At 60.1% G+C, this 56,900-nt stretch carries 54 protein-coding genes (2 of these 54 only partly in view); 20 read left to right on the forward strand and 34 right to left on the reverse strand.

Features of this window, described 5'->3' with window-relative positions; translation table 11 throughout:
* A protein-coding gene (locus ACN6NG_RS29475; RefSeq protein WP_016502270.1) for an acetyl-CoA carboxylase biotin carboxylase subunit crosses the window boundary here: on the reverse strand, positions 1 to 1,372 show its 5' portion. 44 nt of this gene lie to the left of the window's left edge; the window shows 1,372 of its 1,416 coding nt (coding positions 1-1,372); its start codon is at positions 1,370 to 1,372; its stop codon lies beyond the left edge, outside the window.
* Between the two features lie 189 nt (positions 1,373 to 1,561).
* Here ACN6NG_RS29475 and ACN6NG_RS29480 point away from each other — a divergent pair, with 189 nt between their 5' ends.
* Entirely contained in the window at positions 1,562 to 2,524 is a 963-nt protein-coding gene (locus tag ACN6NG_RS29480; protein WP_063422551.1) for a LysR family transcriptional regulator, read from the forward strand.
* Here the strand turns inward: ACN6NG_RS29480 and ACN6NG_RS29485 are convergent.
* Positions 2,466 to 2,684, reverse strand: coding sequence for a PA3496 family putative envelope integrity protein (locus ACN6NG_RS29485; protein ID WP_081237737.1), 219 nt, complete (start codon positions 2,682 to 2,684; stop codon positions 2,466 to 2,468). The genes ACN6NG_RS29480 and ACN6NG_RS29485 overlap by 59 nt on opposite strands.
* 213 nt (positions 2,685 to 2,897) lie before the next feature.
* Complete coding sequence (hexR, locus tag ACN6NG_RS29490) at positions 2,898 to 3,764, reverse strand: transcriptional regulator HexR (protein ID WP_016489869.1); 867 nt, start codon at positions 3,762 to 3,764, stop codon at positions 2,898 to 2,900.
* Positions 3,765 to 3,867: 103 nt separating this feature from the next.
* On the opposite strand from hexR, the gene zwf reads away from it, so the two are divergent.
* The 5 genes from zwf to ACN6NG_RS29515 all read left to right on the forward strand — a co-directional run bounded on the left by zwf (position 3,868) and on the right by ACN6NG_RS29515 (position 9,532).
* Entirely contained in the window at positions 3,868 to 5,310 is a 1,443-nt protein-coding gene (gene zwf / locus ACN6NG_RS29495; RefSeq protein WP_063422554.1) for a glucose-6-phosphate dehydrogenase, read from the forward strand.
* Positions 5,311 to 5,399: 89 nt separating this feature from the next.
* Positions 5,400 to 5,717: a hypothetical protein gene (locus ACN6NG_RS29500; RefSeq protein WP_063422556.1), complete on the forward strand. Its 318-nt coding sequence runs from the start codon at positions 5,400 to 5,402 to the stop codon at positions 5,715 to 5,717.
* A 118-nt stretch (positions 5,718 to 5,835) separates the two neighbouring features.
* Positions 5,836 to 8,022 (forward strand): DNA helicase II, encoded by a 2,187-nt coding sequence (gene uvrD, locus ACN6NG_RS29505; protein WP_016502275.1) that lies wholly within the window; start codon positions 5,836 to 5,838, stop codon positions 8,020 to 8,022.
* 132 nt (positions 8,023 to 8,154) lie between these two features.
* Positions 8,155 to 9,009 carry a Tim44 domain-containing protein gene (locus ACN6NG_RS29510; RefSeq protein WP_049273944.1) on the forward strand — a complete coding sequence of 285 codons (855 nt, stop codon included), beginning with the start codon at positions 8,155 to 8,157 and terminating at the stop codon, positions 9,007 to 9,009.
* 115 nt (positions 9,010 to 9,124) lie between these two features.
* Entirely contained in the window at positions 9,125 to 9,532 is a 408-nt protein-coding gene (locus ACN6NG_RS29515; RefSeq protein ID WP_016502277.1) for an SMI1/KNR4 family protein, read from the forward strand.
* A 306-nt stretch (positions 9,533 to 9,838) separates the two neighbouring features.
* Here ACN6NG_RS29515 and ACN6NG_RS29520 read toward each other — a convergent pair whose 3' ends face one another.
* The gene (locus tag ACN6NG_RS29520) at positions 9,839 to 11,599 is read right to left on the reverse strand and encodes a cation:proton antiporter (protein ID WP_474317475.1); all 1,761 of its coding nucleotides are present in this window, start codon (positions 11,597 to 11,599) and stop codon (positions 9,839 to 9,841) included.
* A 342-nt stretch (positions 11,600 to 11,941) separates the two neighbouring features.
* On the opposite strand from ACN6NG_RS29520, the gene ACN6NG_RS29525 reads away from it, so the two are divergent.
* Positions 11,942 to 12,427 carry an acyl-CoA thioesterase gene (locus tag ACN6NG_RS29525; RefSeq protein WP_003253263.1) on the forward strand — a complete coding sequence of 162 codons (486 nt, stop codon included), beginning with the start codon at positions 11,942 to 11,944 and terminating at the stop codon, positions 12,425 to 12,427.
* On the opposite strand, the gene pdxY is transcribed toward ACN6NG_RS29525, so the two are convergent.
* Positions 12,424 to 13,296: a pyridoxal kinase PdxY gene (gene pdxY / locus ACN6NG_RS29530; protein ID WP_016502280.1), complete on the reverse strand. Its 873-nt coding sequence runs from the start codon at positions 13,294 to 13,296 to the stop codon at positions 12,424 to 12,426. The two genes, ACN6NG_RS29525 and pdxY, sit on opposite strands and share 4 nt — an antisense overlap.
* 119 nt (positions 13,297 to 13,415) lie before the next feature.
* On the opposite strand from pdxY, the gene ACN6NG_RS29535 reads away from it, so the two are divergent.
* A complete protein-coding gene (locus ACN6NG_RS29535) occupies positions 13,416 to 13,808 on the forward strand; it encodes a DUF3301 domain-containing protein (protein ID WP_049273938.1) in 393 nt (130 codons plus the stop codon).
* Here ACN6NG_RS29535 and ACN6NG_RS29540 read toward each other — a convergent pair whose 3' ends face one another.
* From ACN6NG_RS29540 to zigA, 3 genes are read right to left on the reverse strand one after another with little or no spacing between them, the layout of a single operon-like run.
* A complete protein-coding gene (locus tag ACN6NG_RS29540; protein WP_474317478.1) occupies positions 13,809 to 14,780 on the reverse strand; it encodes a CobW family GTP-binding protein in 972 nt (323 codons plus the stop codon).
* 39 nt (positions 14,781 to 14,819) lie between these two features.
* Complete coding sequence (locus ACN6NG_RS29545) at positions 14,820 to 15,446, reverse strand: DUF1826 domain-containing protein (protein WP_063422561.1); 627 nt, start codon at positions 15,444 to 15,446, stop codon at positions 14,820 to 14,822.
* Positions 15,443 to 16,651 carry a zinc metallochaperone GTPase ZigA gene (gene zigA, locus ACN6NG_RS29550; protein WP_063422562.1) on the reverse strand — a complete coding sequence of 403 codons (1,209 nt, stop codon included), beginning with the start codon at positions 16,649 to 16,651 and terminating at the stop codon, positions 15,443 to 15,445. Before zigA ends, ACN6NG_RS29545 begins: the two co-directional genes overlap by 4 nt.
* Positions 16,652 to 16,766: 115 nt before the next feature.
* Here zigA and ACN6NG_RS29555 point away from each other — a divergent pair, with 115 nt between their 5' ends.
* The gene (locus ACN6NG_RS29555) at positions 16,767 to 17,147 is read left to right on the forward strand and encodes a hypothetical protein (RefSeq protein WP_049273931.1); all 381 of its coding nucleotides are present in this window, start codon (positions 16,767 to 16,769) and stop codon (positions 17,145 to 17,147) included.
* Positions 17,148 to 17,173: 26 nt separating this feature from the next.
* Positions 17,174 to 18,079, forward strand: coding sequence for a GTP cyclohydrolase FolE2 (gene folE2 / locus ACN6NG_RS29560; RefSeq protein ID WP_063422563.1), 906 nt, complete (start codon positions 17,174 to 17,176; stop codon positions 18,077 to 18,079).
* Here folE2 and ACN6NG_RS29565 read toward each other — a convergent pair.
* Entirely contained in the window at positions 18,063 to 18,590 is a 528-nt protein-coding gene (locus tag ACN6NG_RS29565) for a DUF3617 domain-containing protein (RefSeq protein WP_016502287.1), read from the reverse strand. The genes folE2 and ACN6NG_RS29565 overlap by 17 nt on opposite strands.
* A 131-nt stretch (positions 18,591 to 18,721) precedes the next feature.
* Between ACN6NG_RS29565 and cls the strand changes: the two genes are divergently transcribed.
* Positions 18,722 to 20,161, forward strand: coding sequence for a cardiolipin synthase (cls, locus tag ACN6NG_RS29570; RefSeq protein ID WP_063422564.1), 1,440 nt, complete (start codon positions 18,722 to 18,724; stop codon positions 20,159 to 20,161).
* Between the two features lie 74 nt (positions 20,162 to 20,235).
* On the opposite strand, the gene cfaB is transcribed toward cls, so the two are convergent.
* A complete protein-coding gene (gene cfaB / locus ACN6NG_RS29575) occupies positions 20,236 to 21,420 on the reverse strand; it encodes a C17 cyclopropane fatty acid synthase CfaB (protein WP_063422565.1) in 1,185 nt (394 codons plus the stop codon).
* Between the two features lie 207 nt (positions 21,421 to 21,627).
* On the opposite strand from cfaB, the gene lpdA reads away from it, so the two are divergent.
* Entirely contained in the window at positions 21,628 to 23,028 is a 1,401-nt protein-coding gene (lpdA, locus tag ACN6NG_RS29580) for a dihydrolipoyl dehydrogenase (RefSeq protein ID WP_016502290.1), read from the forward strand.
* Between the two features lie 116 nt (positions 23,029 to 23,144).
* Here lpdA and glmS read toward each other — a convergent pair whose 3' ends face one another.
* The 21 genes from glmS to rpmH all read right to left on the reverse strand — a co-directional run bounded on the left by glmS (position 23,145) and on the right by rpmH (position 43,498).
* Positions 23,145 to 24,980, reverse strand: a complete 1,836-nt coding sequence (gene glmS / locus ACN6NG_RS29585) for a glutamine--fructose-6-phosphate transaminase (isomerizing) (protein ID WP_063422566.1) — start codon at positions 24,978 to 24,980, stop codon at positions 23,145 to 23,147.
* Between the two features lie 3 nt (positions 24,981 to 24,983).
* A complete protein-coding gene (locus ACN6NG_RS29590; RefSeq protein ID WP_012274906.1) occupies positions 24,984 to 25,760 on the reverse strand; it encodes a DeoR/GlpR family DNA-binding transcription regulator in 777 nt (258 codons plus the stop codon).
* A 190-nt stretch (positions 25,761 to 25,950) separates the two neighbouring features.
* Entirely contained in the window at positions 25,951 to 27,318 is a 1,368-nt protein-coding gene (glmU, locus tag ACN6NG_RS29595; RefSeq protein WP_060519796.1) for a bifunctional UDP-N-acetylglucosamine diphosphorylase/glucosamine-1-phosphate N-acetyltransferase GlmU, read from the reverse strand.
* A gap of 121 nt (positions 27,319 to 27,439) precedes the next feature.
* Positions 27,440 to 27,859, reverse strand: a complete 420-nt coding sequence (locus tag ACN6NG_RS29600) for a F0F1 ATP synthase subunit epsilon (RefSeq protein WP_041167946.1) — start codon at positions 27,857 to 27,859, stop codon at positions 27,440 to 27,442.
* A 43-nt stretch (positions 27,860 to 27,902) separates the two neighbouring features.
* Complete coding sequence (gene atpD, locus ACN6NG_RS29605; RefSeq protein ID WP_016502294.1) at positions 27,903 to 29,279, reverse strand: F0F1 ATP synthase subunit beta; 1,377 nt, start codon at positions 29,277 to 29,279, stop codon at positions 27,903 to 27,905.
* Between the two features lie 27 nt (positions 29,280 to 29,306).
* A complete protein-coding gene (gene atpG / locus ACN6NG_RS29610) occupies positions 29,307 to 30,167 on the reverse strand; it encodes a F0F1 ATP synthase subunit gamma (protein WP_016502295.1) in 861 nt (286 codons plus the stop codon).
* Between the two features lie 48 nt (positions 30,168 to 30,215).
* The gene (atpA, locus tag ACN6NG_RS29615) at positions 30,216 to 31,760 is read right to left on the reverse strand and encodes a F0F1 ATP synthase subunit alpha (RefSeq protein ID WP_012274911.1); all 1,545 of its coding nucleotides are present in this window, start codon (positions 31,758 to 31,760) and stop codon (positions 30,216 to 30,218) included.
* Between the two features lie 21 nt (positions 31,761 to 31,781).
* Complete coding sequence (locus ACN6NG_RS29620; RefSeq protein ID WP_003253191.1) at positions 31,782 to 32,318, reverse strand: F0F1 ATP synthase subunit delta; 537 nt, start codon at positions 32,316 to 32,318, stop codon at positions 31,782 to 31,784.
* A gap of 12 nt (positions 32,319 to 32,330) precedes the next feature.
* Positions 32,331 to 32,801, reverse strand: coding sequence for a F0F1 ATP synthase subunit B (locus ACN6NG_RS29625; RefSeq protein ID WP_003253189.1), 471 nt, complete (start codon positions 32,799 to 32,801; stop codon positions 32,331 to 32,333).
* 56 nt (positions 32,802 to 32,857) lie between these two features.
* Positions 32,858 to 33,115, reverse strand: coding sequence for a F0F1 ATP synthase subunit C (gene atpE / locus ACN6NG_RS29630; RefSeq protein ID WP_003097235.1), 258 nt, complete (start codon positions 33,113 to 33,115; stop codon positions 32,858 to 32,860).
* Positions 33,116 to 33,257: 142 nt separating this feature from the next.
* A complete protein-coding gene (gene atpB, locus ACN6NG_RS29635; RefSeq protein WP_016489912.1) occupies positions 33,258 to 34,127 on the reverse strand; it encodes a F0F1 ATP synthase subunit A in 870 nt (289 codons plus the stop codon).
* A 16-nt stretch (positions 34,128 to 34,143) separates the two neighbouring features.
* Positions 34,144 to 34,551, reverse strand: a complete 408-nt coding sequence (locus ACN6NG_RS29640) for a F0F1 ATP synthase subunit I (RefSeq protein ID WP_008092225.1) — start codon at positions 34,549 to 34,551, stop codon at positions 34,144 to 34,146.
* 148 nt (positions 34,552 to 34,699) lie between these two features.
* Positions 34,700 to 35,572 carry a ParB/RepB/Spo0J family partition protein gene (locus ACN6NG_RS29645; protein ID WP_474317485.1) on the reverse strand — a complete coding sequence of 291 codons (873 nt, stop codon included), beginning with the start codon at positions 35,570 to 35,572 and terminating at the stop codon, positions 34,700 to 34,702.
* 9 nt (positions 35,573 to 35,581) lie between these two features.
* Positions 35,582 to 36,373, reverse strand: coding sequence for a ParA family protein (locus ACN6NG_RS29650; RefSeq protein WP_016502297.1), 792 nt, complete (start codon positions 36,371 to 36,373; stop codon positions 35,582 to 35,584).
* A gap of 18 nt (positions 36,374 to 36,391) precedes the next feature.
* A complete protein-coding gene (gene rsmG / locus ACN6NG_RS29655) occupies positions 36,392 to 37,042 on the reverse strand; it encodes a 16S rRNA (guanine(527)-N(7))-methyltransferase RsmG (RefSeq protein ID WP_016502298.1) in 651 nt (216 codons plus the stop codon).
* Entirely contained in the window at positions 37,039 to 38,931 is a 1,893-nt protein-coding gene (gene mnmG, locus ACN6NG_RS29660; RefSeq protein WP_474317487.1) for a tRNA uridine-5-carboxymethylaminomethyl(34) synthesis enzyme MnmG, read from the reverse strand. Before mnmG ends, rsmG begins: the two co-directional genes overlap by 4 nt.
* A gap of 632 nt (positions 38,932 to 39,563) precedes the next feature.
* Positions 39,564 to 40,934: a tRNA uridine-5-carboxymethylaminomethyl(34) synthesis GTPase MnmE gene (gene mnmE, locus ACN6NG_RS29665; RefSeq protein WP_049275249.1), complete on the reverse strand. Its 1,371-nt coding sequence runs from the start codon at positions 40,932 to 40,934 to the stop codon at positions 39,564 to 39,566.
* Between the two features lie 88 nt (positions 40,935 to 41,022).
* Positions 41,023 to 42,705: a membrane protein insertase YidC gene (yidC, locus tag ACN6NG_RS29670; protein ID WP_474317490.1), complete on the reverse strand. Its 1,683-nt coding sequence runs from the start codon at positions 42,703 to 42,705 to the stop codon at positions 41,023 to 41,025.
* 2 nt (positions 42,706 to 42,707) lie between these two features.
* Positions 42,708 to 42,953, reverse strand: coding sequence for a membrane protein insertion efficiency factor YidD (gene yidD, locus ACN6NG_RS29675; protein ID WP_080642832.1), 246 nt, complete (start codon positions 42,951 to 42,953; stop codon positions 42,708 to 42,710).
* Positions 42,946 to 43,350, reverse strand: coding sequence for a ribonuclease P protein component (rnpA, locus tag ACN6NG_RS29680; protein ID WP_003253166.1), 405 nt, complete (start codon positions 43,348 to 43,350; stop codon positions 42,946 to 42,948). Before rnpA ends, yidD begins: the two co-directional genes overlap by 8 nt.
* Positions 43,351 to 43,363: 13 nt before the next feature.
* A complete protein-coding gene (gene rpmH, locus ACN6NG_RS29685) occupies positions 43,364 to 43,498 on the reverse strand; it encodes a 50S ribosomal protein L34 (protein ID WP_003253163.1) in 135 nt (44 codons plus the stop codon).
* A 596-nt stretch (positions 43,499 to 44,094) separates the two neighbouring features.
* On the opposite strand from rpmH, the gene dnaA reads away from it, so the two are divergent.
* The 4 genes from dnaA to gyrB are packed head-to-tail and all read left to right on the forward strand — an operon-like array spanning position 44,095 to position 50,327.
* On the forward strand, positions 44,095 to 45,639 hold the full coding sequence (gene dnaA, locus ACN6NG_RS29690; protein ID WP_353457304.1) for a chromosomal replication initiator protein DnaA: 1,545 nt from the start codon (positions 44,095 to 44,097) through the stop codon (positions 45,637 to 45,639).
* Between the two features lie 40 nt (positions 45,640 to 45,679).
* The gene (dnaN, locus tag ACN6NG_RS29695; RefSeq protein WP_016497344.1) at positions 45,680 to 46,783 is read left to right on the forward strand and encodes a DNA polymerase III subunit beta; all 1,104 of its coding nucleotides are present in this window, start codon (positions 45,680 to 45,682) and stop codon (positions 46,781 to 46,783) included.
* Between the two features lie 15 nt (positions 46,784 to 46,798).
* Positions 46,799 to 47,902, forward strand: a complete 1,104-nt coding sequence (gene recF, locus ACN6NG_RS29700; RefSeq protein WP_063422569.1) for a DNA replication/repair protein RecF — start codon at positions 46,799 to 46,801, stop codon at positions 47,900 to 47,902.
* A gap of 4 nt (positions 47,903 to 47,906) precedes the next feature.
* Positions 47,907 to 50,327: a DNA topoisomerase (ATP-hydrolyzing) subunit B gene (gene gyrB, locus ACN6NG_RS29705; RefSeq protein WP_016497346.1), complete on the forward strand. Its 2,421-nt coding sequence runs from the start codon at positions 47,907 to 47,909 to the stop codon at positions 50,325 to 50,327.
* A gap of 64 nt (positions 50,328 to 50,391) precedes the next feature.
* Here gyrB and ACN6NG_RS29710 read toward each other — a convergent pair whose 3' ends face one another.
* Together ACN6NG_RS29710 and ACN6NG_RS29715 are read right to left on the reverse strand one after the other, a co-directional pair.
* On the reverse strand, positions 50,392 to 50,799 hold the full coding sequence (locus ACN6NG_RS29710; protein ID WP_063422572.1) for an RcnB family protein: 408 nt from the start codon (positions 50,797 to 50,799) through the stop codon (positions 50,392 to 50,394).
* A 194-nt stretch (positions 50,800 to 50,993) separates the two neighbouring features.
* Positions 50,994 to 52,286 (reverse strand): sigma-54 interaction domain-containing protein, encoded by a 1,293-nt coding sequence (locus ACN6NG_RS29715; protein ID WP_063422573.1) that lies wholly within the window; start codon positions 52,284 to 52,286, stop codon positions 50,994 to 50,996.
* A 221-nt stretch (positions 52,287 to 52,507) separates the two neighbouring features.
* Here ACN6NG_RS29715 and ACN6NG_RS29720 point away from each other — a divergent pair, with 221 nt between their 5' ends.
* Genes ACN6NG_RS29720 through ACN6NG_RS29730 form a run of 3 tightly spaced genes read left to right on the forward strand, consistent with a single transcriptional unit; the run spans position 52,508 to position 55,515 of the window.
* Positions 52,508 to 53,392 (forward strand): MBL fold metallo-hydrolase, encoded by an 885-nt coding sequence (locus tag ACN6NG_RS29720; protein ID WP_353457299.1) that lies wholly within the window; start codon positions 52,508 to 52,510, stop codon positions 53,390 to 53,392.
* Positions 53,393 to 53,431: 39 nt separating this feature from the next.
* Positions 53,432 to 54,700 (forward strand): NAD(P)/FAD-dependent oxidoreductase, encoded by a 1,269-nt coding sequence (locus ACN6NG_RS29725; RefSeq protein WP_063422575.1) that lies wholly within the window; start codon positions 53,432 to 53,434, stop codon positions 54,698 to 54,700.
* Positions 54,697 to 55,515 carry a sulfite exporter TauE/SafE family protein gene (locus ACN6NG_RS29730; protein ID WP_063422576.1) on the forward strand — a complete coding sequence of 273 codons (819 nt, stop codon included), beginning with the start codon at positions 54,697 to 54,699 and terminating at the stop codon, positions 55,513 to 55,515. Before ACN6NG_RS29725 ends, ACN6NG_RS29730 begins: the two co-directional genes overlap by 4 nt.
* Here the strand turns inward: ACN6NG_RS29730 and ACN6NG_RS29735 are convergent.
* Entirely contained in the window at positions 55,504 to 56,391 is an 888-nt protein-coding gene (locus ACN6NG_RS29735) for a LysR family transcriptional regulator (protein WP_063422577.1), read from the reverse strand. The two genes, ACN6NG_RS29730 and ACN6NG_RS29735, sit on opposite strands and share 12 nt — an antisense overlap.
* A gap of 240 nt (positions 56,392 to 56,631) precedes the next feature.
* On the opposite strand from ACN6NG_RS29735, the gene ACN6NG_RS29740 reads away from it, so the two are divergent.
* Positions 56,632 to 56,900, forward strand: partial view of a GMC family oxidoreductase gene (locus ACN6NG_RS29740; protein ID WP_063422578.1) — the start only. 1,378 nt of this gene lie beyond the right edge of the window; the window shows 269 of its 1,647 coding nt (coding positions 1-269); its start codon is at positions 56,632 to 56,634; the stop codon falls past the right edge of the window.

Consider the following 56,900-nt stretch of genomic DNA (forward strand, 5'->3'; position numbering starts at 1 on the left):
CCAGCTCTTCGGGTTTGCGCTTGATCGAGTAGTTGGTCAGCTCAGGGTGGCTTTCGACGAAGCTGGTATTGAACTGCCCGCTACGGAATTCCGGGTTGCGCAGGATTTCCTGGTAGTACGCGGCGGTGGTCTTCACCCCTTGCACGCGCATGTCATCCAGGGCTCGCAGGCCGCGGTCCATGGCCTCTTCCCAGGTCAACGCCCACACCACCAGTTTCAGGCACATGGAGTCGTAGAACGGCGGAATGGTGTAGCCGGTGTAGATCGCTGTATCGGTACGAACACCCGGGCCGCCGGGGGCGTAGTAACGGGTGATCTTGCCGAAGCTGGGCAGGAAGTTGTTCTTCGGGTCTTCCGCGTTGATGCGGAACTGCAACGCGTAACCGCGGTGCTGGATGTCTTCCTGCTTCACCGACAGCGGCAGGCCCGAGGCGATGCGAATCTGCTCACGGACAATGTCGATACCGGTGATTTCCTCGGTGATGGTGTGCTCCACCTGCACCCGGGTGTTCATTTCCATGAAGTACACCTCGCCATCGGCGAGCAGGAACTCCACGGTGCCGGCGTTCTCGTAGTTCACCGCCTTGGCCGCACGTACCGCCAGGTCGCCGATGTAGGCGCGCTGCTCGGGCGTGAGCTGGGGGCTTGGAGCAATTTCGATGAGCTTCTGGTTACGGCGCTGGATCGAGCAGTCGCGCTCGAACAGGTGCACCACGTTGCCGAAGCTGTCACCGAGGATCTGTGCCTCGATATGCTTGGGGTTGACGATGCACTTTTCCAGGAACACTTCGGCCGAGCCAAAGGCCTTGGTGGCCTCGGAAATCACCCGTGGGAAGTTCTGTTCCAGCTCTTCGCGGCTGTTGCAACGGCGAATACCGCGGCCGCCGCCACCGGAGGTGGCCTTGAGCATCACCGGGTAACCGATGCGCTCACCTTCGCTCAGGGCTTCATGAATATCGGCAACGTTGCCTTCGGTGCCCGGGGTTACCGGCACACCGGCGGCAATCATGGTGCGGCGCGCTTCGGTCTTGTCGCCCATGCCGCGAATGACGTTTGCGGCGGGGCCGATGAACTTGATCCCGCGCTCGGCGCAGATCTCTGCCAGTTCAGCGTTTTCCGACAGGAAGCCGTAGCCCGGGTGCAGGGCATCACAGCCGGTTTCCACAGCCAAGTTCACCAGCTTGCGCGGGTTCAGGTAACCGGCCAGCGGCTCGGCACCAATGCTGTGGGCTTCGTCGGCGCGCTTGACGTGCAATGCGTGCCGATCGGCGTCGGAATAGATCGCTACCGAGCGTATGCCCATCTCGGCGCAGGCACGCACGATCCGAACTGCGATTTCACCTCGGTTGGCGATCAGGATTTTTTTTATCACTGGAGTCTTCCCAAAGCCGTAGGAACAGTCGAGCCGGTTCTACCGGTCGGCGCGTGACCAGGCGTTGCTGGCCAGTCGCGTATTCACCCTAGCGCTGTAGGTCGATAAACAAAAATCAATATTTGTTAGAGGCAGCATTAGTAAAAGCTTATAGTGCAGTTACAAGGTGTTGCCGAAGGGCGTTGGAAAATGCGTAAGTCATTGATGCGTATGACTTTGCGTCAATTGCAGATCTTCAATGAGGTGTGCGATTTGCGCTCGTACAGCCGTGCGGCGGAGGAGATGTCGCTGACGCAACCCGCCGTTAGTCTACAGATCCGCCAGCTCGAGGAGCTGATCGGCCAGCCGCTGTTCGAGTACGTGGGCAAGAAGCTCTACCTGACCGAAGCGGCCGAAGCCCTGCAACGCGCCAGCCGCGACATCTTCGGGCGCCTCGAGAGCCTGGACATGCAGCTGTCGGACATGCAGGGCTCATTGCAGGGGCAGCTCAAACTGGCGATCGAGTCCAGCGCCAAGTACTTCGTGCCACACCTGTTCGCCGCCTTCAAGCAGCGTCACCCGGAGGTCAACCTGACCCTTACGGTGGTCAATCGCGCCCAGGCCATCCGCCGCCTTTCGGATAACCGCGACGACATCATCATCATGTCGATGGTGCCGCAGGACATGGGCCTGGAATTTCTGCCGTTCCTCAACAACCCGATCATCGCGGTGGCACCGCCCGAGCACCCGCTGTGCAAGCTGGACCAGCTGCGCCTTCAGGACCTGGAGCCTCATACCCTGCTGGTACGCGAACAAGGCTCAGGTACGCGCAAGGCCTGCGAGGAGTATTTCAAGGACAAGCGCGTGCATTTCACCCAGACCCTGGAGGTGGCCTCGGCCGATGCCCAGCGCGAGTGCGTGATCGCCGGCCTGGGGATTGCCCTGCTGACCCGCCATGCGGTCAACCTGGAACTGGCCACCGGTGCGCTGAAGGAGCTACCGGTGGAAGAGCTGCCGCTGTACCGCAGCTGGTGCGTGGTGCAGTCCAAGGCCAAGCGGCAGTCGCCGGTGGCCTTGGCGTTTCTGGCATTCATCCGCAGCGAACGTGCGCTGATCAGCGCGCTTGTTGAGCGTTTTTCGGGGAAGTTGCCGCTGAAGACTGCCACACTGTGAGTGCTTGCAACTCGGGATAATCCACCAGGTCGCGCAGCAGTTGACGTTGGTCGCAATAGGTCTCGATCGCGCGGCGATATTCCATGCGGCGCTGATCCTTTTCCTGCTGCTTGCGAGCTTTGGCGTTGGGTTGGTAGATACCGTCGTGGTCACGTGCCATTGCCTGTCTCCCAGATAGGATGCGGGAGTTTCAGACTGGCTTTGAAGGTTTACGGTTTGGCTGTGGAATGGTGACAAAACAGTTAAATCTGCTTCGCCTATGCAGGCCCTTTCGCGGGTAAACCCGCTCCCACAGGGAGAGCGCCGACTTCAAGAGGTGCGCAGTACCTGTGGGAGCGGGTTTACCCGCGAAAGGGCCTGCGCAGAAAGAAAATCAGTCGTCTGTAGCCTTGATCGACTTGGGCGACAAACGCAGGCTGCGCAAGCTACGCTTCACGCTTTTCAGGTGGTTGACCAGGCTCGGGCCGCGCGCCATGGCGACGCCCATGGCCAACACGTCGATTACCACCAGGTGAGCGATACGCGAGGTCAGCGGGGTGTAGATTTCGGTGTCTTCATGCACGTCGATTGCCAGGTTCACGGTCGACAGCTCGGCCAGCGGCGTCTGGCTTGGGCACAGGGTAATCAGGTTGGCACCGCTCTCACGCACCAGGTTGGCGGTAATCAGTAGGTCCTTGGAACGGCCCGACTGGGAAATGCACACCGCCACATCGCCAGGCCTCAAGGTTACTGCCGACATCGCCTGCATGTGCGGGTCGGAATACGCGGCCGCACTGAGCAGCAGGCGGAAGAACTTGTGCTGGGCGTCCGCCGCAACCGCGCCGGATGCACCAAAGCCATAGAACTCCACACGCTGCGCCTGGGCCATGGCGCTCACGGCCTGTTGCAGCGCATGCGGGTCGAGGTGCTCGCGCACTTCCATCAACGTATGCAGGGTGGTGTCGAAAATCTTCAGGCTGTAGTCGGCAACCGAGTCGTCTTCATGAATGGCGAACTGGCCAAAACTGGCCCCGGCGGCCAGGCTCTGCGCCAGTTTCAATTTCAGGTCCTGGAAGCCCGAGCAACCGATCGCCCGGCAGAAACGCACGATCGTCGGTTCACTGATACCCACGCTGTGCGCCAGGTCGGCCATCGAGCTGTGCATGACCGCAGCCGGGTCGAGCAGCACGTGGTCGGCCACTTTGAGTTCCGATTTGCGCAGCAGGTGGCGCGATTGGGCGATATGTTGCAACAGATTCACGGGCTGGACTCGGTTATGATCGACTGGCCGGGTTGTAGCTTTCTTGTAGTTATACTACATGGACGCCAACCCGCCCAGTTAAACGAACGTGGAGAGTGGCGGTTTGACTATTCCTTGCGACATTCTGGTGTTCGGTGGCACCGGCGATCTGGCCCTGCACAAACTCCTCCCGGCGCTCTATCACTTGTATCGCGAGGCGCGCCTGAACAACGCGGTACGCATCATCGCCCTCGCCCGCCGCAACATAAGCCGTAACGAATACCTCAAGCTCGCAGAACGCCATTGCCGAGCGCAGATTGCCCGCAATGACTTCGACGAAGACATATGGCAACGGTTTGCCGCGCGCCTCGACTACTTCCCCATGGATGCATCGCAAAGCGCCGACTTCGGCCGCCTGGCGCGCTACCTGGGCGAACCTGGCGGGCTGACGCGCATTTTCTACCTGGCCACCGCTCCCAACCTGTTCGTGCCGATTGCCAACCACCTGCGTAACGCAGGCCTGGCCGACCCCGAAGCGCGCATCGTGCTGGAGAAGCCGATTGGTCACTCGCTAGCCTCGGCCACCGCCATCAACGAAGCGATTGGCGCAGTGTTCGACGAAAACCAGGTATTTCGCATCGACCACTACCTGGGCAAGGAAACCGTGCAGAACCTCATGGCCCTGCGCTTCGCCAACGCCCTGTTGGAGCCGGTGTGGCGCAACAATCAGGTCGACCACGTACAGATCAGCGTTTGCGAAACCCTGGGGGTAGAGAACCGCGGCGCCTACTACGACCGCGCCGGGGCAACCCGTGACATGCTGCAAAACCACCTGTTGCAGCTGCTGTGCCTGGTGGCCATGGAGCCCCCTGCGCAGTTCGAGGCTGAAGCGGTGCGCGACGAAAAGGTGAAGATCCTGCGGGCCCTCAAACCCATCACCGGCCAGGACGTGCAGGACAAGACCGTGCGCGGTCAGTACGGTGCCGGGCACATCGGCGGCCAGGAGGTGCCGGCCTATTACTTCGAAAAGGACGTCGACAACGACAGCGATACCGAAACCTTCGTGGCCATCGAAGCGCACATCGACAACTGGCGCTGGGCAGGTGTGCCTTTCTACTTGCGCACCGGCAAGCGCATGGCGCGCCGCTCGTCGCAGATTGTCATCCAGTTCAAGCCGGTACCCCACGAGCTGTTCAGCGGTGGCCAGGTCAACCAGCTATTGATCCAGTTGCAGCCGGAGGAGCGCATCAGTCTGCGCATGATGACCAAAAGCCCAGGCAGGGGCATGCGGCTGGAACCGGTCGAGCTGGACCTGAACCTGGCTCAGGTGTTCAGCCAGACTCGCCGCTGGGAAGCTTACGAACGGCTGCTGCTGGACATCGTAGAGGGTGATTCGACACTGTTCATGCGCCGCGATGAAGTGGAGGCGGCCTGGCACTGGGTCGACCCGGTAATAAAGGGTTGGCAGGAGCACTTTCAGGCGCCCCGCCACTACGCCGCCGGCAGCAATGGCCCGGAACAGGCCGGCAGCCTGCTGGCCAGGCATGGTAGGCATTGGTACAGCTGAAGCGCTTCGCTCTGCTTTGCGGGTAGGTGCCGCAAGCAATCTGTCGTTCGGAAGGGGCATACCGCGCTTTCCAGGACAGGAGTTTTACCATGATCATCGACTGCAAAGACTGGCAAGCCCAGCACGACAAAATGCCACCAGGCACCCGCCTGCGGGTGAACGGGACCATCACCGTCAGCCATCCAGGCATAGTACCGGTACTGGTCAAGCGCAGAAAGCAGGACAGGTCCTTTGCACTGGCCCTGGAGCTTGAACTGCAGCAACAGGACGGTAACTTCATGCAGGTTGTCTGCGACAAGCAAGTGACGTTCGAAACGCAAGACGAGCACGGCCAGATCCCGAAGGTGGACATTATCCACGACGGTAAACTGATCGCCTGCATCACCGACATCGTGGAAACCCATTGATGTAGACGCGGCGGCCACTGCAAGCGCATCGCCTGTAGTGGCCGCTTTGTATGTTTGCCAGGGTGAATATTTATACAGTGCCATTTACCCTTCCCCTGCTGCGCCCTAGAATGGCCCGATGCACACAGATGACCTCTCCCTCCTGCTGAACTCCCTCAACGATGCTCAACGCCAGGCCGTCGCGGCCAAGCTCGGGCGTCAACTGGTGCTTGCTGGCGCCGGCTCCGGTAAAACCCGCGTGCTGGTGCACCGCATCGCCTGGCTGATCCAGGTGGAGCAGGCATCGCCGCATTCGATCCTGTCGGTGACCTTCACCAACAAGGCGGCGGCAGAAATGCGCCACCGGATCGAGCAACTGCTGGGGATCAACCCGGCAGGCATGTGGGTCGGCACCTTCCACGGCCTGGCCCATCGCCTGCTGCGGGCCCACTGGCAGGAAGCGCGGCTGGTGCAGAACTTCCAGATCCTCGACAGCGATGACCAGCAGCGCCTGATCAAGCGGGTCATGCGCGAGCTGGGCCTGGATGAGCAGAAGTGGCCGGCACGCCAGGCCCAGTGGTTCATCAACGGGCAGAAGGACGAAGGCCTGCGCCCGCAGCATATACAGGCTGGGGGCGACCTGTTCCTGGCGACCATGCGCGAGGTGTATACCGCCTACGAACAGGCCTGTGAGCGCGCCGGGGTCATCGACTTCTCCGAACTGTTGCTGCGCGCCCTGGACCTGTGGCGCGACCACCCGGGCCTGCTTGAGCACTACCAGCGGCGCTTCCAGCATGTGCTGGTAGACGAATTCCAGGATACCAACGCCGTGCAGTACGCCTGGCTGCGCCTGCTGGCGCGCGGTGGTGCCAGCCTGATGGCGGTGGGCGACGACGACCAGTCGATCTACGGCTGGCGCGGTGCCAAGATCGAGAACATCCACCAGTACACGGCCGACTTCCCCGACGCCGAAATGATCCGGCTGGAGCAGAACTACCGCTCCACCGGCGGCATCCTCAAGGCCGCCAACGCGCTGATCGTCAACAACACCGGGCGCCTGGGCAAAGAACTGTGGACCGACATGGGCGAAGGCGAACCGCTGACCCTGTACGCGGCCTACAATGAGCACGACGAAGCGCGCTACGTGGTGGAAACCATCGAAAGCCTGGTCAAGCAGGGCAATGCGCGTAACGAAATCGCCATTCTGTACCGTTCCAACGCCCAGTCGCGGGTGCTGGAAGAGGCCCTGCTGCGCGAGCGTATCCCCTACCGCATCTATGGTGGCCAGCGCTTCTTCGAACGCGCCGAAATCAAGAACGCCATGGCTTACCTGCGGCTGATCGAAGGGCGTGGCAACGACGCGGCCCTGGAGCGGGTGATCAACGTGCCGCCACGCGGCATTGGCGAGAAAACCGTCGAAGCCATCCGTGAGCATGCCCGCCACAGCCAGCTGTCGATGTGGGAAGCCATGTGCCAGCTGCTGGCGGCCAAGGCCATGAAGGGCCGCGCCGCCAGCGCCCTGGGTGCCTTCATCGAGCTGATCGAGGGGTTGGCTGCCAAGGTCACGGACATGCCCCTGCATACCATGACCCAGACCACCATCGAACAGTCCGGGCTGATCACCTATCACCAGGAAGAAAAGGGTGAAAAGGGCCAGGCACGGGTAGAAAACCTTGAGGAACTGGTGAGCGCGGCGCGCAACTTCGAGTCCACCGACGAAGACGCCGATCTCTCGCCGCTCTCGGCCTTCCTCGGCCATGCCTCGCTCGAAGCCGGCGATACCCAGGCCGACGAGCATGAGGACAGCGTCCAGCTGATGACCTTGCACAGCGCCAAGGGCCTGGAGTTCCCGTATGTGTTCCTGGTGGGTATGGAAGAAGGCCTGTTCCCGCACAAGATGAGCCTGGAAGAGCCCGGCCGCCTGGAAGAGGAACGCCGCCTGGCCTATGTCGGGATTACCCGCGCCATGCGCCAACTGGTCATGACCTACGCCGAAACACGTCGCCTGTATGGCAGCGAGACCTACAACAAGGTGTCGCGTTTCGTACGTGAAATTCCGGCCGGCCTGATTCAGGAAGTGCGCCTGTCCAACAGCGTCAGCCGCCCGTTCAGTGGGGCCAAGACGGCCACCAACAGCAACCTGTTCGCCAATGCCAATATTCCGCAGACAGCGTTCAACCTCGGTCAGCGTGTGCAACATGCGGTGTTTGGCGAAGGCGTGATCCTCAACTTCGAGGGTTCGGGCGCCCAGGCACGGGTGCAGGTGAACTTTGCCGAAGGCAGCAAGTGGCTGATGCTGGGGTACGCCAAGCTCGAAGCCATCTGAAGACCAAGGCCGCCCTGCCGGGGGGCCTTGTAACATTCAGGCAAAAGCTCGAAACACTATGTCGCTGGTCATGTGCCCGGGAACCTGTGCACCATGACGCGCGTGCAAACCACAACAGGGGATATCCCACTTATGCAACGTTTTCTTAGCATCGCACTGGCGCTCTGCGTCGGCCTGACGCTGAGCCTGGACGCCAACGCCAAGCGTTTCGGCGGCGGCAAGAGCTCGGGCTCCGCGCCTATCCACCAGACCCGCCAGGCTACGCCAACCACGCCTGCCGCCGCACCGGCTGCCGCACCTGGTCGTGCAGCTCCGGCCGCCAGCGGTGCTTCGCGCTGGCTGGGCCCACTGGCCGGCCTCGCCGCCGGTGGCCTGCTGGCGTCCATGTTCATGGGCGACGGTTTCGAGGGCTTCCAGATCATGGACTTCCTGATCGTGGCGCTCATCGCCTTCCTGGTGTTCCGCTTCATTGCCGCACGCCGCCGCCAGCAGCAGCCGCAAATGGCCATGCCAGGCCATGCGCCGATGCAGCGTGAAGCTCACAACCAGCCGGCACAGCCATCGGTGTTTGGTGGTTCGGCTGCACCTGCCGCCGCTGCCCCGGTGATCAACGCCCCGGCCTGGTTCAACGAGCAAAGCTTCCTGGCTGCTGCCCGTAACCACTTCCAGTCGCTGCAGCAGCACTGGGATGCCAACGAAATGGACAAGATCACCGAGTTCGTCACCCCGCAAATGCTCGAGTTCCTCAAGCGTGAGCGTGCTGAACTGGGTGACGGCTTCCAGTCCACCTACATCGACAACCTCGAAGTACAGCTGGACGGTATCGACGACCGAGCCGACCGTACCGACGCCACCCTGACCTTCCGTGGCGTGTCGAAGAACTCGCGCTTCGACCAGGGCGAAGTGTTCAGCGAAAGCTGGCACATGGTTCGCGCCCCAGGCGAGAACCAGCCTTGGCTGGTCGCCGGTATCCGTCAAAACGGCTAACCGCAGCGTGCTGTACAAAAAAACCCCGGGCCTGCCCCGGGGTTTTTGCTTTTGCCAGAGTGGCCTACTAGGGTATAACGCGCAGCGTTGTCATCTAGGTCAGAGGAAGTGAACCGTGGAAGAAGTGATCGAACAACTCCGTGAAGCCAATCAGCCAGTGCCGGTGCCCCTGGAGCTTCCCGACGAGGACCAGTTGGTCGAAATCGAAGAAGAGCTGTTCATCAACATACCCTTCGTGTTCAAAGAGTTTCTACTGACCGTCAGCGACGTGGTGTATGGCTCGCTGGAGCCGGTGACTGTCACCGACCCACAATCGCACACCTACCTGCCCGACGTCGCCGCCAACGCCTGGGATGCCGGCGTGCCGCGCGACCTGATTCCGCTGTGCCAGGACGGCGACAACTACTACTGCGTCGAAGAAGACGGCACCGTGGTGCTGTGGGATGCGGAAGAGGAAATCGCCGGTGAAGAGAGCTGGGAGTCGGTGTGGCACTGGGCGCGGGATGTGTGGCTGGAGAGCTGATCCCCCCATTGCCTGCGTTACCACGATCCCTGTAGGAGCAGCCTTGCGCTGCGAAGAGGCCATTGCAGCCGCAGATAGTCGTTAGCCTTACCGGCCTCTTCGCAGCACAAGGCTGCTCCTACAAGTGATGTGTGATGTGCAAGAAAGTTGCTCCCACCAAGCCCGTTCACAGCCTGCAGCTGTAAAATTTATGGCTTAGTGCCACCACCCTGATTAAAATCGCCAGGCTTTCTGCGCCTGGCGACATTGCTACCGCTCCATCCCCTCGGACGACGATGAAATCTTGCGCAGGGAGCATTGCTCCCTTCAGTGCGTATTCTCGCGACTGTTTTCCAGCGTCTCCAGCAAGGCAATCTGCATGCGCGTGTGCACGCGGATGAACCAGCGCCACAACAAGGCCACCACCACTGCGGCCACCACGGCAATGACCAACAGCAACTCGCTGGTGGGCAGAATGCTCGCCGACAATGCCGACAGCAGCAGGAAAATCACCAGCAGTGACAACAGCGGAATAACTTCGGCGATCACGCGGCGTACACGCTGGGTATGCCGCCCGGCCATTTCCGCCTTCACGCCCATTTCTGCCAGCAGCATCGACAGCGCCTTGAGCTTGCGATAGGCAGCGATCAGGAATGGCAGCGACAGCAACAACGCCGCCCCCCAGATCATCGCCTTCTGCTGGCTGACATCGCCGACCCACTCACTGAGCCAGTTGCCGATACGCCCTGCAAAGTAACCACCACTGAAGAAGATGGCGATCACCAGCGCCAGGTTCACCCCCACCTGCAACAGGATGCGCCGGATCATTGCGGCCAGCATGGCGCTCTCGCCCTGCGGCTGGATGTTGCGCAACCACTCGCCATACAACGAAAGCACCCGCGCCAGGCGGCTGGGCACCACATTGCCAAGCTTTTGCGACAGCGGGTCGGCCGCACGGATCAGGTAAGGCGTCAACAGCGTGGTGATGGCCGATACTGCGACCGCCACCGGGTACAGGAAGTCGCTGGTCACCTGCAGCGTCATGCCCAGCGCCGCGATGATGAAGGAAAACTCGCCAATCTGCGAAAGGCCCATGCCCACCCGCAGCGACGTGCGCCCGTCATTACCGGCAATGAACGCCCCCATGCCACAGGAGAGCATCTTGCCCAGTACCACCGCCAAGGTAATGACCACGATCGGCCAGGCGTAATCGACGAGTACCTGAGGGTCGATCATCAGGCCGATGGCGACGAAGAAGATGGCGCTGAACAGGTCACGTACCGGCTCGATCAGGCGTTCGATCTTCAGCAACTGACGCGATTCGGCCATGATCGCGCCAATCAGGAAGGCGCCCAGCACCATGCTGTATTCCAGCTTCACCACCAACAGGCAGAAGCCGAAGCACAGGCCAAGCACGGTAATCAGCAGCATTTCGTTGCTTTCGAACTTGGCCACATAGGCCAGCAGCCGCGGCACCAGCAGAATGCCGATGACCAAGGCAACGATCATGAACAGCGACAATTTTCCTACGGTGGAGAACACTTCCCCCGAGCTGACCGAGCCGCTGACAGCAATGCCTGACAGCAGGGCGATAATGCCGATGCCGAGGATGTCCTCCACGATCAGTACGCCGAAGATCAGCTGGGCGAAGCGCTCGTTCTTCATCTTCAGGTCGTTCAGTGCCTTGACGATGATGGTGGTCGAGGAAATGGCCAGGATCGCGCCGAGGAACAGTGAATCCATGGTGCTCCAGCCGAACCAGCGGCCGATCTCGAAACCGATCCAGATCATCAGCACGATTTCCAGGAACGCCGCGATGAACGCCGTGGCGCCCACCTTGAACAGCTTGCGCAGGCTGAATTCGAGCCCCAGGCAGAACATCAGGAAGATCACCCCCAGTTCGGCAAGGATCTTGATAGTCTCTTCGTCATGGATCAGGCCGAATGGCGGGGTGTGCGGGCCGATGATGAAGCCGGCGACAATGTAGCCCAGCACCACCGGCTGCTTGAGGCGGTGAAAAACAATGGTGACCACGCCAGCGACCATCATGATGACTGCCAGGTCCTGGATGAAGCTGATGGCATGCATGGCGTGATACTCCTTTTCTCGTCTTTTTATGGATGCCTGGGCAGACCGCTCCTCTGCCAAGGCAAACCTGAGCGAGCAGCAAGTACATACTGTATTGAGTGCAGGAAAGCCCATGGTGCATGGGCGTACTCAGGTTAACATCGCGCCTCGCCGCAAATAGCCGGTGCAATATGCAGAAACAGATCGGCTGGAAAAGCGCCGCTGATGGCATGATCAGCGTGACGATGGCGCGTCAGGCAACGTCCCGTATTCGTACGGCAAATTCAAAAGAGGGGAACAGAAGTGTCAGCAGATAACGCCCTCCATTCGCCCGATTCAGCGCAACCTCACCGTGAGCACACTATGGAACCTGGAAACGCCCAGCTGAGCATGACCGTCCTGATGACCCCGGACATGGCCAACTTTTCTGGCAACGTACATGGCGGCACCTTGCTCAAGTACCTCGACGAAGTGGCCTACGCGTGCGCCAGCCGCTATGCCGGCAGCTATGTGGTGACCCTGTCGGTCGACCAGGTGATTTTCCGCGAGCCCGTGCACGTGGGTGAACTGGTGACCTTCCTGGCGTCGGTCAACTACACCGGCAACACCTCGATGGAAGTCGGCATCAAAGTGGTGACCGAGAACATCCGCGAGCGCTCGGTGCGTCATTCCAACAGCTGCTTCTTCACCATGGTCGCAGTCGATGACAACCGCCGCCCGGTGCCGGTGCCGCCGCGCCAGCCGCACAGCAGCGAAGAAAAACGCCGCTTCCTGCAAGGCCAGCAGCGCCGCCAGATCCGCCAAGAGCTGGAGAAGCGCTACCAAGACCTGAAAACCGACGCGATCTAAAACGCCAGCAACTGCGCCTCAAAGCGCACCCGCGGGTGGGCGATGCGGTCCTGGGCCCGTACCAGCTGCAGTTCGTAGCTGGCACAGGCCTGGGTTTCCAGCAGCACCTCATGCACGGCTGCAGCCGTGAATTCGAACGCCTGCACCCAGCTGTCGCCGAGCAGCACGCGGGCCAGGAACAAGCCTGAGGTCAGGTCACCCACCCCCACCGGCTGGCGCGGGAACGCCAGCAGCGGGCGGCGCAGGTGCCAGCTGTGCTCGGCGGTCACCAGCAGCATTTCGAACTGGTCTTCGGCCCGCCCGGGGTAAACCAGGTGTTTGACCAGTACCACCTGCGGCCCACGCTGCAACAGGCTGCGCGCCATGCCCACGCAATCCTCCAGCGATTGCGCGCGGCGCCCACAGAAGCTGTCCAGCTCCAGCTGGTTGGGGCACAGGATGTCGGCCCGCGCCGCCGCCTCGTCGAGCAGGAACTCGCTGACTTCCTGTGGCACGATGCAGCCCTTCTCCGGGTGCCCCATGACCGGGTCACACAAGTACAAAGCCTTGGGGTTTACCGCCCTGATCCGCTCGACACCCGCCAGAATAGCCCGCCCCTGCTCGGCACTGCCAAGGTAGCCAGAAAGCACCGCATCGCAGTGACCCAGTTCGCCAATGTTGGAAATACCTTCCACCAATGCAGGAATTTGCGCCGGGGCAAGCACTTCACCCGCCCACTGGCCATACTGTGTGTGATTGGAGAACTGCACGGTATTGAGTGGCCAGACATTGACCCCGATACGCTGCATGGGAAACACCGCGGCGCTGTTGCCGGCGTGGCCGAACACCACATGGGACTGGATGGCGAGCAGGTGCGGGGTACGTTTCATGCGGGGGTTTCCAAAGCTGTTTCAAGGATTGTGCGCAGCGCAGTATGAACTCGATTGCCACCTGTACGACAGGCCAGGGACGCAGTTAAGCTGGATCTACCTGTTTGGAGCATATGCAAATGTTGACCCTGGAGAATGTCTTCGTCCTGATGCTGTTAGCCACGGCAGGCGGCTGGTTGTGGCACAACCATGGGTTGCGCGAAAAAGCCCTTGAACGGGTCAAACAGCACTGCGCCAAGCTCGACCTCGAGCTGCTCGACGATGCCGTCGCACTCAAGCGCATCGCCTTTGTCCGTGATGCCAATGGCCGCAAGCGCCTGGCACGCGTCTATGCCTTCGAATTCACCGTTACCGGCGAGCAACGCCACCCCGGTACCGTGACCCAGTTTGGCGCGCACAGCGTGCAGATCGAGCTGGCGCCCTACCCGTTCGAAATCAAGACCCCGCCACGCACCGACAATGTCATCGAGATGCAGCAGTGGCGCCAGGAGCACAATCGCTGGCGCAATTGATCAGCTGACGCGGCATTCGCTCAACCCCGCTTGCAGTGTGGGTTGCGATTGCGGCTGATCAAAAATCAGCTCGATACGGCTATCCCTTCGCCATTTACTGGGCTGCCACATCGGCATGTCACCCTTGAGCCCATTGAATGACAGCCAACCTTCCACGCTGTGGATAACCCCTTTCGCACGCCGCCATGGCAAGGTCCCCAAGAACGCCTGTAGGCGCTGTGGATAAAACTGCTGTGCGGGATGCCAGCGCCAGCCAATGCTCCAACCTCCCTCCCCCTCCTGGGCAAGACAGATCGGCTGGCTGGGGTCTGTCCACAATATTGTTGGGGGACCCTGAAGATTGTCGACAATCTGGTTTTCCTCAAACGGGCTGTCGACAATCTTTACCAGGGCGCCAGGAAGGCATGAGAGCGGCACCTGGCCCTGTACCGACCACATCACATTCTTGTCGTTAAATTTATTAGTTATCAACAACTTAGATTTTTCATCCACAGCCTCTGCCTTGTTGAAAACCACGTATTCAGACGCGTTGAAAGCCTGCTGTTGTGCCTCCGGAAGCGGCTCGTTTCGCACCATGGATTGCGCATCGACAACCATCAACAACGGCTGAATTGTCAGCACTCCAGCCCACGGAGCCTGCTTCAGCTGAGCAAGCAGCTGCAGCGGGTGGCCCAGGCCAGACGGCTCGATAAACAGCCGGTCAGGCCGGGATTTGCGCAACAACCGGCCCAGGCCCACCTGAAACGGCATGCCGTTGACACAACACAGGCAGCCGCCTGCAACCTCGCCGATGGCGATGCCATCTTCGTCGCGGCTGAGCAAGGCCGCATCCAGGCCAACCAGGCCGAATTCGTTGATCAATACCGCCCAGCGTTCGTTGGCCGGGCGCTGGGCAAGCAGATGGCGGATCAGGGTGGTCTTGCCGGCCCCCAGTGGGCCAGCAATTACATGGGTGGGAATGTTCTGCAGCATGGGATGGCTTCAGGCGGGGTGATGGCTCACTATGCGCCGTCAGGCTAGCCAGTCAAGGCTGAGCAGCAGGCGCCCTTGCTGGCCCGAGGGCGAGCGGTGCACAAGCCCTGCACCTTCGTTGCCCTGCCACTTCTCGCCCTTGAGTACAGCCACTTCACCGACGTGCAGTTTCTGAATGTTATCCACAGGCACTTGAGCTGTGTGTAACTCCCCGCGCCGGCTTTCCTGCTCTCGCAACCACTCGCTACCCGGGCCCGCATAGGTGGTGAGCAATCGCAACGGCACGTTATCCACATGGAAGCGCGGGCACATGGGCCCGGTCAGCACCCGCAGGCGTAAACCGACCCGCCGCGCGCCAACCAGGCAGGTATAGGCCGCCACCAGCCAGGCTACATCGGCCACGAATGCTTCGTAACCGTGGAAGTCTGCCGCTTCGCGTAGCAAATCCGACAAAACCGGCATCTGCTGCTCGTCCACATCGATTACCCACTGATCTGCCAGGGGTTGCCCAAGGCTGACAACCAGCTCGGCAAAATCCTCCAGCTGTGGCGGCAAGCGCCGGCGCCAGACCGCCAGGTTCACGCCGTCCTGCAGCACGTCGGTCAACACCAGCGGCGTTTCGCCAAATACCTGAAAGATATCCACAGGCTTGAGCGCCTGGTTCATGCTGCTGCCTCCTCGTGCCAAGGGCCAAATGGATCGGGCAGACGCCACCAACCCATAGGCCCCAACTCCATTTCTTCATCCGTCAACAAGCACGCCTCAAGCTCTGTGGATAACTTTTTGAAGTCGATATTCTGACCAATGAACACCAATTCCTGCCGGCAGTCACCGGTTTCGGCGTGCCAGTGTTTCAAGATATCGGCAGTGTTATCCACATCCTGCGGCCACTGCTCGCGCGGCACGAAACGCCACCAACGGCCCGCCAGGCCGTGACGCATCATGCCACCTGCCTGGGACCAGCTACCGGCTTCCTGGTACTTGCTGGCCAACCAGAAAAAACCCTTCGAACGCAGCAGCCGACCATTACTCCAGGGCATGTGGATAAAGTCGAAGAAGCGTTGGGGATGAAGTGGCCTCCGCGCCTGCCAGGTCGTGGCCGCGATGCCGTACTCTTCAGTCTCCGGCACATGCTCGCCGCGCAATTCTTGCAACCAGCCAGGCGCTTGAGCAGCCTGGTCGAAGTCGAACAGGCCAGTGTCCAGGATGCGCGCCAGCGGCACCTGGCCCATGACCATGGGCACGATCTGCGCCCGGGCGTTGAGGCTACGCAAAATGGCCATGAGTTCTTCACGCTCGTGCTGGCTGATCAGGTCGATCTTGCTCAACAACAGCACATCGGCGAACTCCACCTGTTCGATCAACAGGTCGCTGATCGAGCGCTCGTCCTCTTCGCCCAAGGTTTCGCCACGGCTGGCCAGGCTGTCTGCTGCCTGGTAATCGCGTAAAAAATTCAGGCCATCGACCACGGTGACCATGGTGTCCAACCGCGCCATATCGGAAAGGCTGCGGCCCTGCTCGTCGCGAAACGTGAACGTCTCGGCAACCGGCAGCGGCTCCGAGATACCCGTGGACTCAATGAGCAAATAATCGAAGCGGCCTTCCTCGGCCAGCCGCGCCACCTCTTCGAGCAGGTCTTCACGCAGTGTGCAGCAGATGCAGCCGTTGCTCATCTCGACCAGTTTCTCTTCAGCGCGGTTGAGGCTGACGTTGCGCTGCACCTCGCTGGCGTCGATGTTGATTTCACTCATGTCGTTGACGATGACCGCGACCCGCAGGTTGTCGCGGTTACGCAGCACATGGTTAAGCAAGGTGCTCTTGCCGGCGCCAAGGAAGCCGGACAGCACGGTGACAGGGAGACGATTGGACATGGCGAAACCTCTTCAGGCGAGCGCATTCGAAACGATGCATTGCACAATGTTATAAAGTAACAATACAATTTCGCCAAGCCGTTCTCGACGGACGAGTATTCACCGGGGATGAAAAATGAACCTGCTGCGCGCCATGGTGTTGCTGTTGCTCGCCATGCCTACTTCGCTGTTCGCCATGCCAAAGAACAGCCCATTAGCGATGTGTACACGCAGCGCGACACTGCTTGCCTGCCAGGACGGAAATGGCAGTTCTTACAGCGTGCGCAGCGAAGGCAGTACGTTCTACCTGCGGGGCTACGACTTCAGCAGCCGGCGCCTGTGGGCACAAACCAACAGCCGCTATGGCACGTTGACCTTTTTTACCGGCCTGGCCAGCGATGGCGAAGCCTGGGTGGGTTACAGCCGTCGAGTTGGCTGGACCACCCTGAACCGCGTATCCAGCTCCAGTGGGCAGCGCTTCAAGCTGCATTGCAGCTTGATCGGCGGTTGCCACTGATTGCCCCTTTTCGTTTGGAAAGCCAGATGACCCAGCTCAAGCTCCCCGACATCGCAGCACAAACCCTGGAGTACACCTTGCCTTTGGACTGGGTGGGCATGTGCGGGATTGCCTTGCCTGTGCAATTCGAAGGGCGCACCGCAGCCGCCAAAATCGATGCAGGGGTAAGCCTGGTAGACGGCAGTTCACGCGGTATCCATATGTCGCGACTTTACCTTGCCCTTGAGACATTGGAGCACCAGCCCCTCACTCCACTAGCAATCAGACAGCTACTGGCTGAGTTCCTGAGCAGCCATGAAGGCCTTTCTTCGGCAGCCTACCTGCGCCTGCGGTTTGAGCATCTGCTGAAAAGGCCGGCCTTGATCAGCCCCTTGGCAGGCTGGAAAAGCTACGCCGCTACGGTCGATGCACGGATAGAAAACGAAATGTTCCACGTGGAACTATCTGTTTCCGTACCTTACTCCTCTACCTGTCCATGCTCGGCTGCGCTTGCACGCCAGATGATCCAACAGCAGTTCCTGGACGACTTCAGCGAAGACCAAGTCGATAAATCTGCAGTAATGCAGTGGCTTGGCAGTGCCGCAGGTATTGTGGCGACGCCGCACAGCCAACGAAGTACCGCACACATTCAGGTAAGGCTGCGCAGCAATGAGCACGTATTACCCATCACCGAATTGATCGATTGCATTGAGGCAAGCTTGGGGACCGCTGTGCAGACCGCTGTAAAGCGTGCGGACGAGCAAGCGTTCGCCTTGGCCAACGGGCAGAACCTGATGTTCTGTGAAGACGCCGCACGACGCCTGCACAAGGCGCTACGGCAACTGGAATGGAGCACGGCCTTCAAGCTGCGCGTGGAGCATGCAGAAAGCCTGCATGCCCACGACGCCGTCGCCACCAGCCAATGGCAATGGGACGTCAGCTGCGCGGTTTGACCGTGCCACAGTCATTGCCCAGCCACACCGCACGGGTGTTCATGCTGCCTTGCTGCTGTACACCCGAAGCGTTGAAGGTACCACTGACCTGCGTGGTGAATTCCCGGTCACTGAGGAAGGTGGCCTGGCCAGTGCCCTGTGCCTTGGGGCAGCTGAACTGGAACTTCCAAACATTACCGGTACGGTCGGTGATCTTCTGGGTGCAGCCTGACTTCGGGTCCTGCAGTGGGATGTCGTTGGTTGCCACCTGCTCTGGCGTCAGGCACGAACGCACGCCGTTGCCACCGACCGTCACCCCTTGTTTGGCCAACACCCCTTCCATCATCGCGCGCTGCTCTGGCGGCAGGTTTTTCAACTGACCGAGCATGAACTGCATGTCGGGTAGCGGCTTGCCATCGACCTGCATGTTGCTGGTGGTCAGCTCCCACAAACCTGGTTGCAGCACCTGCGCATGCACCAGCGGGCTGCTCGCAGCCAGGGCCAACGCCAACAGTGGTAGACGAATCTTCATGGACGATCGCTCCTGAAAAAACCGGCCAAGCGGGCCGGGCTCAACCTTGGACGCCAAATCCACCTTCAGGTTGCAAGGCGGACCGGGAACGTGTTCTGTTAGCTCAAGTGTACTCGGCAAGCAGGATGCATATGGACTACCACAGCCCCTACTTTTTTGGTTACCTACTCGGACTGATTCACCTACTGGGTATCGTCGCCGCACTGCACGCGATCTTCACCGTGCGTACCGCCCAAGGCGCAATCGCCTGGGCCATGCCGTTGGTCTTCATCCCCTACCTTACCTTGATCCCCTACCTGGTCTTCGGCGCTCGCTCGTTCTATGCCTACATCAAGGCCAGGCGCCAGGCCAACCAGGAAATGCACGTGGCCATGGCCAGTCTCAACTGGCGGCCCTGGGTGGAAGAAGCCCTGACCGCCCGTGAATCAGAAAGCTATGCAGCCCTGCGCGCAATGCCAAAACTGGGGCGCATGCCCTGCCTGGCGAATAACCAGGTGAAGTTGCTGATCGATGGCAAAGCCACGTTCGATGCCATCTTCGCCGCCATCGACAAAGCCCGCGACGTGGTGCTGGTGCAGTTCTTCATCATCCATGACGACACCCTCGGTAAGGCATTACAGCAGCTTCTGCTACGCAAGGCTGCCGAAGGGGTGCAGGTGTTCGTGCTGTATGACCGCGTTGGCAGCCATGCCTTGCCAGCCAGATACAGCCAGCAGCTGCGCGACGGTGGTGTACAGATTCATGCCTTCGCCACTCGCCGCGGATGGTTCAACCGCTTCCAGGTTAACTTCCGCAACCATCGCAAGATCGTGGTAGTGGACGGCCTGCTGGGTTTCATTGGTGGGCACAACGTAGGTGACGAATACCTCGGTGAGCACCCGAAGCTTTCCCCCTGGCGCGACACCCATGTACAGATCAGCGGGCCGGTGCTGGCCTGCCTGCAGGAGTCGTTCGCCGAGGATTGGTACTGGGCCACGCGCCAGCTGCCGCCGCTGATCCTGCCAGATACCTACCCAGATAACGGGGTGCTATGCCAGGCCTTGGCCAGCGGCCCGGCCGACCCGCAGGAAACCTGCTCGCTGTTCTTCCTCGAAGCAATTCATTCCGCTACCCGACGGGTGTGGATCACCAGCCCTTACTTCATCCCTGACGAGGCGGTGTTCGCCGCCTTGCGCCTGGCGGTACTGCGTGGGGTCGATGTGCGAGTGCTGATCCCGTCACGGCCAGACCACCGGGTGGTCTATGCCGCCTCCAGCCTGTTCGCCTTCGAAGCGGTGCGCGCGGGTATACGCATGTTCCGCTATCAGCCGGGCTTTCTGCATCAGAAGGTGGTGCTGGTGGATGATGATGTCAGCGCGATCGGCAGTGCCAACCTGGACAACCGCTCTTTCCGTCTGAACTTCGAGATCACCCTGCTGACCGTCGACCGCAGCTTCGCCGACCAGGTGGAGAAGATGCTGATCAATGACTTTGAACAGTCGCGGGAAATCACTGCAGAGGACAGCCAAGACACTCATCGACTGCAGCAATTGGGGATGCGGATTGCACGGCTGATTTCGCCAATCCTTTAAGCTAAGCAGTCTGAGTGTGGGAGCGGGCCCTTTCGCGACACAAGGCCGCTCCCATCAAATCCGCATCTACATGCTTAGCGATATAGATCTTCGCGCGTCCAGGGCAGGTCATGGTGCCCATCGGCGTATGGCTTCACCGCCAATATCTGGTGCAGGTTGATCCAGCCCTTCTCAAAGGCATACGCACACCCTGCGAGGTACAGGCGCCAGATGCGCAGGGTCTTTTCCGGCACCAGCGCTGCCGCCTTGTGCAACTGGTTCTCAAGATTTGCGCTCCAGTGATGCAAGGTCTTGGCGTAGTGCAGGCGCAGGCTTTCCACGTCTACCACCTCCAGCCCCGCTTCACAGATGTTGGCGCTGATCATCGACAGGTGAGGTAGCTCGCCATGGGGGAACACGTAGCGGTCGATGAACTCACCTGCACCACGCCCAACCGGGCGGCCATCGATGTGCTTGGCGGTGATACCGTGGTTCATCACCAGCCCCCCTTCCCTCACGGCGCCGAACAACTTCTGGCAATACAGCGCCAGGTTGGCATGCCCCACATGCTCGAACATGCCAACGCTGACAACCTTGTCGAAGCGGCCATCCTGAGGCAGGTCTCGGTAGTCGAGAATCTGCAGGTCGACCTTGTCGGCCAAGCCTTCGGCCTTGACTCTCTGCCGGCCAAGCTTGAGCTGCTCCTTGCTCAAGGTGATGCCGAATACCTTGGCGTCATATTCACGTGCAGCGAAGCGCGCAAGCCCACCCCAACCACAGCCAACGTCCAGCAGGTAGTCGCCGGCATTCAAGCGCAACTTGCGACACAGGTGGTCGAACTTGTCCTGCTGCGCCTGATCGAGCGTGTTATCAGGCTCGCGAAAGTAAGCGCACGAATAGGCCATGTCCTGGTCCAGCCACAGCCGGTAGAACGCGTTGGAAACATCATAGTGGTAGGAGATGGCTTCGGCGTCAGTGCTCTTGTCATGGGCAAGCCGCGGCGGCGAAGCATGGTCGTCATCAGCCAGCAGCGCCTCGCTCAGCTCATCGCATACGCGGATGGCTTCACCGATATCGCCTTCCAGCTCCAGCTTGCCTTCGACGAATGCGGTGCCCAACTGCTCAAGACTCGGGTGCGTCAACTGGCTGATCAACTGTGGCTCTTTGACCAGAATGGTGACCTGCGGGCTGGGCCCGAGATCAAATTGGTTACCGTCCCACAATTTCAGCCGCAGCGGCAGACGCAGGCTCTGCAGTGCAGGTGGAAGTTGCGCGAGCATGAACAACCCTCCTATCCGTGTTTGGCCACGACGCCTGATATTTCGAACGTCGCCGGATCAGAGTAGTTCATTGGTGGGAGGTTTCCTCTAAACGAGACCAAGGTCTAGAACCAACTGATCTTATCCACACAGCAGATTGTATACAATTCCCCCGTCTCAGCTTAACCTTGTGCCCCTCTCGCGCTTCTACATCCTGGAGTTGAACCCATGAAATCCTATGACGTGGTGATCATCGGCGGTGGCCCTGGCGGCTACAACGCAGCCATCCGCGCTGGCCAGCTGGGCCTGAGCGTTGCCTGCGTGGAAGGCCGCTCGACCTTGGGCGGCACTTGTTTGAACGTGGGCTGCATGCCCTCCAAGGCACTGTTGCATGCGTCCGAGCTGTACGAGGCCGCCAGCGGTGAAGAGTTCGCCCACCTCGGTATCGAAGTCAAGCCCACCCTCAACCTCGCCCAGATGATGAAACAGAAGGACGAGAGCGTGACCGGCCTGACCAAGGGCATCGAATACCTGTTCCGCAAGAACAAGGTCGACTGGATCAAGGGTTGGGGCCGCCTGGACGGCGTCGGCAAGGTTGTGGTCAAGGCTGAAGATGGCAGCGAAACGGCGCTGCAAGCCAAGGACGTGGTCATCGCCACCGGCTCCGAGCCCACTCCTCTGCCGGGCGTGACAATCGACAACCAGCGCATCATCGACTCGACCGGCGCACTGTCGCTGCCGCAAGTGCCCAAGCACCTGGTCGTCATCGGTGCCGGCGTGATCGGCCTTGAGCTGGGTTCCGTCTGGCGCCGCCTGGGCAGCCAGGTCACCGTTATCGAATACCTCGATCGCATCTGCCCAGGTACCGACACGGAAACCGCCAAGACCCTGCAAAAGGCACTCGCCAAGCAAGGCATGGTGTTCAAGCTGGGCAGCAAAGTGACCCAAGCCACAGCAAGTGCCGATGGCGTGAGCCTGACGCTGGAACCCGCTGCCGGCGGCACCGCAGAATCGCTGCAGGCCGATTACGTGCTGGTGGCTATCGGCCGCCGCCCTTATACCAAGGGGCTGAACCTTGAAAGCGTGGGCCTGGAAACCGACAAGCGCGGCATGCTCGGCAACGACCACCACCGCACTTCAGTGCCCGGTGTGTGGGTGATTGGTGACGTCACTTCCGGCCCGATGCTGGCGCACAAGGCCGAAGACGAAGCGGTCGCCTGCATCGAGCGCATTGCCGGCAAGCCCCACGAGGTCAACTACAACCTCATCCCTGGCGTGATCTACACCCGCCCGGAGCTGGCCACCGTGGGCAAGACCGAAGAGCAGCTCAAAGCCGAAGGGCGTGCTTATAAAGTAGGCAAGTTCCCCTTCACCGCCAACAGCCGCGCCAAGATCAACCACGAGACCGAAGGCTTCGCCAAAGTCATCGCCGATGCCCAAACCGATGAAGTGCTGGGTGTGCACCTGGTGGGCCCAAGCGTCAGCGAGATGATCGGTGAGTTCTGCGTGGCCATGGAGTTCTCGGCCTCGGCAGAAGACATCGCCCTGACCTGCCACCCCCACCCGACCCGCTCCGAGGCTTTGCGCCAGGCAGCGATGAATGTGGACGGCATGGCGATGCAGATCTGAGCGGAGCCGCCAGGTTGATGCTGCCGAATCGTATGTCTGGGTACGCTGTTTAGTAGGCATCAGAAAGCAAAAAGCCCTCCTTCTGGAGGGCTATCGAACCGGACAATCAGCGTTGGTTATTCGACAGTAACCGACTTGGCCAGGTTGCGCGGCTGGTCCACGTCGGTGCCCTTCAGCACGGCCACGTAGTACGACAACAGTTGCAGCGGAATGGTGTAAAGGATCGGCGCCAGCGCATCGACGATGTGAGGTACCTTGATCACGTGAGTGCCTTCACCATTGGTCATGCCAGCATGCTCGTCGGCGAACACCACCAACTCGCCACCACGGGCACGCACTTCCTGCAGGTTGGATTTCAGCTTCTCCAGCAGTTCGTTGTTCGGGGCAACGGTAACCACCGGCATGTCGTTATCTACCAGTGCCAGCGGGCCGTGCTTCAGCTCGCCTGCCGGGTAGGCTTCGGCGTGGATGTAGGAGATTTCCTTGAGCTTGAGCGCACCTTCCATCGCCACCGGGTACTGTGCACCACGGCCGAGGAACAGGGTGTGGTGCTTGTCGGCGAACAGCTCGGCGATTTTCTCGACAGTAGCGTCCATGGCCAGGGCTTCACCCAGGCGGGTCGGCAGGCGACGCAGCTCTTCAACCAGCTCGGCTTCGACGCCCTCTTCCAGGGTACCGCGAACTTGGCCCAGGGCCAGGGTCAGCAGCATCAGCGACACCAGCTGAGTGGTGAAGGCTTTGGTCGAGGCCACACCGATTTCCGGGCCGGCCAAGGTCAGCAGGGTCAGGTCCGACTCACGCACCAGCGAGCTGATGCCCACGTTGCAGATTGCCAGGCTGCCGAGGAAGCCCAGCTCCTTGGCGTTACGCAGTGCGGCCAGGGTGTCGGCGGTTTCGCCAGACTGCGAGATGGAGACGAACAAGGTATCCGGCTGCACCACCACCTTGCGGTAGCGGAATTCGCTGGCCACTTCCACTTGGCACGGGATGCCAGCCAGGCTTTCGAGCCAGTAACGGGCGACCATACCGGCGTGGTAGCTGGTGCCGCAGGCAACGATCTGCACGTTGCGCACTTTGGCGAACAGGTCGGCAGCCTTTGGGCCGAAAGCCTGGACCAGCACGTTGTCCTTGCCAAGGCGGCCTTCCAGGGTGCGCTGAACAACGCTTGGCTGCTCGTGGATTTCCTTGAGCATGAAGTGGCGATAGTGGCCCTTGTCGGCAGCTTCGGCACCTTCATGGTACTGCACGGTTTCGCGCTGGACCTTGTTGCCTTGCTGGTCCCAGATAGTGACCTGGTCACGGCGGATTTCAGCGATGTCGCCTTCTTCCAGGTACATGAAGCGGTCGGTCACCTGGCGCAGGGCCAACTGGTCGGACGCCAGGAAGTTTTCACCCAGGCCCAGGCCGATGACCAGCGGGCTGCCGCTGCGTGCAGCCACCAGGCGGTCAGGCTGCTTGGCACTGATCAGTGCCAGGCCGTAGGCGCCATGCAGGCGCTTAACAGCGGCTTTCAGGGCCTCGGCCAGGTCCGGTATGCTCTTCAGGGTGTGGTGGATCAGGTGGACGATGACTTCGGTGTCGGTCTGCGAATTGAAGACATAGCCCAGGCCTTTCAGCTCTTCGCGCAGCTCTTCGTGGTTCTCGATGATGCCGTTGTGCACCACAGCCACTTCATCGCCCGAGAAGTGCGGGTGGGCGTTGCCTTCGGTTGGCGCACCGTGGGTGGCCCAACGGGTGTGGGCGATGCCCAGCTGGCCAGTCAGTGGGTCGGCTGCCACAGCAGCGTCCAGCTCGCTGACCTTGCCGATGCGGCGGCGGCGCTGCAGTTCACCGCTCTGGGTGAGCACGGCAAGGCCGGCGCTGTCGTAACCGCGGTACTCAAGACGCTTGAGACCTTCGATCAGGATGGCTGTGATATTGCGCTCGGCGACGGCACCAACGATTCCACACATGTTTTATTGCTCCTGGCTGATCGCGGCGCAGATCAGGTTGATGCCGCGGGCTTGAATTTGTTCGCGTGCCGCTGCGGGCAGGCGTTCGTCTGTAATAAGGGTGTGCACGCTGCCCCAGGGCAGCTCAAGGTTGGGGATCTTGCGCCCCACCTTGTCCGACTCGACCATCACGATCACTTCACGGGCGACTTCGGCCATTACCCGGCTCAACCCAAGCAGCTCATTGAAGGTGGTGGTACCTCGGCCAAGGTCGATGCCGTCGGCACCGATGAACAGTTGGTCGAAATCGTAGGAGCGCAGTACCTGCTCGGCGACCTGCCCCTGAAACGATTCTGAATGGGGATCCCAGGTGCCACCGGTCATGAGCAGCACCGGCTCGTGTTCGAGGTCGCAGATGGCTCGGGCCACGTTCAGCGAATTGGTCATCACCACCAGGCCGGGCTGGCGCCCCAGTTCGGGGATCATGGCTGCCGTGGTGCTGCCGCTGTCGATGATGATGCGCGCATGTTCGCGGATACGCCCGACGGCGGCACGCGCAATGGCCTTCTTGTAGGAAGACACAGGCTGGGCCGGCTCACCGAGCAGTTCTTGCGGCACCGGTACCGCACCGCCATAGCGCCGCAGCAACAGGCCATTGGTTTCGAGGGCAGCGAGGTCTTTGCGAATGGTCACTTCCGAAGTTTCGAAACGCTTGGCCAAGGCGTCCACGCTCACCTCACCCTGTTCGCTGAGCAAAGCCAGGATATTGTGCCGCCGCTGGGGTGTATTTCGTTTCGACATTTGCTCTTAAGTTTCGTTTCGAAAGATAATGGTTGCAATCAAAACCTAACACGCTCGTTTCGTCAAGCAGTTGCTGCCCTGTGGATAGTTTTGTCAGATTTGGCGCGGTCCCACGGGATTACCGATCGGCCAATAAAAAAGCCGACTTATTCGCATAAGTCGGCTTTCGATCGAAGCAGCTGTGAATAACTCAGCTCTTCTTGATTTTTTCCGGCCGCTTCCAGCCCGAGATATTGCGCTGGCGCGCACGACCCACAGCCAGGTCGGCGGCTTCGACGGTCTGGGTGATGGTCGAACCGGCTGCGGTGGTCGCGCCGGCCTTGATTTCCACAGGCGCCACCAGCGAGTTGTTCGAGCCGATAAACACGTCCTCGCCCATTACCGTCTTGAACTTGTTGGCGCCATCGTAGTTGCAGGTGATGGTGCCAGCGCCGATATTGGTGCGTGCACCAATTTCGGCATCGCCCAGGTAGGTCAGGTGACCGGCCTTGGCGCCTTCCCCCAGGTGGGCGTTTTTCAGTTCGACGAAGTTACCCACATGGGCCTTGGCGTCCAGCACGCTGCCAGGGCGCAGGCGGGCGAACGGGCCGGCATCGCTGCCCTCGCCCATCACGGCGCCTTCGAGGTGGCTGTTGGCCTTGACCACCGCGCCTTTGCGCAGGGTGGTGTTCTTGATGACGCAGTTTGGGCCGATCTGCACATCGTCCTCGATGACCACTTTGCCTTCGAGAATCACGTTGATGTCGATCAGCACATCACGACCAACGGTCACTTCACCCCGTACATCGAAGCGCGCCGGGTCGCGCAGCGTCACACCCTGGGCCATCAGCCGGCGGCCTTCACGCAGCTGGTAGTGACGCTCCAGCTCAGACAGCTGACGACGATCGTTGGCGCCCTGCACTTCCATCGGGTCATGTGGCTGTTCAGTGGCCACCACCAGCCCGTCGGCCACTGCCATGGCGATGACGTCGGTCAGGTAGTACTCACCTTGGGCATTGTTGTTCGACAGGCGGCCCATCCAGTCGGCCAGGCGCGCTGCTGGCAGGGCCAGAATACCGGTGTTGCCTTCCTTGATCGCTTTCTGCGCGTCGTTGGCGTCCTTGTGCTCAACGATGGCAGTCACCTGGCCTTGCTCGTTCCGCACGATGCGGCCATAGCCGGTCGGGTCGTCGAGCGTGACCGTGAGCAGGCCCAGCTGCTGGTCATTGGCCTTGGCCAACAGGCGTTGCAGGGTCTCCACTTCGATCAACGGCACATCGCCGTACAGCACCAGCACGGTGTCAGCGGTCACGGCCGGCAGTGCCTGGGCTACCGCATGGCCGGTACCCAACTGTTTTTCCTGCATGACGAAGTTCAGGTCGTCAGCAGCCAGGCGCTCGCGAACCAGCTCGGCACCATGACCAATGACCACGTGAATACCTTGTGGCTGTAGTTGGCGCGCGCTGTGGATAACATGGCCGAGCATGGAGTTGCCGGCTACCGGGTGCAGCACCTTGGGCAGCGCCGAGCGCATGCGGGTGCCTTGGCCGGCGGCGAGGATAACGATATCGAGTGACATTACTGGCTACCAATCCTGGGCGGTCAGTGAAAGACCGAGGGGAGAAAAATCAGAAAAAGAAAAAGGGTAGCCGAGGCTACCCTTTTACTCAATCGCAACAGAAGTTATCAGCCGAGGCCGATTACTTGCCTTTGCGCATTTGCTGGACGGTACGCAGCTGGGCTGCGGCCTCGGCCAGACGTGCGGCGGCGGCACTGTAGTCGAAGTCCGCGCCTTTCAGATTCAGGGCGTTCTCGGCAGCCTTGAGGGCTTCCTGAGCTTGCGCTTCATCCAGGTCTGCAGCACGTTGCACGGTATCGGCAAGCACCTTGACCATGTTCGGCTGAACCTCGAGGAAACCACCAGAGATGTAGAACACCTCTTGGGCGCCACCCTGCTTGGTCAGCGTAATCGGACCTGGCTTCAGATTGGTGATCAGCGGCGCGTGGCCTGGAGCGATACCAAGATCACCCAGGTTACCGTGCGCAACCACCATCTCGACCAGACCGGAGAAAATTTCTCCTTCCGCGCTGACGATATCGCAATGGACTGTCATAGCCATCTGCTTGCCTCAACCTGATAGCGCCCCTTGCGGGGCGCAGGAATTACAGTTTCTTGGCTTTCTCGATCGCTTCGTCGATGCTGCCGACCATGTAGAACGCTTGTTCTGGCAGGTGGTCGTAGTCACCTTTGAGGATGCCGCTGAAGCCAGCGATGGTGTCTTTCAGGGAAACGTACTTGCCTGGCGAACCGGTGAAGACTTCGGCCACGAAGAACGGCTGCGACAGGAAGCGCTGGATCTTACGAGCGCGGGCTACCAGTTGCTTGTCGGTCTCGGACAGTTCGTCCATACCCAGGATCGCAATGATGTCCTTCAGCTCTTTGTAGCGCTGCAGAACATACTGAACGCCACGAGCGGTGTCGTAGTGCTCGTTGCCGATCACGTTCGGGTCCAGCTGACGCGAAGTCGAGTCCAGTGGATCGACCGCTGGGTAGATACCCAGGGAGGCGATGTCACGGGACAGAACGACGGTGGCGTCCAAGTGGGCGAAGGTGGTCGCTGGCGACGGGTCGGTCAAGTCGTCCGCAGGTACGTATACGGCCTGTACGGAGGTGATCGAACCTTCCTTGGTGGAGGTGATGCGCTCTTGCAGAACGCCCATCTCTTCAGCCAGGGTCGGCTGGTAACCTACTGCCGAAGGCATACGGCCCAGCAGTGCGGATACTTCGGTACCGGCCAGGGTGTAACGATAGATGTTGTCGACGAACAGCAGAACGTCGTTACCTTCGTCACGGAACTTCTCAGCCATGGTCAGGCCGGTCAGCGCTACGCGCAGACGGTTTCCTGGTGGCTCGTTCATCTGACCGTAGACCAGTGCTACTTTGTCGAGAACGTTGGAGTCCTTCATCTCGTGGTAGAAGTCGTTACCCTCACGAGTACGCTCACCCACACCAGCGAACACGGAGTAACCGCTGTGTTCCATGGCGATGTTACGGATCAGTTCCATCATGTTTACGGTCTTGCCGACACCGGCACCACCGAACAGACCAACTTTACCACCCTTGGCGAACGGGCAAACCAGGTCGATAACCTTGATGCCGGTTTCCAGCAGGTCGTTGCCGCCTGCCTGGTCAGCGAACGAAGGCGCTGGCTGGTGGATACCGCGACGCTCTTCTTCACCGATCGGGCCGGCTTCGTCGATCGGGTTGCCCAGTACGTCCATGATACGGCCCAGGGTGGCCTTACCAACAGGAACGGAAATGGCAGCGCCGGAGTCAACGACTTCCAGACCGCGCTTCAGGCCTTCGGTGGAGCCCATCGCAATGGTACGAACCACGCCGTCGCCCAGCTGCTGCTGAACTTCCAGGGTGGTTTCCGCGCCTTGTACTTTCAGCGCGTTGTATACACTCGGCACGACATCACGTGGGAATTCCACGTCGATGACGGCGCCGATGATTTGAACGATACGTCCGCTACTCATAGCTGGATCCTCTGAATTTTTGAACCGTTAAACCGCGGCAGCGCCGCCGACGATTTCCGAGATCTCCTGGGTGATCGCAGCCTGACGCGCCTTGTTGTAGATCAACTGAAGCTCTTTGATCAAATCACCGGCGTTGTCTGTGGCGTTCTTCATGGCGATCATCCGGGCCGCTTGTTCAGCAGCGTTGTTCTCGACCACCGCCTGGTATACCTGCGACTCCACGTAACGCACCATCAAGCCGTCCAGCAGCTCTTTTGCGTCGGGTTCGTACAGGTAATCCCAGTGATGCTTGAGATCCTGATCCGGGGTTGCCACCAACGGTACCAATTGTTCGACCGTTGGCTTCTGGGTCATGGTGTTGATGAACTTGTTCGAAACCACGGAGAGGCGATCGATACGGCCGTCCAGGTAGGCGTCCAGCATCACTTTGACGGAACCGATCAGATCGTTGATCGATGGCTCTTCGCCCAAGTGGCTGATCGCTGCTACGACGTTGCCGCCAAAGATGCGGAAGAAAGTCGCACCCTTGCTGCCGATCACGCACAGGTCGATTTCCACGCCCTGTTCGCGGTTTGCGCTCATGTCCTTGACCAAGGCCTTGAACAGGTTGGTATTCAAGCCACCGCACAGACCACGGTCACTGCTCACCACGATATAACCGGCGCGCTTTACAGGGCGCTCGATCATGAACGGGTGGCGGTATTCCGGGTTGGCGTTGGCCAGATGACCGATCACCTGGCGGATACGCTCCGCGTAAGGACGGCTAGCAGCCATGCGCATTTGTGCCCTGCGCATCTTGCTGACCGCCACTTTCTCCATGGCGCTGGTAATTTTTTGCGTGCTTTTGATGCTCGCAATCTTACTGCGAATCTCTTTTGCGCCTGCCATGTATCACCTATCAGGTTAGCAAGCGGGGGCCAGGGCCCCCGCTGCGGCTTACCAGGTCTGGGTGGCCTTGAACTTCTCGATACCGGCTTTCAGGCCTGCGTCGATTTCGTCGTTGAAGTCACCCTTCACGTTGATCTTCGCCATCAGTTCAGCGTGATCACGGTTGAAGAAGGCGATCAGTGCTTGCTCGAAGCTGCCGATCTTGGAGACTTCTACGTCGGTCAGGAAGCCACGCTCAGCGGCGTACAGCGACAGTGCCATGTCCGCGATGGACATTGGCGCGTACTGTTTCTGCTTCATCAGCTCGGTAACGCGCTGACCATGCTCCAGCTGCTTGCGGGTCGCTTCGTCCAGATCGGACGCGAACTGGGCGAATGCAGCCAGTTCACGGTACTGAGCCAGCGCGGTACGAATACCACCGGACAGCTTCTTGATGATCTTGGTCTGAGCGGCACCACCTACGCGGGATACCGAAACACCGGCGTTCACTGCAGGGCGGATGCCCGAGTTGAACATGGCCGACTCCAGGAAGATCTGACCGTCGGTGATGGAAATCACGTTGGTCGGAACGAACGCGGAAACGTCGCCAGCCTGGGTTTCGATGATTGGCAGAGCGGTCAGGGAACCGGTTTTGCCAGTGACAGCACCGTTGGTGAACTTCTCGACGTACTCTTCCGAAACGCGCGATGCACGCTCCAGCAGACGGGAGTGGAGATAGAACACGTCGCCTGGGTACGCTTCACGTCCTGGTGGACGGCGCAGCAGCAGGGAGATCTGACGGTAGGCAACGGCCTGCTTGGACAGGTCATCGTAAACGATCAGAGCGTCTTCACCGCGGTCACGGAAGAACTCGCCCATGGTGCAACCGGCGTATGGCGCCAGGAATTGCAGTGCGGCGGATTCCGAAGCACTGGCAACAACCACGATGGTGTTGGCCAGGGCGCCGTTTTCTTCCAGCTTGCGAACGATGTTGGCAACGGTGGAACGCTTCTGGCCGACAGCTACATAAACACAGAAAATACCGGAGTCTTTCTGGTTGATGATGGCGTCGATGGCCATGGCGGTCTTGCCGATCTGACGGTCGCCAATGATCAGCTCACGCTGGCCACGGCCGACAGGGATCATGGCGTCGACGGATTTGTAGCCAGTCTGTACAGGCTGGTCTACCGACTTACGCCAGATCACGCCTGGAGCAACTTTTTCGACCGCGTCGGTCTGGGTGTTGCCCAGAGGACCTTTGCCGTCGATCGGGTTGCCCAGTGCGTCGACGACGCGACCCAGCAGTTCCTTACCAACCGGAACTTCCAGGATGCGGCCGGTGCACTTGGCGCTCATGCCTTCGGCGAGGGTGTCGTAGGCACCCAGGATCACTGCACCTACGGAGTCTTGCTCCAGGTTCAGGGCCATGCCGTAGACGCCGCCCGGGAACTCGATCATTTCGCCGTACATGACGTCGGCCAGACCGTGGATCCGCACGATACCGTCGGAAACCGAAACAACGGTACCTTCGTTACGGGCTTGGGAGCTCACATCGAGGTTGTCGATGCGGCCCTTGATGATTTCACTAATTTCGGAAGGATTGAGTTGCTGCATTGCTCTGCTGCCCCTTCAAACTCAAGATTTCAATGCTTCGGCCAGTTTCGCGATTTTGCCGCGAACAGAGCCATCGATTACCAGGTCACCAGCGCGGATGACGACGCCGCCAATCAGGCTGGCATCCTCCGACGCGTGCAGGCGCACTTCCTGGCCTAACCGTGCACTGAGAACCTTGGCGAGTTTGTCTTGCTGTTCTTGGTTCAACGCGAAGGCACTGGTGACTTCCACGTCCACGGATTTCTCTTGCTCGGCCTTGTACAGGTCAAACAGAGCGGCAATCTCCGGCAGAAGCAGGAGACGGTCGTTTTCCGCGGCAACATGAATGAAATTCTGTGCCTGTGCATTGAACTTGTCACCGCACACGTCAATGAACGTGGCGGCCTTTTCTGCGCTCGTCAGTCGCGGGGCCTTGAGCAGGCGCTGCATGGTGTCGTCTTGCGACACCGCAGCAGCCAGGCCGAGCATGGCTGACCAATTGGCCAGTTGCTGATGGGCCTGGGCATGCTCAAAGGCAGCCTTAGCGTAAGGTCGGGCCAACGTGGTCAGTTCTGCCATGATCGCCCTCGCTTAAATTTCAGCGGCCAGTTTGTTAACCAGCTCCGCATGCGCGTTTTGATCGATTGTGGCGCCAAGGATCTTTTCAGCACCGCCAACGGCCAGAGCACCCACTTGGGCACGCAGGGCGTCTTTAGCGCTGTTCAGTTCCTGTTCGATCTCGGCCAGAGCCTGAGCCTTCACACGGTCAGCTTCGACGCGGGCCTGTTCACGGGCTTCCTCGACAAGCTGAGCAGCGCGTTTCTTGCTTTGCTCAATGATTTCGGCTGCCTGTGCTTTAGCTTCACGCAGTTGCTGACCCGCTTTCTCTTGGGCCAGCTCCAGGTCGCGAGCTGCGCGGTTGGCAGCGTCCAAACCGTCGGCAATCTTCTTTTGGCGCTCTTGCAGAGCAGTGATGACCGGAGGCCATACATACTTCATGCAGAAGAGTACAAAAATCAGGAAAGCAACGGATTGGCCAATCAGGGTTGCATTAATGTTCACGCCAACACCTCGCTCGGTCTTAATTCATACAGCCATCAACTCGTGGTGACGAGTGATTAGCCGGCGATCTGACCAACGAACGGATTCGCGAAGGTGAAGAACAGAGCGATACCAACACCGATCATGGTTACGGCGTCGAGCAGACCGGCAACGATGAACATTTTGACCTGCAGCATCGGAACCATTTCTGGTTGACGAGCAGCGCCTTCCAGGAATTTGCCGCCCAGCAGGCCGAAACCAATGGCGGTACCCAGAGCACCCAGGCCGATCAGCAGAGCAACAGCGATAGCGGTCAGACCAACTACAGTTTCCATCTTTCCTCCCGACTTTTACGTCGTATTGGTTAGGTTTTTAGTTTGAAGCGGTAAAACAAATCGTGAGTACAGCTGCCCTTGCGGACTTTTTAAGCCCTCCCCCCGAACAGGCGGGGAAGGCTATCAGACACGCCAGGCGGTCTTAATGGTTATCTTCGTGCGCCATCGACAGGTAGACGATGGTCAGCATCATGAAGATGAAAGCTTGCAGGGTGATGATCAGGATGTGGAACACAGCCCACGCCCATTGCAGCACCACACCCAGGCCGCTGAGCCACAGCAGGCCGGAGCCGAACATGACCGCGATCAGGATGAACACCAGTTCGCCGGCATACATGTTGCCGAACAGACGCAGTGCCAGCGAGATCGGTTTGGCGATCAGGGTGACGAATTCGAGCAGGAAGTTGACCGGAATCAGCAGGATCTGCACGAAGATGTTCTTGCTGCCGAACGGGTGCAGGGTCAGTTCACCGATGAAGCCGCCCAGGCCCTTGACCTTGATGCTGTAGAAGATGATCAGGGCGAACACGCTGAAGGCCATGGCCAGGGTCGCGTTCGGGTCGGTGGTCGACACGGCGCGGAACGGAATGTGCGGATCACCGGAAATCAGGATGGCCAGCTGAGGAATCCAGTCGACCGGTACCAGGTCGACGGCGTTCATCAGGAATACCCAGACGAAGATGGTCAGTGCCAGCGGTGCGATTACCGGGCTACGGCCGTGGAAGGAGTCCTTCACGCTGCCGTTGACGAAATCGACCATCACTTCCACGAAGTTCTGCAGACCGCCAGGCTGGCCGGAAGTCGCCTTCTTTGCCGCCATGCGGAAAATGAACAGGAAGATCAGACCCAGCGCGACGGACCAACCCAGGGTGTCCAGGTGGAACGCCCAGAAGCCCATTGCCTTGGCTTCTGCAGCCGAATGGGCAAAGCCCCAGCTGCCGTCTGGTAGTTGACCGTAGGTCAGGTTCTGCAAGTGGTGCTGGATATAGCCCGAAGCGGTTTCTGCTGCCATGGTTGCCTCAAACGCCCTAAGGTCTCGAAAGTCTTTTATTCATCAGCAGGGGCGCGAACCAGCTGACCAAAAGGGTCAACACGAAGACGCCGAATACTGCTAACGGCGCCAGTGGCTTCACTCCTGCGAAGGTCAGTGCAAAAAGCACTGCCGTCAAAATCATCTTGCCTGCCTCGCCAGCGTAGAACGACTTGACGATGGCTTGTGCTGCCCGAGCTCCGCTGAAGCGAAAAGCCTTCCAGGCGAAATACACATTGGGCAGCCACGCAATCAAACCTCCGCAAAGGCCTGAATATCCACTGACCGCCCCTTTCCACTGCCACAACACCAGGGTTGCCAGCAGCAGTACGACGAATTGAGCCAGCAGTACCGGAAAAACCGCCCAGCGATGGAAAGGCAGGCGGTTTGGCGTGCGGATTTCCATCACAACTGCTCCTCGGAAGTCGACCAACAAGTCAGCTATGACTTGGCATAATTTGTGCCGACAAAATGCGCGCAGAGTATAGGGGTGGATTAACCCCTATTCAACTCTTCGTAGTGATTTCCGACTGCGCGCTACAACAGGAATTGTTTCAGCGGATGTGAGCAAGCACGCCTTGCAACTCGTCAAGCGAGTTGTAACGAATAACCAACTGGCCCTTGCCCTTGTTCCCATGACGGATCTGCACGGCCGACCCCAGGCGCTCTGCGAGCCGCTGTTCAAGGCGTGCGATATCCGGATCAGGTTTGCTCGGTTCGACCGGATCAGGCTTGTCACTGAGCCACTGACGAACCAGTGCCTCGGTTTGGCGCACAGTGAGACCACGTGCGACAACATGACGCGCCCCCTCCTCCTGTCGATTTTCCTCCAGGCCGAGCAATGCGCGTGCGTGGCCCATCTCCAGGTCACCGTGGGCGAGCATGGTCTTGATCGCCTCGGGCAAGGTGATCAGGCGCAGCAGGTTGGCCACGGTGACCCGCGACTTGCCCACGGCGTCGGCCACCTGTTGCTGGGTGAGCTCGAATTCCTGCTGCAGACGCTGCAGGGCCATGGCCTCTTCCAGCGGGTTGAGGTCTTCGCGCTGGATGTTCTCGATCAGCGCCATGGCAATGGCGGCTTCATCGGGCACTTCGCGGACCATGGCCGGGATCGTGTCCAGGCCGGCCTGCTGGGTCGCGCGCCAGCGGCGCTCACCGGCGATGATCTCGAAGCGGTTGTCGCCAATCGGGCGGACCACGATCGGTTGCATGACGCCATGGCTGCGAATCGAATGCGCGAGCTCTTCCAGCGCCTCCGGGTCCATGTCCCGACGCGGCTGGTACTTGCCACGCTGGATCAGCTCGACCGGCAGGTGTTGCAGTTCTTTCTGGTCGATCTTCACAGCCTGCTCTTCGAGCGCGCTGACGGAAGGACCACTGAGCAGTGCATCCAACCCACGTCCGAGACCCCGTTTCTTGACGGCCATACGGATTCCTTAAGTTGTTTGTGCAGTGCGTGATGGACGGCGCTGGCGGCGAACCAGTTCCCCGGCCAGGGCCAGATAAGCCAGCGCGCCGCGCGATTGCTTGTCGTAGGCCAGGGCCGGCATGCCGAAGCTGGGGGCCTCGGCCAAGCGAATATTGCGCGGAATGACCGTGTCGTACAGCTGCGGGCCAAAGTGTTCCTTCAGCTGCGCCGAAACATCGTTGTTCAGGCTCAGGCGAGGATCGTACATGGTCCGCAGCAAGCCCTCGATCTTCAGCTCCGGATTCAACCGGGCGGCGATGCGCTTGATGTTATCCACAAGGTCGCTGAGGCCTTCCAGTGCGTAGTACTCGCACTGCATGGGGATGATCACGCCATCGGAAGCGACCAGGGCGTTGAGCGTGAGCATCGACAGCGACGGCGGGCAGTCGATGAGGATGTAGTCGTAGTTCTCACGGATAGGCGCCAGTGCGTTGCGCAGACGGCTCTCCTTGACCTGCATTTCCAGCAGCACCACCTCGGCGGCGGTCAGGTCGCGGTTGGCCGGCAGCAACTGGAACCCACCGTGCTCGGAGTAATGCATGGCCTGGGCCAGGTCGCATTCCCCGATCAGCAGGTCGTAGACCGAATGCTCGAGCTCGTGCTTGTCCACACCGCTGCCCATGGTGGCGTTGCCCTGCGGATCGAGGTCGATCAGCAGCACACGACGCTTGGTCGCGGCCAGCGAGGCGGCGAGATTGATACAGGTGGTGGTCTTGCCTACACCACCTTTCTGGTTCGCGATTGCGAATACCTTAGCCATTGATGCGCGTGTTCCCAGTCATGCCTTGCGGCGCAGTATCAGCAGATGGCGCTGGCCCTGGCAACCTGGAACGGTCAGGGCCTGTTCGCTTTCCACTGTGAAGTCTGCGGGCAATGCTACCAGTTCATCGGCAGGATGCAGCCCCTTCATTGCAAGCCATTGCGTCCCGGTGTCGCCCAGATGGCGGGTCCAGTTGGTGAAGTTCTCCATGCTGCTGAAAGCGCGGGAGATGATTCCGTCGAACGGCTGCGCCGGCTGGAAGGCTTCGACCCGGCTGTGGATAACCGTGAGGTTGTCCAGTTTGAGCTCCATTTTCACCTGGGTCAGGAAGCGGGTCTTCTTGCCGTTGGAGTCCAGCACCGTCACGCGCTTGTGCGGATGCAGGATAGCCAACGGAATACCCGGCATGCCACCGCCGCTGCCGACATCCAGCCAGTTGTCACGCTCGCTGTGGATAAACGCCATGACGCTCAGGCTGTCGAGCAGATGGCGCGACACCATCTCGTCCGGGTCGCGCACGGCCGTGAGGTTGTAGGCTTTGTTCCATTTGATCAACAGGGCCAGGTAGCCAAGCAGTTTCTCGTGCTGCTCGGCGCTCAGCTCGACACCGAGCTGGCGCGCGCCTGTGGACAACTCTTCAGCGTGTTGCGGGGTGACCAGGGAACTCAAGCGCTTTGCTCCAATTCGCGGCCAGCGCCGCGTTTTTTCAAGTAAATCAGCAACAGGGAAATCGCCGCCGGGGTCACGCCTGGGATGCGCGAAGCCTGGCCCAGGGTTTCCGGGCGGGTCTGGCCCAACTTGCCTTGGATCTCCTTGGACAGGCCGGAAATCGTCGTGTAGTCGATATCCACAGGCAGGCGGGTGTCTTCGCTGGCGCGCAGGCGAGCGATTTCATCCTGCTGGCGGTCGATGTAGCCCGCGTACTTGGTGCGGATCTCGACCTGCTCGGCGACCTGTGGATCGATTGCGTCACCGCCGGTCGCCTCGACCAGCCCGGCGTAGTCGATTTCCGGGCGCGCCAACAGGTTCAGCAGGCTGTACTCGTGGCTGAGCGGCGTGCCGAACTTATCCACAATGGCTTGGCCTTGTTCGGTGTTCGGCCGAACCCAGGTCGACTTCAGGCGCTGTTCCTCACGCTCGATGCCGTCACGCTTGGCGCAGAAGGCGGCCCAGCGCTGATCGTCGATAAGGCCCAGTTCACGGCCTTTCTCGGTAAGGCGCAGGTCGGCGTTGTCTTCGCGCAGGATCAGGCGGTACTCGGCACGTGAGGTGAACATGCGGTACGGCTCCTGGGTACCCAGGGTGATCAGGTCGTCGACCAGTACGCCGATGTAGGCTTCGTCGCGGCGCGGGCACCAGCTTTCGCGGCCCTGTGCGCGCAATGCGGCGTTGGTCCCGGCCAGCAGGCCCTGGGCACCGGCTTCTTCGTAACCGGTGGTGCCGTTGATCTGCCCGGCGAAGAACAGGCCACCGATGACTTTGGTCTCGAGGCTGTACTTGAGGTCACGCGGGTCGAAGTAGTCGTACTCGATGGCGTAGCCCGGGCGGACGATGTGGGCGTTTTCCATGCCGCGGATCGAACGCACCAGCTCCAGCTGCACGTCGAACGGCAACGAAGTGGAAATACCGTTGGGGTACAGCTCATGGGTGTTCAGGCCTTCCGGCTCGATGAACACCTGGTGGCTTTCCTTGTCGGCGAACCGGTGGATCTTGTCTTCGATCGATGGGCAGTAGCGCGGACCGACGCCTTCGATCACACCCGAGTACATCGGCGAACGATCGAGGTTCGAGGCGATGATCTCGTGGGTACGCGCATTGGTATGGGTAATCCAGCAGCTCACCTGCCGTGGGTGCATTTCGGCATTGCCCATGAAGGACATGACCGGGATTGGCGTATCACCTGGCTGCTCGGTCATCACCGAGAAATCCACAGAGCGCCCATCGATGCGTGGCGGAGTCCCGGTTTTCAAGCGGCCGACGCGCAGCGGCAGTTCACGCATGCGGTGGGCCAGGGCGATCGAGGGTGGATCACCGGCACGGCCACCGGAATGGTTTTGCAGACCAATGTGGATAAGCCCGCCGAGGAAAGTACCAGTGGTCAGTACCACCGATTCGGCGAAGAAACGCAAACCCATCTGGGTAACTACGCCCTTGACCTGGTCCTGCTCGACGATCAGGTCGTCGCAGGACTGCTGGAATATCCACAGGTTCGGCTGGTTTTCCAGGATTTCACGCACCACCGCCTTGTAGATGGCGCGGTCGGCCTGCGCACGGGTGGCGCGTACCGCCGGGCCCTTGCGGTTGTTCAGAACGCGGAACTGGATGCCGCTCTTGTCGGTGGCCAGCGCCATGGCGCCGCCGAGGGCATCGATCTCTTTGACCAGATGGCTTTTGCCAATACCGCCGATGGCGGGGTTGCAGCTCATGTGACCGAGGGTTTCCACGTTATGGGTCAGCAGCAGGGTTTTCACACCCATGCGTGCAGACGCAAGCGCAGCCTCGGTACCGGCATGGCCGCCGCCGATGACGATCACTTCAAAACGGGAAGGGAAATCCACCACGCACCTCGTGCCTGTTTTTGCGAATAGAGAAGGTAAGCCGACAAGTATAGGGACTTCACCCCCTTTAAAGAAACCGTCTGAGCAAATTTTGACCAGTCTGTGGATGAGTGGCAGACAACAGAAATCAACAAGAAGAAATTTATAAAAGCTTTGTTTTTATGTTTATTCTTATGCACAACGATATCTGTGGATAAAGCTCTGTAGGCCATGAATGGCGATGTGTAGAGAGAAATTAAACCCTGTGTCTGGAGTGCCATGAGGGCTATGGATAACGTCATTTAGCCTGTGGATGAAATGGCTATTTACCCACAGGCGGATTTCTCCTCAGGAAAAAAGCCTGCTTATCAACTGAGCTGAAGATGGGTTTTCCACAGGGCTCCTGAGCGCAGTTTTCAGGTTATGGATCAAAAAATACTCAAGATCGCGACCGACGCGGACAAGGCGACAGCCGGTTTTCCGCAAAAGCGTCGGCCCAGCCATAGAGATCTAGCGGTTGTACTGGCGTCTTCGCGGGCTTGCCCGCGCCCACAGGTGCGCTGTTGACCTCGCTGTGGTCATCTCCTGCAACGAATTTGAGGCAAAAAAAACCGCTCCCTAAGGAGCGGCGCTTGGCCTTGCCTGGCTGTGGATTACTTGCCGATGCAGAAGCTGGAGAAAATGCGCCCCAGCAGGTCATCCGAGCTGAACGCCCCGGTAATTTCCCCCAGGGCATGCTGTGCCTGGCGCAAGTCCTCTGCCAGCAGCTCTCCTGCGCCCGCCAAGGTCAACTGTGCACGGCCGTGCTCCAGGTGCTCGCTGGCTTGGCGCAAGGCATCCAGGTGCCGCCGGCGGGCACTGAAACCACTCTCCGCCGTCTGTTCGTAACCCATGCAGGCCTTCAGATGGTCGCGCAGCAGTTGCAGCCCTGTGTCGTCACCCTTGGCACTGAGGGTGATGGTCACATGGCCGTCATCGCACTGTTCCAACGCTACCCGCTCGCCACTCAGGTCGGCCTTGTTGCGAATCAGCGTGACCTTGGCCGGGTCGGGCCGCTGATCGAGAAACTCGGGCCACAAGGCGAACGGGTCGCTGGCCTCGGGCGCGGTGGAGTCGACCACCAGCAACACACGATCAGCCTCGCCAATAGCCTTCAGGGCGCGTTCTACGCCGATCTTTTCCACATGGTCATCGGTATCACGCAAACCGGCGGTATCGACCACATGCAGCGGCATACCGTCGATGTGGATATGTTCGCGCAGGATGTCCCGGGTGGTGCCGGCGATATCGGTGACAATGGCGGCTTCCCGACCAGCCAGTTGATTGAGCAGGCTCGACTTGCCGGCGTTCGGCCGCCCGGCGATGACCACCGTCATGCCGTCACGCAGCAAGGCACCCTGCCCGGCCTCGCGTTGCACGGTGGATAACTCGCCACGCACTGCATCGAGCATCGACAGGACGTGGCCATCGGCGAGGAAGTCGATCTCCTCTTCGGGGAAGTCGATTGCTGCCTCGACGTAGATGCGCAGGGCGATCAGCGCCTCGGTCAGGCTGTGCACACGCTTGGAGAACTCCCCCTGCAGCGAGCGCAGGGCGTTACGTGCCGCCTGGCTGGAGCTGGCCTCGATCAGGTCGGCAATGGCTTCGGCCTGGGCCAGGTCGAGCTTGTCGTTGAGGAACGCGCGTTCGCTGAATTCACCTGGGCGGGCCAGGCGACAGCCAACTTGTACACAGCGCTGCAGCAGCATGTCCAGGACTACCGGGCCACCGTGGCCCTGGAGTTCGAGCACATCTTCGCCGGTGAACGAGTTCGGCCCAGGGAAGAACAACGCAATCCCCTCGTCCAGCACCAGCCCTTCATCGTCGCGGAACGGGCCGTAATGGGCATGGCGAGGGGTCAGCGTACGACCGGTGATCAACTGCCCGGCCTTGCTGGCCAAAGGGCCGGACAACCTGACAATACCCACACCACCGCGGCCTTGGGCGGTAGCGATGGCGGCGATGGTTTCACGCACAGTGTTCATGCTCGAAAGCCTCTACGACAAAAACGACAGATAGCAAAAACGCCCCACTAGGGGGCGTTTTTTATTCACAGGCTAGCGTACTAGCCCGTCAAGCAGCAGCTTTTTTGGTGGCTGCTTCGATACGGCGAGTGATGTACCACTGCTGCGAAATCGACAGGCAGTTGTTCACAACCCAGTACAGCACCAGACCAGCCGGGAACCACAGGAAGAAGAAGGTGAAGATGATCGGCATCATTTTCATCACCTTGGCCTGCATCGGATCCGGCGGCGTCGGGTTCAGGCGCTGCTGAATGAACATGGTGGCGCCCATGATGATCGGCAGGATGAAGAACGGATCCTTGATCGACAGGTCGGTAATCCACAGCATCCATGGGGCCTGGCGCATTTCTACGCTTTCCAGCAGTACCCAGTACAGGGCCAGGAATACCGGCATCTGCACCAGGATCGGCAGGCAGCCGCCCAGCGGGTTGATCTTCTCTTTCTTGTACAGCTCCATCATCGCCTGGGACATCTTCTGGCGATCGTCACCGAAGCGTTCCTTCAGCGCGGCGAGCTTGGGCGCAACAGCACGCATGCGCGCCATGGAGCGGTAGCTGGCAGCCGACAGCGGGAAGAACAGGCCTTTGATCAGCATGGTCAGCACGATGATCGACCAGCCCCAGTTACCCAGCAGGCTGTGGATATGTTGCAGCAGCCAGAAGATCGGCTGGGCGATGAACCACAGGAAGCCGTAGTCGACGGTCAGTTCCAGGCCTGGGGACAACTCTTTCAGCTTGGACTGGATCTTCGGGCCGGCGTACAGCATCGCGCTGGTTTCGACCTTGCCACCAGCAGGGACGCTGAGGGCTGGGCCGGTGTAGCCGATGATGTAGTTGCCCTGGCTGTCCTTGCGGGTCTGGACAACGTTGTTGTCCGACTTGGCCGGAATCCAGGCGGTCACGAAGTAGTGCTGCAGCCATGCAACCCAGCCGCCGGACACATTTTCTTTCAAACTACCTTTGTCGATGTCCTTCATCGAGACCTTTTTGTAAGGCTCGGAAGCTGTCCACAGGGCTGCGCCCAGGTAGGTGGCGGTGCCAGTGGCAGTGCTCGAGGACGGATCGCCGCTGGCGTCACGCTTGAGCTGGGCAAACATGTTGCCGCTCCAGGCCTGGTCGCTCTGGTTGTCGATCAGGTAGCTGACATTCAGGTCGTACTCACCGCGCTTGAAGCTGAAGCGCTTGATGTAGTTGACACCGTTGTCGCTGAACTTCAGGTCGACCACCAGTTGTTCCTGGCCGTCGGCCAGCTGGTAGCTCTTCTGCTCGGCGGCATACAGCGGGCGGCCGCTGGCGCGGGCATCCGGGCCGTTGGCACCGGTCAGACCGCTTTGTGCCAGGTAAACACGCTCACCACCGTTGTCGAACAACTGGAACGGAATGTTCGGGTGGTCCTGACGGCGTGGGTACTTCGGCAGGTTCAACTGGACGATGTCACCACCGACCGGATCGATAGCCAGTTCCAGAACGTCGGTCTTGACTCGGATCAGGTCCTTGCTGAGTGCGACCGGTGCCAGTTCGGCAGGGCTCGATTCGGCGTTGGCGCTCGGTACATCGGCGCTGGGGCCGTTGTTACCGGCCGGCACGCCATCGGGCAAGCCCGGCGCAACAGTGCTGGCAGCAGTATTCTGAGTCGGCAGGGCAGCCTGGCCGTAGTCATCGTTCCACTTCAGGACCATGACGTAGGACACGACTGCCAGCGCGGCGATCAGGATCGTGCGTTTAATATCCATGATTACTCGGCTATCGAAGAAGTTCGGGAGGAAGGAGCGGGTGGAACGGGGTCGAAACCGCCGTCATTCCACGGATGACAACGCCCCAGGCGACGAACGGCCAGCCACCCACCACGCCAGACGCCATGGTTTTCGATGGCTTCATAAGCGTAACAGGAGCAACTGGGGAAAAAACGACAGTGGTTGGCCATCAGAGGACTAATGGCGTAACGGTAAAACTGGATCGGAACGAGTGCCAGTTTACGCATCTTGACTGTCTACCCCTGCGGAATTGGCGGTGACTGCTGGAGTTGGCCGGCTGCGCGCCAGACGTTTCCAGAGTTTGCCAAAGTGTTGGTGCAATTCCGGGTTTTCTATCTCACCCAATCCCTTGCGCGCGACGATCACGATGTCCAACCCGGCAAGCAGCTGCTGGTTAAGACGAAAGGAATCGCGCATCAAGCGCTTGAGGCGGTTGCGTTGAACGGCGAGCTTGACGCTCTTCTTGCCGATCACCAGGCCGAGACGAGGGTGATCGAGACCGTTCTCGCGAGCAAGGATCAGCAGGTTTTTCCCTGGAACCTTGCCGGTTGGGGAGTCGAAGACCGCTTTGAAGTGTCGGGGTGTAAGCAGTCGCTTTTCCCGACTGAAGTCCTGACTCACCACCTGTGCCGAAAAATCAAATGGCCAGACGCTTACGGCCTTTGGCACGACGACGCGACAGAACGGCGCGGCCGTTTTTGGTAGCCATACGGGCACGGAAACCGTGGGTGCGGGCGCGCTTGATGGTGCTTGGTTGGAAAGTACGTTTCATGGCGTGTTACCTGGTTTGTCGACGACGGGCCGGGATGGCCCCCTTTTTAAGAGACCGGCGATTCTAGAGAAAGCAAGCCCATAGGTCAATTTCCAACCAGCCTTTCCCTATAGGGCGTGTGATGGACGGTGCTTGTTCGTCCACCCTCGAGGGGGTGCTTGATCGGACACACGAATCGGGGACAACATGAAAAAAAAGAAGAGACATATAAAAAGCTTTTCTGAAGAACTTATAGATATTAGGTGGATAACCTTCTGTGGATAACTACCTGTAGGCCACAAAATTCAGCATGTACAGAGTTTTACAACGTTGTTCTCAACCGGTGCTGCGCTTGTTTTCATCGTGGTCGAAAGCTGTGGATTAAAATGGCACTTACCCACAGGTGAGTTATCAACAGACCACGACCCAGGGTTGTGCATAGCCCTCATGGTCGCTTATCCACAGGGCTTATGCACAGTGCGACAAAGCCGTTTTGGTCGATAAATGGCTGTTTTGTCATGGTTCCTAACGTGTCCACATGTGGATAACTGAACGCTCGACCGGTACAATGGCGGATTGTTTTTGCCTCATCCGGCTTTCAAACTCAGGGGATATCCGTGTCAGTGGAACTTTGGCAGCAGTGCGTGGAGCTTCTGCGCGATGAACTGCCTGCCCAGCAATTCAACACCTGGATCCGTCCGCTACAGGTCGAAGCCGAAGGCGACGAGTTGCGCGTCTATGCGCCTAACCGTTTCGTTCTCGATTGGGTCAATGAAAAGTACCTGGGCCGCTTGCTCGAGCTGTTGGGTGAAAACGGCAGCGGCATTGCGCCTGCCCTTTCCTTATTAATAGGCAGCCGTCGCAGCTCGGCTCCACGGGCTGCGCCCAACGCGCCAGTCAGCGCTGCCGTGGCCGCTTCGCTGGCGCAGACCCGGGCGCAGACCCAGGCTCAAAGGCCTTTGCCGGTAGCGGCCGCGGTCGAGCCTGCGGCTGTAACAGCGGCAGAGCCTGTGCTGGTCAATGAATTGGCCGAGCCGTCGTCGCGTGACAGCTTCGATGCCATGGCCGAGCCCGTTTCGCCGCCAGCCAGCAATACCCGGACCGAACAGCGCACTGTGCAGGTGGAAGGTGCGCTCAAGCACACTAGCTACCTGAACCGCACCTTCACTTTCGACACCTTTGTTGAAGGTAAGTCGAACCAGTTGGCGCGCGCGGCTGCCTGGCAGGTGGCTGATAACCCCAAGCATGGCTACAACCCGCTGTTCCTGTATGGCGGCGTGGGCCTGGGTAAAACCCACCTTATGCATGCTGTGGGTAACCACCTGCTGAAGAAGAACCCGAACGCCAAGGTCGTGTACCTGCACTCGGAGCGCTTCGTCGCAGACATGGTCAAGGCGCTGCAGCTCAACGCCATCAATGAATTCAAGCGCTTCTACCGTTCGGTGGATGCGTTGCTGATCGACGATATCCAGTTCTTTGCCCGCAAAGAGCGCTCGCAGGAAGAGTTTTTCCACACCTTCAACGCCCTGCTTGAGGGCGGCCAGCAGGTAATCCTTACCTCTGACCGTTACCCCAAGGAGATCGAAGGCCTGGAAGAGCGCCTGAAGTCGCGCTTCGGTTGGGGGCTGACGGTGGCTGTAGAGCCGCCAGAGCTGGAAACCCGCGTTGCGATCCTGATGAAGAAGGCCGACCAGGCTAAGGTCGAGCTGCCACATGATGCGGCTTTCTTCATTGCCCAGCGCATTCGCTCCAACGTACGTGAGCTGGAAGGTGCACTGAAGCGGGTGATTGCTCACTCGCACTTCATGGGCCGCGACATCACCATCGAGCTGATCCGTGAGTCGCTGAAAGACTTGCTGGCGCTGCAAGATAAACTGGTGAGTGTGGATAACATTCAGCGAACCGTCGCCGAGTACTACAAGATCAAGATCTCTGATCTGTTGTCCAAGCGTCGTTCGCGTTCTGTCGCGCGTCCACGTCAGGTGGCGATGGCCCTGTCCAAGGAGCTGACCAACCACAGTCTGCCGGAAATCGGCGACATGTTTGGTGGTCGCGACCATACGACCGTGCTGCACGCCTGCCGCAAGATCAACGAATTGAAGGAATCCGACGCGGACATCCGCGAGGACTACAAGAACCTGCTGCGGACGCTGACGACCTGATGGCCGTCTGCGCAGCTAATTGAAGGCAAGGGACTAGACCATGCATTTCACCATTCAACGCGAAGCCTTGTTGAAACCCCTGCAACTGGTCGCCGGTGTCGTAGAGCGCCGTCAGACCTTGCCGGTCCTGTCCAACGTATTGCTGGTCGTACAAGGCCAGCAACTGTCGTTGACCGGTACCGACCTGGAAGTCGAACTGGTAGGCCGCGTACAACTGGAAGAGCCGGCCGAGCCTGGCGAAATCACTGTGCCGGCGCGCAAGCTGATGGACATTTGTAAAAGCCTGCCGAACGACGCCCTGATCGATATCAAGGTCGACGAGCAGAAACTGTTGGTGAAGGCCGGTCGCAGCCGCTTCACCCTGTCGACCCTGCCAGCCAATGACTTCCCGACTGTGGAAGAAGGCCCGGGTTCGCTGACCTGCAACCTGGAACAGAGCAAGCTGCGCCGTCTGATCGAGCGCACCAGCTTCGCCATGGCCCAGCAGGATGTGCGCTACTACCTCAACGGCATGCTGCTGGAGGTTTCCCGTAACACCCTGCGCGCGGTTTCCACTGACGGCCACCGCCTGGCGCTGTGCTCCATGACCGCGCCAATCGAGCAGGAAGATCGCCACCAGGTCATCGTGCCACGCAAAGGTATCCTGGAACTGGCGCGTCTGCTGACCGACCCGGAAGGCATGGTCAGCATCGTCCTGGGCCAGCACCACATTCGCGCCACAACCGGTGAATTCACCTTCACCTCCAAGCTGGTGGATGGCAAGTTCCCGGACTATGAGCGTGTACTGCCCAAGGGCGGCGACAAGCTGGTGGTCGGTGACCGCCAGGCGCTGCGTGAAGCTTTCAGCCGTACTGCGATTCTTTCCAACGAAAAGTACCGCGGTATTCGCCTGCAACTGGCTGCTGGCCAACTGAAGATCCAGGCCAACAACCCTGAGCAGGAAGAAGCGGAAGAAGAGATCAGCGTGGACTACGAAGGTAGCTCGCTGGAAATCGGCTTTAACGTCAGCTACCTGCTGGACGTGCTGGGCGTGATGACTACCGAGCAAGTTCGTCTGATCCTGTCCGACTCCAACAGCAGTGCGCTGCTGCAGGAAGCTGGCAATGACGATTCTTCCTACGTTGTCATGCCGATGCGCCTGTAACCTGTAGCAGGCGCAATGTCCCTTCGACGGATCATGGTCACCGCGGTGCGCAACTTGCACCCGGTGACCCTCTCGCCCTCCCCCCGCATCAATATCCTTTACGGCGCCAACGGCAGTGGCAAGACCAGTCTGCTTGAAGCTGTGCACTTGCTCGGGCTGGCGCGGTCATTTCGCAGTACCCGCCTGAACCCGGTCATCCAGTATGAGCAGTCTGCCTGCACCGTGTTTGGCGAAGTGCAGCTGGCTGAAGGTGGCACCAGTAACCTGGGTGTCTCTCGAGAGCGGCAGGGAGAATTCACCATACGCATCGATGGGCAGAATGCACGTAGCGCCGCCCAGCTGGCGGAGTTGTTACCGCTGCAGCTCATCAACCCAGACAGTTTCCGGCTGTTGGAAGGTGCCCCGAAAATACGCCGCCAGTTTCTGGATTGGGGTGTGTTCCACGTGGAACCTCGCTTTTTGCCAGCCTGGCAACGGCTGCAGAAGGCGCTGCGGCAGCGGAACTCATGGTTGCGTCATGGTACACTTGACGCAGCTTCGCAAGCCGCCTGGGACCGGGAATTGTGCCTGGCCAGCGCGGAAATAGATGAATACCGTCGCAACTACATCAAGGCCTTGAAGCCTGTCTTCGAGCGAACCCTGAGCGAACTGGTCGAGCTGGACGGGTTGACCCTGAGCTACTACCGAGGCTGGGACAAGGACCGGGAACTGCAAGAAGTACTCGCATCCTCTCTCCTTCGCGATCAGCAGATGGGCCATACCCAGGCCGGTCCGCAGCGTGCTGATCTGCGTCTTCGTCTGGCTGCCAATAACGCGGCCGACATCCTGTCGCGTGGTCAGCAAAAGCTGGTGGTGTGTGCATTGCGCATTGCCCAAGGCCACCTCGTCAGCCAGGCTCGTCGCGGTAACTGTATTTATCTCGTGGATGACTTGCCGTCCGAACTGGATGACAAGCATCGCCGCGCGCTGTGCCGCTTGCTTGAAGAATTACGCTGCCAGGTGTTCATCACCTGTGTAGATCACGAATTACTGAGGGAAGGCTGGCAGACGGAAACGCCAGTTGCTTTGTTCCACGTGGAACAAGGCCGTATCACCCAGACCCACGACCATCGGGAGTGAAGGCATGAGCGAAAATCAAACGTACGACTCCTCCAGCATCAAGGTGCTGAAAGGTTTGGATGCCGTACGCAAGCGTCCCGGCATGTACATTGGCGACACCGATGATGGTAGCGGCCTGCACCACATGGTCTTCGAGGTGGTCGACAACTCGATCGACGAAGCCCTCGCCGGTCACTGCGATGACATCACCGTCATCATCCACACGGACGAATCCATCAGTGTGCGCGACAACGGTCGCGGCATTCCGGTCGACGTGCACAAAGAAGAAGGCGTTTCCGCAGCCGAGGTCATCATGACCGTACTGCACGCCGGCGGTAAGTTCGATGATAACTCCTACAAAGTATCTGGCGGCTTGCACGGCGTAGGTGTTTCTGTTGTGAACGCCCTGTCCGAGAAGCTCGTGCTGACCGTTCGCCGTAGCGGCAAGATCTGGGAGCAGACCTACGTTCACGGCGTACCACAAGCGCCGATGGCTGTTGTCGGTGAAAGCGAAACCACCGGTACCCACATCCACTTCAAGCCGTCGGCTGAGACCTTCAAGAATATCCACTTCAGCTGGGACATCCTGGCCAAGCGTATTCGCGAGTTGTCGTTCCTCAACTCGGGCGTTGGCATTCTGCTGAAGGATGAGCGCAGCGGTAAGGAAGAGTTCTTCAAGTACGAAGGCGGCCTGCGTGCGTTCGTCGAGTACCTGAACACCAACAAGACGCCAGTCAACTCCCAGGTGTTCCACTTCAGCGTTCAGCGTGAAGACGGCGTGGGCGTGGAAGTTGCTCTGCAGTGGAACGACAGCTTCAACGAAAACCTGCTGTGCTTCACCAACAACATTCCACAGCGCGACGGTGGCACCCACTTGGTGGGCTTCCGTTCTTCGCTGACCCGTAGCCTGAACAGCTACATCGAACAGGAAGGCCTGGCCAAGAAGAACAAGGTGGCGACCACGGGTGACGACGCCCGTGAAGGCCTGACCGCGATCATCTCGGTGAAGGTACCGGACCCCAAGTTCAGCTCGCAGACCAAAGACAAGCTGGTTTCCTCGGAGGTGAAAACCGCCGTGGAACAGGAGATGAACAAGTACTTCTCTGACTTCCTGCTGGAAAACCCGAACGAGGCCAAGGCCGTCGTTGGCAAGATGATCGACGCCGCTCGTGCGCGTGAAGCGGCACGTAAAGCCCGCGAGATGACTCGCCGCAAAGGTGCGCTGGATATCGCCGGCCTGCCAGGCAAGTTGGCGGACTGCCAGGAGAAGGACCCTGCCCTTTCCGAACTGTACCTGGTGGAGGGTGACTCCGCAGGTGGCTCGGCCAAGCAAGGTCGTAACCGTCGTACCCAGGCGATCTTGCCGCTGAAGGGTAAGATCCTCAACGTCGAAAAAGCACGCTTCGACAAGATGATCTCGTCCCAGGAAGTGGGCACGCTGATCACTGCGCTTGGCTGTGGTATCGGCCGCGAAGAGTACAACATCGACAAGTTGCGTTATCACAACATCATCATCATGACCGATGCTGACGTTGACGGTTCGCACATCCGTACCCTGCTGCTGACCTTCTTCTTCCGTCAGTTGCCGGAACTGGTCGAGCGTGGCTACATCTACATTGCCCAGCCGCCACTGTACAAGGTGAAAAAAGGTAAGCAGGAGCAGTACATCAAGGACGACGAGGCCATGGAAGAATACATGACCCAGTCGGCTCTGGAAGACGCAAGCCTGCACCTGGACGAGTCGGCCCCAGCGGTTTCTGGCGTGCAGCTGGAAAGCCTGGTGAACGAATTCCGTAGTGTCATGAAGACCCTCAAGCGCCTGTCGCGTTTGTACCCGGAAGAGCTAACCGAGCACTTCGTGTACCTGCCTGAGGTGACCCTGGAGCAGTTGGGTGACCACGCGGTGATGCAAGCCTGGCTGGCCAAGCTGCAGGAGCGTCTGAACTCCAGCCAGAAGTCTGGCCTGGCTTACAACGCCAGCCTGCGTGAAGACAAAGAACGCAACGTATGGCTGCCGGAAGTGGAAATCACCTCCCACGGCCTGGCCAGCTACATCACGTTCAACCGTGACTTCTTTGGCAGCAATGACTACCGGACCGTCGTCAACATCGGTGCCAAGCTCTCCAGCCTGTTGGGTGAAGGTGCTTACGTACAACGTGGTGAACGCCGTAAGGCAATTGTCGAGTTCAAGGAAGGCCTGGACTGGCTGATGAATGAGACCACCAAGCGTCACACCATCCAGCGATACAAAGGGCTGGGTGAGATGAACCCGGACCAGCTGTGGGAAACCACCATGGACCCGACCGTTCGCCGTATGCTCAAGGTCACCATCGAAGATGCAATCGCTGCTGACCAGATCTTCAACACCCTGATGGGTGATGCAGTCGAGCCGCGTCGTGAGTTCATCGAAAGCAACGCGTTGTCGGTGTCGAACCTGGACTTCTGATCAGGTGTAAATCTACAGACATTAAAAAGCCCGCTGATGCGGGCTTTTTAGTGTCTGCAAAAAATCAGTAGCCGGTAAGAATGTTCACGATCCTGCCACTGGCGATCGACATCAACACATAGTCGCCGTTCACGTACAGCCAACGGTGGTCACGCGGTGGCGCATACAGGTGGCGCGCTTTCCAGTCGGTCACCCAGTAACGGTCACCACGGTAATGCGGGTCAACGGCATGACCACGCTGCCATTGCTGATGAGGTACCGGCATGCCTTGTTGTGGACGGAAGTTCGGATCACGGTAAGCAGGACCGCGGCCATTGTCATGTCGACCCTGTTGCTGGGGCTGACCATGAGGCGAGTTGCCTTGGTGCGATGGGCCGCTATCATGTCGGTCTGGTGGGCCCGGCTGCGCGAAGCTGGCCAACGGTGCGCTGAACATGAGCGCGGCGCAGATCACGGTTAGGGTTTTCTTCATTTGTTGCGGTCCTCTGCCTGTTAACGCCCGGTTGTCACTGTTTGGGTACCGGGTGTGGTTAACCAATCAGACCACGGTTCTAGCCGTTTAATGTAAGGGCAGAGGTAAAGGTCGGGTAAAGGTGCAGGTGAGTGAACGCTGTGGATGCTGTATCGCATCAACCCTCTGACTTGCACGGACTTTGTGGATATTCGTTAGTTCAGCCCCAGGGCCTTCAAGCGGCGATAGAGCGTGCGTTCACTCATCCCAAGATGGCTGGCAAGTTCGCTACGCGAGCCCTTGAACTGTTCCAGCGCCTGCGCCAGCTCACCCAAGTCATTACGACGGCCGCTTCCTTTCAGCGCCCCCACCGGCCCGATATCTTCCGGTAAGTGCTCAGGTCGAATCAGCCCGTCATCGGCAAACAGACGCGCCCTTTCCAGGATGTTGCGCAGCTCGCGGATATTGCCCGGAAACGCATGCAACCCAAGTTGCTGCAAGGCATCGTCACTCAGCCTGGGCGTCGGCTTGCCAGACATACGCTGCAGCAGGCTCTGCGCAAGCAGCGGCAGATCTTCCACCCGCTCTCGCAATGCCGGCAAGCGGATCGGGAACCCGCTGATACGGTAATACAGGTCTTCACGGAAGGTGCCGTCCGCCACCATCTGTTTGAGCGGCTTGTGGGTGGCCGATACCAGGCGGAAATCCGAATGCACCGTGCGCAGGCTGCCCACCGGGCGGAAGCTGCCAGACTCGATCAGACGCAGCAGTTTCACCTGCATCGCCAGCGGTACTTCGCCAATTTCGTCGAGGAACAGCGTGCCGCCATGGGCCGCCTCAGCCAAGCCGATCTTGCGTTGGTTGGCACCGGTGAACGCGCCTTTCTCATAGCCGAACAACTCGCTTTCGAACAACGACTCCGTCAGGCCAGTGCAGTCGACCACCACCAGCGGGCCGTTTGCTCTGGGGCTGCCGATGTGCACCGCGCGGGCGAACAGCTCTTTCCCGCTACCCGACTCGCCTTGCAGCAGCACCGGGATCTGCGCTGGCGCCGCACGTTGCAGGCTGGCCAAGGCAGCCTTGAAAGCTGGAGCCCGGCCGACCAGGCCTTGCTCCTGAGGTTGCGCTGACGCGAGGGTGATGGTGGTCAGGCGTTCGACAAAGGCCACCACCCTGCCCTGTTCATCCAGAATCGGGCGCAGCTCGACATCGACATGCTCGGGGCCGCGTGGTGTGTGATGAACATGCAGCACTCGCTCGGGCACCTTGCTGTCCCACGCCTTGCGCAGGGGGCAATGCTCACCGGCCTGGTCGCACGGTACAGCATAGTGGTGCGAGACCTTGTGACACTTCTCACCCAGCGGTGCCTGGTCATCTCGGCCGAACTGACGGCGATAGGCGGCGTTGGCGGCCAGGATGTTGTAGTCGGTGTCCAGCACGATTGCTGGCAGGGCATCGTGCTCAAGGTAGGAAACCAGAGCTAGGATGAGGGGATGGGCTTCAGACATGACGGCACCGTTTGGATGACCGGGGCAGCGTAACAAGGACTGCCAAACACTGCCATTGGCTGACAGTCGACTGCCACATGTTCTGCCACCATTGCTGCCAGTTGCCTGTGACGGACCGGTTTCATTGGCGCAAGCGCGCTGCAAAGCCTGGCATGCATCTTGATAAACCTCCTGTCACTGCCTACGCCTTGCAAGGTGGGGCGGATAAATTGGAGAACGTGATGATCATCGGCAACAACCTGCACGTGGACGCCTTTTACGACGAGGCGACCTCGACCATCAGCTACCTGGTCATGGACCGTGAAACCCGGCAATGCGCGTTGATCGACAGCGTGCTGGATTACGACCCCAAGTCCGGGCGCACTTGCAGCGCTTCGGCCGACCGCCTGATCGAACGCGTGACCGAGCTGAACGCCAGCGTGCGCTGGGTGCTGGAAACCCATGTGCACGCCGACCATCTTTCCGCGGCGGCCTACCTGAAGGAAAAACTGGGCGGCCATACTGCTATCGGCGCGCACATCACCCAGGTGCAGAAAGTATTCGGGGCTTTGTTCAATGCAGAGCCTGGCTTCGCCCGTGATGGCAGCCAGTTCGATGTGCTGCTCGAAGACGAGGAAGGGTTCCGTATCGGCAACCTGCACGCCCGGGCACTGCACACGCCCGGGCATACGCCCGCGTGCATGAGCTTCATGATCGAAGACGCCGGCGAGATCGCGGTGTTTGTGGGGGACACCCTGTTCATGCCCGACTACGGTACTGCCCGCTGCGACTTCCCTGGGGCCGATGCCCGTACCCTGTATCGCTCTATCCGTCGTCTGCTGGCTTTCCCCGACCAGACCCGTCTGTTCATGTGCCACGACTACCTGCCAGGTGGCCGCGACATGCAGTACGTCACCACCGTGGCCGAGCAGCGCGCCAGCAACATTCATATTCACCAAGGCATCGATGAGGACAGTTTCGTCGCCATGCGCGAAGCCCGTGACAAGACCCTCGACATGCCCGTGCTGATCCTGCCTTCGGTGCAGGTGAACATGCGCAGCGGCCAGCTCCCCGCGCCGGAAGAGAACGGCGTGAGCTATCTGAAAATCCCGCTGAACAAGCTGTAACCGCCCTGCCCCATAATCAGATTTCCAGGATTTACCGCCATGCCTGCCTTGTTGTCCCCTGCCAATACCGACCACCACAAAATCGTCATCGTCGGTGCCGGTGCCGCTGGTATCGCCACCGCTTCCAGCCTGGTCAGCCGTGACCCGTCGCTGGACGTTGCCTTGATCGACCCTGCCGACGTGCATTACTACCAACCCGGCTGGACCATGGTCGGTGCCGGTGTGTTCACGGCACCGAGTACCGCCCGCACCATGGCCTCGACCATCCCGCGCGGTGTGCGCTGGGTCAAGGCGCGGGTGCAGGGTTTCGACCCTCTGGGCCAGCTGGTCATCCTTGAGGACGGCCGCGCCATCAGCTACGAACAGCTGGTGGTCTGCCCCGGGCTCACGCTGGACTGGGCGGCCATCGATGGGCTCAGCGAAACCCTGGGCCGCAATGGTGTCACCTCCAACTACCGCTACGACCTCGCGCCCTACACCTGGGAGCTGGTACAGAAACTCAAGCAAGGCCGCGCCGTGTTCAGCCAGCCGCCCATGCCGATCAAATGTGCGGGCGCGCCGCAAAAGGCGCTGTACCTGTCTTGCGACCACTGGTTGCGCAACGGCCATCTTGGTGCGGTGAAAGCCAGCTTCTTCAATGCCGGTGCAGTCTTGTTCGGTGTGGCGGACTATGTGCCCGCGCTGATGAAGTACATCGAAAAATACGCGGTAGACCTTAATTTCTCCCACCGACTGGTCGCCGTGGATGGCCCGACCAAGCGCGCCACCTTCGTGCGCACCCTGCCCGATGGCAGCACCGAAACGCGCATCGAGGCTTTTGACATGCTGCACGTGGTACCGCCACAAGTGGCGCCGGCGTTTATTCGCGAAAGCCCGTTGGCCGATAATGGCGGCTGGGTCGATGTCGACCCGCATACCCTGCGCCATCGCAAGTACACCAACATCCATGCCCTGGGTGACGTGGCCAATACCAGCAATGCCAAGACCGCCGCAGCGGCCCGCAAGCAGGCGCCGGTAGTGGCCAACAATGTGCTGGTGGCACTGGGCCGGCTGCCCACCCTCGCCCAGTACGATGGCTATGGTTCGTGCCCGCTGACGGTAGAGCGCGGCAAGATCGTCCTGGCCGAGTTCACCTATGGCGGCAAACTGGCACCGAGCTTTCCCAGTTGGTTGCTGGATGGCCGCAAGCCGACGCGTCTGGCCTGGTTGCTCAAGGCGCAGGCGCTGCCGCCGCTGTACTGGCAAGGCATGCTCAAGGGCCGCGAATGGCTGGCGCGCCCGCAGCTGGTAGCCGAGGGTGGCCAGTGATCGAACATCAATTGTTGGGGGCCAGCCTGGGCGCGATCATCGGTGCGGTGCTGGCGTTGACCGGCGCCGGCGGTGGCATTCTTGCTGTGCCCTTGCTGGTGTTCGGCCTGGGGCTGTCGATGGTCGAGGCTGCACCGGTCGGCCTGTTGGCCGTAGGCATGGCGGCGGCGGTTGGCGCAGTGCTGGGGCTGCGTCAGGGGTTGGTGCGTTATCGGGCGGCGCTTTTTATCGCGCTGATTGGCGTAGCAGCGGCGCCGTTCGGGCTGATGCTGGCGCACCGCTTGCCGAATACACCTTTGCAGTTGGTGTTTGCCGGGGTGCTGGTGTACGCCTGCCTGCGTATCTGGCGTAAGGCGGCCAGGGAACTGCGCGGTGAGGCCAATGACGCCCATCGCTATATCGAACCCTGTGTGCTGAACCCGTTGCAAGGCCGCTTGCGCTGGACCCTGCCCTGCGCACGCGCCTTGGCATTCACCGGTGCCTTGTCCGGGCTGCTGTCGGGTTTGCTCGGGGTTGGCGGTGGTTTTGTCATCATCCCGGCCCTGAACCGCTATACCAACCTGCGCATGGCCAGCATCGTGTCCACCTCGCTGGCTGTGATCGCACTGGTGTCCACCGGCAGTGTGGTCAGCGCCAGCCTGGCGGGTGTCATGCATTGGCAGGTCGGAGCCCCGTTCGCATCAGGCGCGGTGCTCGGCCTGCTGCTGGCGCGGCCATTGGCGGCCAAGCTGGCCGGGCCGCGTTTGCAGCAGATGTTTGCGGTGGCCGGTTGGACCGCGGCATTGCTGCTGGCTGGCAAGGCGCTATTGGGCTAGCAGCGCATCCTGTTCTGCCGCGCACAGCGCCAGCAGGTAGTCCCACACCACCCGCAGGCGCACTGACTTGTGCAGCTCGCGGCGGGTGCAGATCCAGTAGCTGCGCTGGATGGTCTCGCCAGGCAGTACGCGCACCAGCGTCGGGTCACCGTGAGCCATGTAGTTGGGCAGTACGGCGATGCCCAGCCCGGCGCGGGCGGCAGCCTGTTGGGCAATGACGCTGGTGCTGCGAAACACCACGGTCGGTGCCCGGCAGAAACTGTTGAGAAACAGCAGTTCCTGGCTGAACAGCAGGTCGTCGACGTAGCCGATCCAGTTGTGCCTGGCCAGGTCTTCGCGGTTGCGCAACGGCGGCGCGCGGTCCAGGTAGCCCTGGCTGGCGTACAGCGCCAGGCGGTAGTCGGTGAGCTTGCGGGTTATCAACAGGTCGGCGTTGGGCCGTTCCAGGTGAATGCTGATCTCCGCTTCGCGGTTGAGGATGCTGACAAAGCGCGGCACCGCCACCAGTTCCACCTCCAGGCCCGGGTAGCGCTCGAACAACGCGTTCATGCGTGGGGTGAAGAACATGATGCCGATGCCTTCGGTCACCCCCAGGCGAATCTTGCCCAAGGGGGTGATGGCCTGGGTGATTTCTTCCTGTGCCAACAGCGCGACGTTTTCCATGGCTTCGGCGTGTTTGAGCAGGGCTTGGCCGGAGGGCGTCAGCTCGTAGCCCTGGGCATGCTGCACGAACAGCGCAGTGCCCAGGCTTTGCTCGATGCTCTCGATGTGCCGGGCCACGGTGCTGTGGGTAGTGTTGAGGCGCTTGGCGGCGGTAAGCAGCCTGCCGCTGCGCTGCAACTCGAGGAAAAACCGCAGATCGTTCCAGTCGAACATGCTGATCCTTTTTGGCAGTTCGTTCCGGCCTCTTCGCGGGCATGCCCGCTCCCACAGGTACAGAGAACATCCTGAAGGTAACGGGATCCCTGTGGGAGCGGGCGAGCCCGCGAAGAGGTCGGTCCAGGCTTACCCCTGTGCTAAAACGCACAACGGCTGCGCGAAATCTCGTGTTTCACCCACGAAATTACGCACTAAGATGGATCGGGACAAGAATAAAAAACGGGCGCGAGGTTGCACATGCCATCAGCCGATTCTGTCTTCGACTACGTGGTCGTAGGGGCCGGTCCAGCCGGTTGCCTGCTGGCCAATCGTTTGTCCGCCGACCCTTCCTGCCGCGTTTTGCTGCTGGAAGCAGGTGGCCGCGACAACTATCCCTGGATTCACATCCCCGTCGGCTATCTCTATTGCATCGGTAACCCGCGCACTGACTGGTGCTTCAAGACCGAGGCGCAGCCAGGCCTGGGGGGGCGCGCACTGGGCTACCCACGCGGCAAGGTGCTGGGTGG

Source organism: Pseudomonas sp. TSO6 (assembly GCF_056098905.1).

Bases quoted from the DNA above. Each gene is read 5' to 3' on its own strand.
- ACN6NG_RS29525 (WP_003253263.1), top strand. From the start codon at position 11,942: ATGGAACCTGGAAACGCCCAGCTGAGCATGACCGTCCTGATGACCCCG.
- atpA (WP_012274911.1), bottom strand. From the start codon at position 31,760: ATGCAGCAACTCAATCCTTCCGAAATTAGTGAAATCATCAAGGGCCGC.
- recF (WP_063422569.1), top strand. From the start codon at position 46,799: ATGTCCCTTCGACGGATCATGGTCACCGCGGTGCGCAACTTGCACCCG.
- ACN6NG_RS29650 (WP_016502297.1), bottom strand. From the start codon at position 36,373: ATGGCTAAGGTATTCGCAATCGCGAACCAGAAAGGTGGTGTAGGCAAG.
- ACN6NG_RS29725 (WP_063422575.1), top strand. From the start codon at position 53,432: ATGCCTGCCTTGTTGTCCCCTGCCAATACCGACCACCACAAAATCGTC.
- ACN6NG_RS29620 (WP_003253191.1), bottom strand. From the start codon at position 32,318: ATGGCAGAACTGACCACGTTGGCCCGACCTTACGCTAAGGCTGCCTTT.
- glmS (WP_063422566.1), bottom strand. From the start codon at position 24,980: ATGTGTGGAATCGTTGGTGCCGTCGCCGAGCGCAATATCACAGCCATC.
- atpE (WP_003097235.1), bottom strand. From the start codon at position 33,115: ATGGAAACTGTAGTTGGTCTGACCGCTATCGCTGTTGCTCTGCTGATC.
- ACN6NG_RS29720 (WP_353457299.1), top strand. From the start codon at position 52,508: ATGATCATCGGCAACAACCTGCACGTGGACGCCTTTTACGACGAGGCG.
- cfaB (WP_063422565.1), bottom strand. From the start codon at position 21,420: ATGCTCGCGCAACTTCCACCTGCACTGCAGAGCCTGCGTCTGCCGCTG.
- ACN6NG_RS29545 (WP_063422561.1), bottom strand. From the start codon at position 15,446: ATGAACCAGGCGCTCAAGCCTGTGGATATCTTTCAGGTATTTGGCGAA.
- ACN6NG_RS29540 (WP_474317478.1), bottom strand. From the start codon at position 14,780: ATGCTGCAGAACATTCCCACCCATGTAATTGCTGGCCCACTGGGGGCC.
- yidC (WP_474317490.1), bottom strand. From the start codon at position 42,705: ATGGATATTAAACGCACGATCCTGATCGCCGCGCTGGCAGTCGTGTCC.
- ACN6NG_RS29600 (WP_041167946.1), bottom strand. From the start codon at position 27,859: ATGGCTATGACAGTCCATTGCGATATCGTCAGCGCGGAAGGAGAAATT.
- dnaN (WP_016497344.1), top strand. From the start codon at position 45,680: ATGCATTTCACCATTCAACGCGAAGCCTTGTTGAAACCCCTGCAACTG.
- rpmH (WP_003253163.1), bottom strand. From the start codon at position 43,498: ATGAAACGTACTTTCCAACCAAGCACCATCAAGCGCGCCCGCACCCAC.
- ACN6NG_RS29590 (WP_012274906.1), bottom strand. From the start codon at position 25,760: ATGTCGAAACGAAATACACCCCAGCGGCGGCACAATATCCTGGCTTTG.
- pdxY (WP_016502280.1), bottom strand. From the start codon at position 13,296: ATGAAACGTACCCCGCACCTGCTCGCCATCCAGTCCCATGTGGTGTTC.
- ACN6NG_RS29645 (WP_474317485.1), bottom strand. From the start codon at position 35,572: ATGGCCGTCAAGAAACGGGGTCTCGGACGTGGGTTGGATGCACTGCTC.
- ACN6NG_RS29640 (WP_008092225.1), bottom strand. From the start codon at position 34,551: ATGGAAATCCGCACGCCAAACCGCCTGCCTTTCCATCGCTGGGCGGTT.
- ACN6NG_RS29500 (WP_063422556.1), top strand. From the start codon at position 5,400: ATGATCATCGACTGCAAAGACTGGCAAGCCCAGCACGACAAAATGCCA.
- ACN6NG_RS29710 (WP_063422572.1), bottom strand. From the start codon at position 50,799: ATGAAGAAAACCCTAACCGTGATCTGCGCCGCGCTCATGTTCAGCGCA.
- ACN6NG_RS29715 (WP_063422573.1), bottom strand. From the start codon at position 52,286: ATGTCTGAAGCCCATCCCCTCATCCTAGCTCTGGTTTCCTACCTTGAG.
- cls (WP_063422564.1), top strand. From the start codon at position 18,722: ATGGACTACCACAGCCCCTACTTTTTTGGTTACCTACTCGGACTGATT.
- zigA (WP_063422562.1), bottom strand. From the start codon at position 16,651: ATGTCCAATCGTCTCCCTGTCACCGTGCTGTCCGGCTTCCTTGGCGCC.
- lpdA (WP_016502290.1), top strand. From the start codon at position 21,628: ATGAAATCCTATGACGTGGTGATCATCGGCGGTGGCCCTGGCGGCTAC.
- ACN6NG_RS29485 (WP_081237737.1), bottom strand. From the start codon at position 2,684: ATGGCACGTGACCACGACGGTATCTACCAACCCAACGCCAAAGCTCGC.
- ACN6NG_RS29520 (WP_474317475.1), bottom strand. From the start codon at position 11,599: ATGCATGCCATCAGCTTCATCCAGGACCTGGCAGTCATCATGATGGTC.
- ACN6NG_RS29565 (WP_016502287.1), bottom strand. From the start codon at position 18,590: ATGAAGATTCGTCTACCACTGTTGGCGTTGGCCCTGGCTGCGAGCAGC.
- ACN6NG_RS29735 (WP_063422577.1), bottom strand. From the start codon at position 56,391: ATGTTCGACTGGAACGATCTGCGGTTTTTCCTCGAGTTGCAGCGCAGC.
- gyrB (WP_016497346.1), top strand. From the start codon at position 47,907: ATGAGCGAAAATCAAACGTACGACTCCTCCAGCATCAAGGTGCTGAAA.
- uvrD (WP_016502275.1), top strand. From the start codon at position 5,836: ATGCACACAGATGACCTCTCCCTCCTGCTGAACTCCCTCAACGATGCT.
- atpB (WP_016489912.1), bottom strand. From the start codon at position 34,127: ATGGCAGCAGAAACCGCTTCGGGCTATATCCAGCACCACTTGCAGAAC.
- ACN6NG_RS29480 (WP_063422551.1), top strand. From the start codon at position 1,562: ATGCGTAAGTCATTGATGCGTATGACTTTGCGTCAATTGCAGATCTTC.
- yidD (WP_080642832.1), bottom strand. From the start codon at position 42,953: ATGCGTAAACTGGCACTCGTTCCGATCCAGTTTTACCGTTACGCCATT.
- folE2 (WP_063422563.1), top strand. From the start codon at position 17,174: ATGACCCAGCTCAAGCTCCCCGACATCGCAGCACAAACCCTGGAGTAC.
- ACN6NG_RS29555 (WP_049273931.1), top strand. From the start codon at position 16,767: ATGAACCTGCTGCGCGCCATGGTGTTGCTGTTGCTCGCCATGCCTACT.
- ACN6NG_RS29535 (WP_049273938.1), top strand. From the start codon at position 13,416: ATGTTGACCCTGGAGAATGTCTTCGTCCTGATGCTGTTAGCCACGGCA.
- glmU (WP_060519796.1), bottom strand. From the start codon at position 27,318: ATGTCACTCGATATCGTTATCCTCGCCGCCGGCCAAGGCACCCGCATG.
- atpD (WP_016502294.1), bottom strand. From the start codon at position 29,279: ATGAGTAGCGGACGTATCGTTCAAATCATCGGCGCCGTCATCGACGTG.
- mnmE (WP_049275249.1), bottom strand. From the start codon at position 40,934: ATGAACACTGTGCGTGAAACCATCGCCGCCATCGCTACCGCCCAAGGC.
- atpG (WP_016502295.1), bottom strand. From the start codon at position 30,167: ATGGCAGGCGCAAAAGAGATTCGCAGTAAGATTGCGAGCATCAAAAGC.
- ACN6NG_RS29510 (WP_049273944.1), top strand. From the start codon at position 8,155: ATGCAACGTTTTCTTAGCATCGCACTGGCGCTCTGCGTCGGCCTGACG.